Source organism: Brevibacterium litoralis, from assembly GCF_040212315.1.
GTDB lineage: Bacteria > Actinomycetota > Actinomycetes > Actinomycetales > Brevibacteriaceae > Brevibacterium > Brevibacterium litoralis.
On record NZ_JBDIUY010000022.1, the window covers coordinates 170,991 to 228,661 of the forward strand.

The following is a 57,671-nucleotide window of genomic DNA, read 5'->3' on the forward strand; positions in this document are numbered from 1 at the left end:
GTCGACGCCTCGAACGTCACGGACCGCGCGCGTCTGCCGGACGGGCTGGAACTCGCCGAGCGGATCACCGCCGCACACCCCACGGCACGTGTCGCCTTCATCGCCTCCCACGTCCTCGAGTTCTCCGCGCTCCACACCCGGACGAGTGCGACGATCCTCACCCCGGAGGACCTGCTGCTCACCCCGGAGGAGATCCGCACCCACATCGCCCGGACGCGTGGGCCCCGGGTCCTCGCCGACACCGATGTCGCGGCCCTGTGGCGGGCCACCGGCGGATGGCTGCACGCGGTCGACCGACTGGCGGGCACCTCGGGCGCGGTCCTCGACACGGCGGTGCGCGACCTGCAGCGGACGGCCGACTCCGCCTGGACACCCTGGGTGCTCGCACAGGCCGACCACGAGGACTTCCTCACCTTCGGGTTCCTGCCCGTCGTCGACTACCCGACGCTGCGGGCCTTCCTCGCCCCTGAGACGATCCTGCCCAGCCTCCAACGCCTGCACCGGGTGGGTGTCGTCCGCAGCGACCGGATCGCCCCGGCGGACCCCTGGGAGACACCCACCATCCCGGAGCCCCCGTTCGTCCCGGCCCTCGTCGGCCGCGCGATCACCGGGATGGTCGAACGGGAGGACCCCGCCCGCGCCCGGGAGAACTACCGCCGGGCGGGCGTCGCCCTCGACACGGCCGGGCACTTCCGGTATGGCCTGGAGTCGCTGGCCCGGATGAACGCCTGGGAGGACGTCTCACCGCTCGAACTCGGTGCCTGGGTCCGTCCCCTCACCGAGGGCGTGCCCGTCACCGAGGTCTTCCGCCGCACACTGCCGCACTGGCTCACCACGCGTTCGCCCGAGGTCCGCATCGCCTCGACGCTCGCCTCCTTCCTCACGGCCGAGGGCCTGCGCCACCCCTGGCACGTCCTCCCCGACGCCGAGGCGCCCGGCACCTCCGCCGCCGAGGCGCCCGACTCCACCGCCGGCAGGGCCCCTTCCCTGCCCCACTCCCCCGGCACCCCCACCGCCGACGACCTGGACCCCGTCGCCGACCCGAAGGAGATCGTCTCCACCGCACTGGCCGCCCAGGCCGCCTACGACCGGTACCGCCGGGAGGGGCGCCAGTGGTTCGTCGTCGCGCTCGTGCTCCTCATGACCGAGCGCACCCGCGGCCACCACGAGCGGTCCCGCGACATCGCCCTCGACCTCGTCGCCGCCGACCCCGAGGTGCCCCGCGACTCCCCCGACTCCTTCCTCCTCGCCTTCGCCCTCGTCCAGGCCGGCCTCACCTTCCAGCTCATGGGCGACACCGAACTGGCCCGCCGCTGCTACGCGGCCACGTTCAGCCGCGCCACCGCACTCGGTTCCGACTACCTACTCGCGCGGTCCGCGGGTCTGCTCGCGCTGTGGCACGGCGAACGCGGCCACCGGGACACCTGCGCCGGGTGGCTACGCCGCCACGACGCCCACGTCGAGGCCGTGGGGTGGAACCGCGAGACGGTCCGTCGGCCCGCGATCCTCGCCCGGATCCAGGCGGCCGTCGAGGACCTCGACCACGTCCGGGCACAGGAGCTGCTCACCGGCCTGCCGGCCGAGCCCGATCTCGACGACCTGTGGCCCTTCCACGCCGCCTGCCTGCTGCGCACCGGCGTCGGCATCGGCTACCCGACGAGCGCGGTGTTCCTACTCGACCGCCTCGAACGCGAACGGTCCCTCACCGACGCCCTGCCCTGGGCCCGCGCGGTCCTCACCGACGCCCGTGCGGAGGCCGCACTCTCGCAGTACCGCTCGCAGCACGCGGCGGCGGTGCTCGACCGGTTCCCCGCCGAGAGGTCCGGCCACGCGCTCGTCTACCGCTCCTGGGCACTCGCCCTCGACGGTCGCCTCCACGCCGCCCTGGAGGCGGCCGACCGGGCCCTGGCCGACACCCACCTCGACGAGCGCTTCCGCGCCCGCGCCTTCGCGATCCGGGAGACCCTCACCCTGGTCCTCTCCGCGGACTCCGACGACGCCGAGGCGCCCTCCCCTCCCGACACCGTCGACCTCGCGGCCGCCGAGAGGGCCGGAGCCGAACTCGCGGCGCTCCGCCCCCGTCTCCATGCCTTCTTCACCCTGTGGCAGGTCCCCGGTGCCCGGGCCGCAGTCGCCCGAGGTGCCGGGCTCACCGCCGAGGAGGTCTCCCGCCTCGACGCCTGCGAATTCACCCCGCTCGACGTCGACCGCACGCGCCCGGTGCTGAGCGCCCGGGAGACGGCCATGCTCCGGGCGCTCGCCCAGGGGAAGTCCCGGTCGCGGATCGCCGCCGACGAGGTCATCAGCCTCAACACCGTGAAGACACAGATGCGATCGGCCTACCGCAAGCTCGGGGCGGCGAACAAGGACGAGGCCCTGGCCGCCGCGATGCGCTGGGGTTATCTCTGATCCACGGGGCGGCGGTCCGAGCCCGCGCCCGTCACCCCGCCGTGTGGCACGGGCTCACCCCTCGGCGTGGAGGAACGCCTCGTAGACCTCGCGGGTCTTCAGACCGTGCCGGGCGGCGACCTCCTTGGCAGCGGTCTTGGCCCGCAGCCCGCCCTCGACCAGACGGCGGACCTCGTCCAGATGGTCGTCCGGAGTGCTCGCCCGCCCCGAGTGCCCGGCGACGACGAGGGTGAGTTCACCCCGCAGACCGGCGGCGGCCGCCTCGGCGAGTTCGGTCGTCGTCCCGCGCAGCACCTCCTCGTAGGTCTTCGTGAGTTCTCGGCTGATCGTCATCGGCCGGCCGGGACCGAAGGCGGCGATCAGGTCGTCCATCGCGTCGACGATCCGGTGTGGGCTCTCGAAGAAGACCATCGTGCGGGTCTCCTGGGCCAGCTCGGCCAGGAACCGGGCACGTTCCCCGGCCTTACGCGGCAGGAATCCCTCGAAGGTGAAGCGGTCGCTCGGCAGTCCGGAGAGCGCGAGCGCGGTGAACACGGCCGAGGGCCCGGGGGCCGCGGTCACCGGCAGGCCCGCCTCGGTGACGGCACGGACGACCCGGTAGCCGGGATCGGAGACGGCCGGCATCCCGGCATCGGTGAGGAGGACGACGCGGGACCCCGACCGGATCGCGGCGACGATCTCCTCGGCGCGGGCCTGTTCGTTGTGGTCGAAGACGCTGAGCACCCGCGCGGTGTGCGGCAGACCCAGCCGGTCGGCGAGTCCCAGGAATCGGCGGGTGTCCTCGGCGGCGACGAGGTCGGCACCGGCGATCTCCGCCCGCATGCGCGGGGAAGCGTCGGCGAGGTTGCCGATGGGGGTGCCGACGAGCACGAGCCCGGGTCCGGTCCCCACCCCCGAGGCGCCCGCCGCGGTGTCGACGGTGTCCTGCAGGGGCGTGGTTCCGGGTGCGTCGGCAGTCATCCCACCAGGATACGGCGCAGGCCCCGGCTCCCGAATGCAGCCCGGATGTCGTCTGCCGTACAGATGCCCGGCATCCTCACGGGGATACCGGGCATCTGTACGGCAGACGACGCGGAGGTTGCGGGTCCGGCGCGGCCCACGGAGACCGGGACCGGGACCGGTCAGTACGAGTTCATGTCGACGATCACCATGATGATCGCGAAGATCCAGAAGAGGATCCAGGCGGTGGAGACGTAGCCGGTGATGAGACCGGCGATCGCGAACCCCTTGCCCTGCTGTCCCTGGCGGGCGATCTGCCGCATGCCGATGTGCCCGAGGATCACCGCGGCGAGGCCGAAGAGCACGCCGTACATGAACATGATGCAGCCGAGGATCCCGAGGCTCATGGAGACGATCCCGAGCACGTTGGTGGGCGGCTTCTGCTGGTAGACGACGACCGGCACGTTCGGCGGCGCCTGGTAGTAGCCGGCCGCCACCGGTGCGGGTCCTGCCTGCGGCGGCGGCCCGACGGGCGCGGGGCCACCGGCGCCCTGTCCGCCGGACCGCGGACCCGGGTATCCCTCGGGCGGGGACATGACCGGCGGGGTCGTCTCCCCGACCGTCACACCCGGGACGTCCGGCGAATAGGGGTCGGCGTCGGTCACCGAATGGTCGTAGTGGCCGGAGTACGGACCGGAACCGTACCGTCCCGGCCCGTAGGTCCGCGGGCCGGAGGCGGGATCGCGTGGGGTGCTCATCGGGCCGGACGCCTCAGTAGGTGGAGGCGGCGAAGACGACGAACACCATGAGCAGGATGTAGGCGATCCAGAACAGGACCCACCCGATCGTCGAGATGTACCCGCAGATCAGACCGGCCTTCGCCATGCCGGCGCCCTCCTCACCGGACTCCCGGATCTGCTTGAGGGCGATGTGCCCGCAGATGATGCCGACCAGACCGGTCACCATCATCGGGAACCCGGAGATACCACCGATGAGGGCGATGATCGCGAGCGTGTTCGTGCCACGCGGCTGGACGACGGTGTAGGTGCCGCCCTGCGCGCCGACGGGCTGCGCGCCGTAGGTCTGCGCGGCCGAACCGTAGGGGTCCTGCTGACCGGACCCGTACTGCGGGGTCGAACCGTACTGGCCGGAACCGTACTGTCCACCCCCGTACTGGCCCGAGCCGTACTGCTGACCGGATCCGTACTGTCCCTGGTCTCCGTAGGACATGGCGTGCCCCCTCCTCATGGGTGTGTTGACGCCTCCAGGGTAGTGGTCACCGACCCGGGCCCTCTCATCGATCAGGTCACAGTCCTGTTGCACGCCCCGTCCCTCTTCAGGTCCCCCGGTGCAGACCCACCGTGGGCACCACACCCGTCGTCCCCACGTGGCAGACTGCCACCCGTGACGTCCACCGCCCCACCGACTGCCGCACCGCGCTCGTCCCGCGCCCCGGTCCGCCGCCGAGGCGCCCTCCACTTTCTCCTCGACCCGCGCCTCCTCGTGTGGGTCCTCCCGGCGCTCGTCGCCGTGATCGGTGGCGTGCTGCGGTTCGTGCGCCTCGGGTTCCCCGGCACCCTCGTCTTCGACGAGACCTACTACGTCAAGGACGGCTGGACGCTCACGCAGAACGGGTACGAGAGCGAGTGGCCGGAGGAACCGAACCCCGAGTTCGAGGCCGGCCACACCGACATCTTCCTGTCCGACCCCAGTTACGTCGTCCACCCGCCGCTCGGCAAGTGGCTGATCGGGTGGGGCATGCACCTGTTCGGCGCCGACGACTCCTTCGGCTGGCGCTTCTCCGCCGCCCTGTTCGGCACCCTCTCGATCTTCCTCCTCGGGTACTTCGCCGCCCGGCTGCTGCGCTCGGTGTGGTGGGGCACAGCGGCGGCCGCGCTCCTCGCGCTCGACGGGGTGCATCTCACGCACTCCCGGATCGGCCTGCTCGACCTGTTCCTCATGTTCTTCGTGCTCCTGGCCTTCGGGTTCCTGGTCCTCGACCGGGAGTGGGCACGCAGGAGGATGGACCGACTGCTCGCCCGCGCCTCGACGGCGGCCCTGGAGACGGCACGGGAGACGACCCGACGGGCCCGGTACGGCGCTCTGGGACCCACCCTCCTGTGGCGGCCCTACCGCCTGGCGGCCGGGATCTCGCTCGGCTGCGCCATGGGCGTCAAGTGGTCCGGGCTCTACGCGCTCGCCGTCTTCGGCATCATGACGGTCCTGTGGGACGTGGCCCTCCGACGCCGGGCGGGCGCCCGGAACCCGTGGCTCGCCGCACTGTTGAAGGACTCGGTGCCCGCCTTCCTCACGATGGTCCCGGTGGCGTTCGTCACCTATGTCGTCTCCTGGTCCGGCTGGATCGCGACCTCCGGCGGCTGGGACCGGCAGTGGGCGGCGAGCAACCACGGCTGGTGGGACTGGTTGCCCGACTGGCTGCCGTCCCTGGCCCACTACCACTACACCGCGTACACGTTCCACGTCGGGCTCGCCTCGGAACACCCCTACATGTCGAACCCCTGGGGCTGGATCCTCCAGTGGCGGCCCACATCCTTCCACTACCGCTCCCCCGAGGGCAATGACCCGCGCTGCGGCGTGTACGGCGTCGACAAGTGCTCCGAGGCGATCCTGTCCGTCGGCAACCCCGCGATCTGGGGCCCGGCCGCGGTGGCGGTCCTCGTCCTGGTCCTCGCCTGGGCGCTGCGCCGCGACTGGCGGGCCGGGGCGGTCCTCGGCGGCCTGCTGGCCACCTGGGGCCCGTGGTTCGCCTACCAGGACCGCACGATCTTCACCTTCTACACGATCGTCATGGTCCCCTTCGTCTGCCTCGCCGTGGCCTACTGCCTGCAGGTGGTCTGGGGGTCCGGTCCCCGCTCCCGAGGCGCCCTTCCCTCCGGACGACCCCTCTCCTCCCCCTTCGGGGACCTCCTGTTCTGGCGCCGGGTGGCCGTCGGGGTGTACCTGGCCGCCGTCGTCGGGCTCGCCGCCTTCTACTACCCGGTCTGGACCGCCGAGGTGATCCCCTACGAGGCCTGGCGGCTACGCATCCTCAACCCCACCTGGATTTAGCGCCCGCATCCGACAATCCACCCTGTGTTCACCACAGTTCACCCAGGTCACACCGAACATGACGGGTTCTGCCAGAACCCTGGTGTACCGTGGGAATCCTTGTGACTCGATCAACGAATACCAGCGCCGCCGGCACCGTGGCCATCATCCCGGCCCGCGGCGGATCCAAGGGCATCCCGCTGAAGAACCTGCAGAAGGTGGCGGGGAAGACACTCCTCGCCCGCGCGGTGGAGGCTTCCCTCGCCGCCCGCGGTGTCGACCTCGTCGTCGTCTCGACGGACCACGAGGGCATCGCGGCGGAGGCCGAACGTGCCGGAGCCACCGTCGTGTGGCGTCCGGACGCGATCTCCGGTGACCTCGCCTCCTCGGAGGCCGCTCTGCTCTACACCCTCGACCGCCTGGCGGCCGAGGGGAAGGTCTTCGAGCGCACGGCCTTCGTGCAGTGCACCAGCCCCTTCATCGACCCGGCCAACATCGACCACGCCATCGACCGGGTGTCCTCCGGCGCGGCCGACGTCGTGTTCTCCGCCGTCGAGGACCACAGCTTCCTGTGGACCCTCGACGACGCCGACGGGTCCGCCGTGGCCGTCGGACACGACGCCTCCTTCCGCCCCCGTCGGCAGGACCGCAAGATCCACTACAACGAGACCGGCGCGTTCTACATCATGCGCACCGACGGTTTCCGCGAGACGGAGCACCGGTTCTTCGGCCGTATCGAGATCGAGGAGGTCCCCGCCGAGCACGCGCAGGAGATCGACTCGATGTCCGACCTCACGCTCGTGCGTGCGCTCGCGCAGAACGCGGAGGACGCGACCGTCCTCGACGTCGATGCCCTGGTCACCGACTTCGACGGTGTCCACACCGACGACGCCGCCTACGTCGACCAGACCGGCGAGGAGACCGTGCGCGTCAGCCGCGGCGACGGCATGGGGGTGTCCCGCCTCGTGAAGGCCGGGTTCCCGTTCCTCATCCTGTCCAAGGAGCGCAACCCCGTCGTCACCCGCCGGGCCGAGAAGCTGGGGGTCGACGTCCTGCAGGGCATCGACGACAAGGCCGAGGCCCTCGACACCTGGATGACCGAGAAGGGTCTCGACCCCGCACGGGTCGCCTATGTCGGCAACGACATCAACGATCTCGCGGCCTTCAGCGTCGTCGGCTGGCCCATCGCCGTCGAGGACGCGCACCCCTCGGTGATCACTGCAGCGCGCCTGGTATTGTCCAGGCGCGGAGGACAGGGAGCCGTCCGCGAGGCGTGCGATCTGATCCGCGTGCCCTCACCCACGAACTGAACCACCGACTCCGGTGTGCCCGGTAGTTCCGGACACCGCACCCTGAACTCCATTGCGTGAGAACGCAACGACTACAGAAAGAAGGTCTCATGACTGTGAACGAGATCAAGCCGGTCGCCTTCGGCGACATCCTCGTCGGACCCGGCCAGCCCGTCTACGTCATCGGTGAGATCGGCATCAACCACAACGGTGACGTCACCATCGCCAAGCAGCTCATGGACGTCGCCGCGAAGGCCGGTGCGCAGGCGGTCAAGTTCCAGAAGCGCAACCCGGACGTCGCAGTGCCGGAGGACCAGAAGTCCAAGCCCCGCGACACCCCCTGGGGCGAGATGACCTACCTCGAGTACAAGTGGCGCGTGGAGTTCGAGGACGCCGAGTACTCGGAGATCGACGCTTACGCGAAGGAACTGGGCCTGCAGTGGTTCGCCTCGCCGTGGGACGTCGACTCGGTGAACTTCATGGAGAAGTTCGACGCCGTCGTCTACAAGATCGCTTCCGCCTCTGTCACCGACATCGAGCTCCTCAAGGCCGTCGCCGCCACCGGCAAGCCCGTCATCCTCTCGACCGGCATGTCGACGCTCGAGCAGATCGATGCCGCGGTCGAGGCCCTGGGCACCGACAACCTCACGCTCATGCACGCCACCTCGACCTACCCGCTGCCGCCGGAGGAGGTCAACCTCCTGGCCATCCCCGCCCTGCGCGAGCGCTACGGCGTGCCGGTCGGCTACTCCGGCCACGAGCTCGGCACCTCCATCTCCATCGCCGCCGTGGCCCTCGGCGCCAACACCCTTGAGCGCCACATCACGATGGACTCGACCATGTGGGGTTCGGACCAGTCCGCCTCCATGGAGCCCGACGAGTTCACCGAGCTCGTGGAGCAGGTGCGCGTCGTGGAGACCGCCCTGGGCGACGGCAAGAAGCGCGTCATGCCCGGCGAGGAGCCCAAGATCGCCTCCCTGCGCGTGGTCAAGTGACACCCGGCTGAACACGCCGCACGAGAACGGCCCGTCCCCGTATCCCGGGGGCGGGCCGTTCTCGTGCGGTCCGGCGGTATCCTGCCCCTCATGCGTCCCCGTTCCCGCACAGCCCGCGCCGCCGACCGGCGTGGGTTCCTCACCGGGGTCGCACTGGCCGGACTCACGGCACTCGCCGCCTGTACCGCTCCCACCGACGGCGCGGACCCGGCACCCACCGGCACGCCCCGGATCGGGGACCAGGGCACCTCGGGAACGGGGAGCCCGCGGGGATGGACCGCCGAGGCGCCGGGCACCCTGGAACCCACCGCGCCCTACGAGTCCTGGCCGGTCGTGTCCCGGGCCGACGACGGGGCCCTCGTGCTCGCGTACTCCCGCGGTGAGATGCACGGCCGCAGTGCCGAGCGGGAGGTCGTGTTCGCCCGCTCGGCGGACGCCGGGCGGACCTGGGAGCCCGTGCACCGGGTGGCGGGCACGGGCGAGGACGTGTCCGTGTACGCCCTGTCGACCCTGGCCGACGGCACCCTGCTGGCCATCGTGCGGCGGTTGCGGACGGCCGACCACGGTGTGTGGGACCACCACGTGCTCGTGTCGGCGGACTCCGGCCGCATGTGGGAGGGCCGCGGGGAGGGCATGGACCTGCCGATCACTCCCACCCTCGTCGAACCGGTCGTGGAGACCACCGACGGTACGCTGCTGGCCTGCTGGCACGCCGCCCCCGAGGAAGGCGGCGGTGAACTGTCCCACGGCTTCCTCCGGTCCGCCGACGGCGGCCGGACCTGGGACCAGGAGGTGCTCGGGAGGGCCGCGCACCTGGACGACCTGCCGATCGAGGGGCGCCTGCTCGTCCTGCCCGACGACCGGATCCTCGCCCTGTGGCGGCAACAGCGCCGCGGAGCCCCCGTCCACCAGTCCGTCGGGGACCCGGACGGCCGGCGGTGGACGGACCCGGAACCGACGAACATCACGGACGCCTGGGTCACTCCCCTGGCCCCGGTGCTCTCCGGCGGGGTGCTCCACGTCTACTGGTTCGACCGCGACACGATGACCTTCCGGGTCCGGCGGGCACCGCTCACGGTCGTCGACCACCCGCGGACCTGGCCGGTGTCCGAGGTGTACGACGCGGTGGACCCGGACCTCTCCCCCTGGGACTCCGGGTACGTCCACGCCGTGGCACTCGACGACGACACGCACGTGACGGTCGCCTACCGCGGTGGGCGGGGAACCGCCCGGGTGACGACACGCCGGTGGCGCCGTGACGGCCTGCCCCGTCCGGCACAGGGCATACCCCTCCCGGTGCCCGGGCTCCGACCTCCGGAGGGCTGATGGAACTGCCACCCGAGCCCCGGCACCCCACCGGGGGCATTCGACAAGGCACCATGCTGCATGTGTGATCACGCTCACCTGTGGGGAGCCTCCACGGACCCCGGCCGGGGGTCCGGTAGCATTCGGACGGTCCGCTCGGCAGCTTCAGAAAGGCGATGATGGGCTCTCCGCTCGTATCCATGGTGATCCCCGGCAAGGACGCCGCCACGACGATCGGCAGCACGCTCCAGAGCGTGGCGAGGCAGGGCTTCGCCCGGGAGGACGTGCAGGTCGTCGTCGTCGACGACGGTTCCGAGATCCCCATGGCACCGGTCGTCGAGGAGTACGCCGGGGACCTCGCCGTCGAGGTGATCCGGAACGAGGAGGCACGGGGGGTCTCCGCCGCACGCAACCGCGGGCTGGAGCACACGACCGGTCGGTACATCACCTTCCTCGACTCCGACGACTGGTACGGCCACGGTCACCTGCGCAATCTCGTCGACACGATCGAGGCGACCGCCGCCGACTGGGTCAAGGCCGACTACGTGGTCGCCAACGGCAACGTCCGCCGCATCACTCCGGCCCCCTGCGCGGTGCGGGACACCGCACTCGACCCGCGGGACTTCATCAACCCGGTGAACGCCTCCTCGATGGTCGACTTCCCGAACGTGTGGTCGGGCATCTACCGGTCCGACCTCAAGGACTCCGGACTCCTGCGCTTCGACGAGTCCCTGCGGACGAGCGAGGACCGGCTGCTCACCTGGCAACTGCACCTGCACACCGCGTCCTTCGCGGTGGCCCGGTCCTACCGGATGTTCTACCGGAAGGGCTCCGAGACCTCGCTCACCGGGATCTTCGACGAGCGCCAGCTCGACTTCATCCCGGCCTTCGGAAAGATGTTCGACCTGTTGGAGGAGACCGGGACCCGGGAGGAGTTCGGTCTCAAGATGGCCCGCAGCTTCCTGGGCATCCTCCACTTCCAGCGGAAGAACCGGTACGCGTCGATGCCGCACGACGTCCGCCACCGCCTGCGGACCGGTGCCGTCGACATGCTCCGGCAGGTCCCCACCGACCTGTGGCGGGCCGCCCTCGTCGACTTCGGTGATTCGCGCGTCAAGGATCTCAAGCCCGTGCTGCGGGAGGCAGGTGTGCACCAGTGACCCAGTTGGTCTTCGCGTCCACGTTCTACCAGGCGGTGTCGGTCGCCGCGATGATCGACGCCGGGATGGTCGGGACGGAGGGTGAACGCCGCATCCTGCTCACCTCGAACAACGCGCTGGTCCCCGAACTGGCGCCCTCGATCCCGGACATGCTCGGTGCCGAGCGGGTGCTCTCCCGGTTCGACGAGGTGTACAGCTGGAACGACCTCATCGAACCGCACCACCCCAAGGACTACTCCTTCGGGATCAGCTACCAGCCGGTCCACCACCGGTACGTGAGCCGGGAACTGGGGCTCGCCGCGGACGAACCGGTCGAACTGTGGTTGGAGTCCCTGCCCTTCGCCCCGGCCGGGACGATCGCCACGCTCTTCCCGCACGCCCCGATCACCGTCCACTCGGACGGCCTCATGACCTACGGTCCCACCCGCAAGCGCCTGCCCATGAACGTGGCCCAGCGGCTGCGGGGGCTCGTCCACACCGACCTCGTACCCGGACTCGAACCGCTGCTGTTCTCCGAGGAGTCCCCGGCACGCACCGCGCTCGACCCCGCGCACATGCGCGGTGTCTTCGCCGAACTCGTCCCGCTCATCAGCGCCGACATGGAGGATCGGGGTCTCACCCCGGCCCCGGGCACCGCCGTGGTCCTCGGGCAGTACCTGGCGAACCTCGGGCTCATCGACCACGCGGAGGAGGCCGCCCTCCACGCCGAGATGGTCGACGCCGCCGCCGACCGCGGGTGCACCCGCGTGGTGTTCAAGCCGCACCCGACCTCGCACAAGCAGACGACCGCCTCGATGGCCACCCGGGCCGCCGAGCGGGGCGTCGAGTTCCACCTCGCGGACGTGCCCGTCTCCGCGGAGGTCGTGTTCGAGTACCTCTCCCCCGATCTCGTCGTCAGTTGTTTCTCCACGGGTCTGGCGACCGCCGACGCGATGTACGGCATCCCCGCGGTCGCCGTCGGCACCGAGGGGCTGCTCAAGGCACTCGCGCCCTACGAGAACAGCAACCGGGTACCGGCGGTCATCGCCGACTACCTGTGGTCGGACAGCGGCTCCACGAACACGGAGGAACTCCAATCCCTCCTCGGTGCGGTCGCCTACTGCATGCAGGCGGAGATCCTCGCCGACCACCGTCCGGCCGCGGCGTCGTTCCTCGACGGACAGTCTCTGGAGACGATCGTCCGGTACTTCAAGCGCAAGCGGCTCACCGCGCTGGAACTGCCCGGTGCCCTGCCCCCACGCGAGCGCCGCCGGGTCGATCCGGTGCGGCGCGTCTACCGGTTCGCCCGGAAGAAGGTCCGGGAAGCCACGGGCTACTGAGACACGATGTCGCCCGGACGGACCCGTCCGGGCGATAGTCTTCACAGGACGTACGCCCGCCCCGGACGAAAGGACCGCACGTGGAGTCCCCCGCACTCACGGTGGTCGTCCCCGCCAAGGACGCCGCCGACTACCTGGGCACGACCTTCCGTTCCCTCCTGAGGCAGACGGAGGTGCTCGAGAAGACCCAGGTCGTCTTCGTGAACGACGGTTCCACGGACTCCACCCCGGACGTCCTCGCCGAGTACGGGCCCCGGTTCCCCTCCTTCGAGGTTCTCACCAACCGGACCGCTCTCGGGCTGGCCAGCGGCCGGAACCAGGGTCTGCGCGCGGCCCGCGGTGAGTACATCGTGTTCCTCGACGGCGACGACTGGTTGCCCGACGGGGACCTGGCGCTCCGCCTGGACGCCGTCCGCTCCCTCGACGTCGACTTCCTCCGCACCGACCACGTCCAGGTCGAGGGCACCCGCCGGGAGGCCCGCCGCGCGCCGATGGCCGTGCGGAACCGGGTGCTGCCCGCCCGTGCCGGGATCCTGCCGACCGGTCAGTCGACGATGGTCGACTACCCCTTCGCGTGGGCCGGGATCTTCCACCGTCGTCTCCTCGACGACGGTCTGCTCCTCTTCCCCGAGGGCTTCATGACCGCCGAGGACCGTGCCTGGATCTGGGACCTCCACCTGCACGCGGACACCTTCGCCGTCGTCGACGGCCCCGGCGTCTGCTACCGCCGCGGGGTGGCCGGGTCCCTCACGAAGATCCTCGACCCCCGCCAGCTCGACTTCATCCGCGCCTTCGAGGGCATCTTCGACCTCGTCGAGGACGAGGCGGACGCCGCCCTCTACTGGGACAAGGCCGCCCGGAACTGGCTGGCGATCCTCGAACACCAGAAGATCCGGTTCTCCGCCTCCGACGCCTCCCTGCGCGCCTCCTTCCGGGACGGCGCCCGCCGCGCCAGCGCCCGGATCCCCTTCGAGGTGCTGCGCCGCCAGTTCCGCAGCGTCAAGCACGATCGGCAGGCCCACGTCCACCGGTTCCTGCCGCACGGCGTCGAACTCCTCCAGGAGGCCATGCGGTGAGACAGCTCTTCCTCGCCTCGACCTACTTCCAGGTCGTCTGTCTGTCCGCCGGCATCGAGGCCGGTGAGTACGACCGCACCCCGACACTCACCGTCGGTGGAGAACCCGTCGACCTCGTCCCCTACACCCCGGCCGACGAGCGTGTGCTTGTCCTGTCCGACAACGCGCAGGTCGTCGAGTTCGCCCGGGACCTCCGTGAGGCGCCGGGTCTCGGGCCCGCGCTCTCCTCCTTCGACCGGGTCGTGAAGCTCAACGACGTGGTGGCACCCAACCACCCGAGTTCCTGGCGACCGGAGGACCGTGACCTGCCCGTCCTCGAACGCCTGCTGCGTGCACACTGGGAGCTCGGGGACGACGAGGTCGAACTCGTCCTCGAGTCCCCCCAGGTCAACCCGGCCATCGCACTGGCACGCATCTTCCACGACGCACTCATCCGTATCCACTCCGACGGCCTCATGAGCTACGGACCCACCCGGAACGTCGTACCGCTGGGCAACGGGCAGCGGACGACCGTCCTCCACCACCTGCCCCTCGTCGACGGGGTCCGCCCCCGGCTGCTCGACGAGTACGGGATCGAACCGTGGCCCCTCGACCCCGACCACTTCCGGGCCGCCGTCGCCCGCGTCGCCGAGGCGATCCCGGACGAACTGGCCCCTCTCGCCGGTCTGGACGCCGGTTCCACCGCGCTCGCCGTCGGGCAGTACCTCGCCGCGCTCGGACTCCTGAGCCCCACCGAGGAGGACGACCTGCACCGCGAGATGATCGCCCGCGCGGCCGAGGCGGGCATGCGCACGGTCGTCTTCAAACCGCACCCGGCCGCTCCCCCGGCCTCCCGCACGGTCCTGGAGCGGGCGGCCGCGGACCACGGTGTCGACCTCCTCGTCCTCGACACCCCGGCGATCGCCGAGGCGGTCCTCCACGTCCTCCGCCCGGCCCTCGTGGTCGGCGGGTTCTCCACGCTGCTCGCCACCGCCCGGGCCTTCTACGAGGTCCCGGCCCGGGCCGTCGGGACCGATCTCGTCCTGGAGCGGATCGTGCCCTTCCAGAACAGCAACCGGATCCCGGCCACGCTCATCGGCGAGATCGCCGACGGCACCACGGATCCGATCGACGCCGACCGGGCCCGGGACCTCCAGGCACTCGTCGACGCCGTCGGCTACGCGATGCTCCCCGAGGTCGTCCCCCACTTCCGGGACCGCGCCGAGGAGTACCTGCGCACCGCGCTCGACACCGACCGGATGCGGTACTTCCGCCGACGGCGTCTCCAGGCCCTCGACCTGCCGGGGGCACCCCGACCCCGCGGGGTCAAGGGCCGTCTGCGCGCCGGGGCCGTCGAGGCCTACCGCACCGCCCGGTTCGTCCGACACGGGATCCGCGTCGACCGGAGGAAGCCGCAGGAATGACCACCACCCACGCCCTCGCGCTCGTCGAGTCCCCGCTGCAGTTTCTTTCCGCGTTGGAAGCCTTCGCTTCCGACAAGCGTTCCGGTGCCGGAGACGGACCGGGCTTCTCCGCCCTCGAAGCCTTCGGGATCGCCGACGACCTCGCCACCCTCCGGATCGCCGCCCGCACCGACGTCAAGGGCATGCGCCGGTTCCTCGACGCCTTCCCCCGTGCCTGGCTGCCGGAAGGCGTCACCCTCGACACCACCGACGCCCCATGGACGCCCGGGCCCGAGGTCGACGTCCTGTACGTCGGCGACGTCTACTCCGGTCGGATCCAGCGCACCCTCCTCGACCCCGCGACCGCCCGCGCCCTCACACGGGGCCTGCGGGTCGTCCTCCTCGACGACGGCCTGGCCACCCGGACCGCCGTCGAGGTGATCGCCTCCGGCACGCTGCCCGGCGGTCTGGTCCGCGAACGACAGTCGGTCGGACGGGCGCGGCAGGGCGCCTCGGTCGCGGCTCTCGGCCTCCTGCGCGGCCTGCTGCGCCGCGGGCGGCTGTCCTGGGTCACGGCACTGCCCGGCGCCGAGGAGCACGGGGACCTGTTCTCCACCCACGGCGGGACGCTCACCCACCACGACTTCGCCGTCACCCGGTCCTTCCCCGCCGCCGGGGACGGACCGGCCGACCGGGTCGTCATCGGCTCCGCGATGGTCGCCGACGGCCTCGTCCACGAGTCCGCGTACCTGGCCTGGCTCGATCGCGTGCTCGCGGACGGGCCCGTCGACTACCACCCGCACCGCCGCGAGGACCGGGACCTGTTGCGGCGCATCGCCGCGCGCCCCGGCGTCCGACTGCGCTCCGGTGGCCTCCCGGTCGAGATCGCCCTCGCCCGTGCCCCGCGCGGTACCGCGGTGTACTCGCTGCCGACCTCGGCGACCGCGACCCTGCCGTTCATCATGGACGACGCCACGTTCCACGTGACACCGGTCCCCGCGGACTGGTGGACCGGGACCGCTCCCGAGGCGCTCCGCCGTCGTCTCAACACCGCCGGGGGCGCCTCGGCGACGGGGACGGCCGGGGAGACGGACCGGGACCGGATCACGGTCGTCTCGGTGTCCGACAGCGAGTCCTATCTCAAGTGGGCCTGCCGGTCCCTCGATACGCTCGGCCCGGACTTCGACATCCACGTCCTCCTCGTCGACAACCCGATCCTGCCGACCCGTGAACAGGTGCGCAACGCGGTGGCAGGCTCCTCCTGGGAGGGCCGGGAGATCCCCGTCGTCAAGCGCTCCGGGCTCGCGGCGACCTTCGCGCGGCTCGAACCCGACGTCGTGCTCGCCGCGGCCACCGGCCCCGTCGTCCAGCAGGTCTACGCGACCGGTGCCCGGATGGACCGGCGCCCCGGCCTCGTCTCCGGCCTGCCGGGCGTCGGCCTGCCGGCGACCTCGAAGGGCATCCGGTACCGGCGGCTGGGCGACGTCTTCATCGCCCACTCCGAACGCGAACGCGAGGCCTACCGGGATGTCGCGGCCCGCAACGACGTCGACGTCGAGGTCGTCGTCGGCACCCTGCCGCTCCTGCACTCCGCGCACACGCCGGAACCGGCCTTCACCGCAGCCGAGGTGCCCCGTCGTCTCGTCTTCGCCCCGCAGGCCAAGGTGCCCCGGGAGAAGGACGAGCGGATGGCCGTCCTGCGCGCACTCGCGGCCTTCGCGCGGAACCACCCCGCCTCCGAGGTCGTCGTCAAGGTCCGCAGTCGACCCGGGGAGCAGGAGACCCACCACGAGGAGTTCAGCTACATCTCCCTCATCGACGAGGCGGTGAGGACCGGGGAGTTCTCCCCCGAGGACCTCACGGTCGCCGTCGGCCCCATGAGCGACTTCCTCACCACCGGCAGCGCACTCGTGACGGTGTCCTCGACCGCGGCGCTCGAGTCGATCGACCGCGGCCTGCAGACCATGGTCGTCACGGACTTCGGGGTGAACGAGGAGATGCTCAACATCTCCTTCGCCGGCGCCCACGGGATGCTCGGCACGCTCGCGGACCTGGCCGCCGGGCGGATCGGGTTCCCCGAACGTGACTGGTTGAAGGAGAACTACTTCCAGGAACGCACCGACGAGGTGGCCCGCACCCTCGCGGCACTCGGCCGCCGGTCGCGCGCCGGTGACCTCTCGGACCTCCGCGGGGCCGCCCGGATCCAGGACCTCCGGCGCCTCCGGGCCGAGCTCCGGTCCGTCTCCCCGTCCGGGATCGTGAGGGCCTACCGGGCCGGGCGGAAGGCCCTCGGGCGTCTACGCGGCCGGTGAGCCGGTCGCCGTGGGGCTCGTGTCCTCCGGTGTCCCCGTGACGACGGGTCCGGTACAGGTCCCGTCCGTCGGCACGGCACCTCTGGCTTCCGGGTCGTGGGCGGCCCGGTAGGCGTCGAGCACCGCCCCGGCCAGCACGGCGTAGCCGGTGTCGTTCGGGTGGATCGCGTCGTCGAAGTGGTCCTCGCCCACCGTCGCCAGGGGGCTGCCGTAGTCGAGCACGCACCCGCCGGTGTCGGCCACCGCACGGCGCACCTGCCCGTCCAGGCGGTCCATCACCGCCTGGTCCGCCCCGCGGCGGTGGAAGGGCGCGAGCGCCACGACCGGCGTGTGCGGCAGAGCCTCGCGCAGGGCCCGGAACGTCCCGTCCACGTGGTGCTGATCCGTCCGCGAGGCGTGGTTGCCGGCAGTCGCGACGATCACGAGGTCCGGAGCGGCCCCCGCGACCTGGGGGACGTGTCCGGTGAAGGAGGCCGCTCCCGGACCACCACTGGTTCCCGGGAAGGCGAAGCTGCTCCCGCCGACGGCGAAGTTGAGTTCTGTCCATCCCTGGGCCGCGGCGACCCGGCTCGACCAACGGTGGGGTTCGCTGCTCGCGCCACCACCATGGGTGAAGGAGTCACCGAGGAAGGCGACCCTGGGCGTCGTCCGCGCGGGGTCCGCGGCTGCTGTGGTGCCATGCTCGTCGGTCCCGTCCCCCGCACCGATTCCGATACCGGGGAGTCCGTCGAGAGAGTCCGTCCTGTCGAGGACGAGCAGCCCCGCGAGGACGAGCACGGCGGACAGGAGTCCGGCGGTCACGGCGAGGACGAGGTCCCGCACGGGGCCGGGACGCCCACGTCGTGGCCGGAGGTCGGGGTGGGGTGCGTTCGTGTCGGTCACAGCCCCAGTATGTCGCGGGTCTCCTCACCCAGGGTGGACATGTAGGTCGCCGACACGTGGTTCTGGTCGCGGTAGACGAGGACGTTGCCGATCACCGCCGGGCAGGTGTCGGACGTGCAGAAGAGGTCCGTGGGGCGGACGAACTCGACGCCATCCACCTGCGCGGCCGCGGCCTCCAGCGCAGCGTTCGTCCGGGCCGACTCCTGGGTCTCGGCCCGGTCGAGATCGCAGGCGCGCGGGTCGTCGCGGTGTTCGACCACACACTCGGCCACGTTCTCCTCGTCCTTCGGTGTCGGGGTGTCGTGCAGGGCGACGACCCGGATACCGGCCTCGGCCATCGGTTCCATGACCTCGACGTAACCGCGGGTGCCCTTGTGCTCCTCCGTGCTGTCCGGGGCCATGTCGTCGACGGCCAGGTTCGTCATCATGACGGCCTCCGGTTCCAGCTCGAGGATCCGGTCGAGGGTCTCCTCGTTCGGTCCCGTGCAGGGGAACTCCGGGTTCTCGGCGAGTGTGCGCTTCTCGGTGTTGAAGGGGCAGGCCTCGTGGAGGAAGGTGACGACCTTCCAGTTGGTGCCCTCGACGGCCGCCCGGATCGCGGGGACCCACTGGTCGGCATGGGAGTCCCCGACGACCACGAGGGTCCGCTCACCCTCCGGGTTCGCGGCCACGCACTCCGGGGTCGTCGCCGAGCGGGAATCGCTCGCGCCCTGGCACGCGTCCCAGGGCGTCGTGTCGTCGGCGACCTCGGACGGAACGGGCAGGATCACGTCCTCGTATCCGGGCAGGAAGGTCGTGACGGTGTCCCCGTCCAGGGAGCCGGCACCGAACCCCTCGCGGTCCTCGCGCGCCACCTCCTCCTGCAGTTCCGCGGTCCCCGTGCGTTGTTCCGCGAGGTACTGGGCGTAGGCGGCCTGGGGGACGAGGCTGAGAACGGCGGCGACGACCATCGAGACGAGTGCGGCACCGACGGTCACCCACTGCCGTCGCCGCAGGAGGTCGAGCCTCCGTACGGGGTTCTCGACGTACCGGTGGCTGAGGTACGCGAGGACCAGGCAGACGAGGACGAGGACCGACCCGTTCCGCACACCCGGGTGGTGCCCCACCACCGCGACGTAGTAGGTGATGACCGGGAAGTGCCAGAGGTAGAGGGAGTACGACCACGCGCCGATCGCCTGGGCGGGACGCCAGTGGACGAGGGCGTGCCACAGGCCGTCGCCGAGGCTGCGGCCGGAGGCGATGACCGCCACGCACCCGAGCACCGGGAGGAGCGCCGCCGCACCGGGGAACGGGGTCTGCGCATCGTAGGTGATCGCGGCGAGCAGGATCGCAGCGAATCCGGCGACGCCGAGCGCCGTCCGTAGCCGCGGGAACACCCGGGGATCGCCGAGGACACAGGCGAGGACACCGCCGATCCCCAGTTCCCAGACCCGGGTCGGCGTGACGAAGTAGGCGGTCGGTTCCCCGGCATTCACTTCGGCGACGGAGTACAGGAAGGAGGCGAGCACGACGAGGGACATGAACAGGCAGGTGAGCCTGCGGACCGTGAGGTGCCGTGCCCCGCCCGCACGCCGGAGACGGCCCACGACGAGGAGCGCGAGGAGGACGAGCAGGGGCCAGAGGACGTAGAACTGCTCCTCGACCGACAGGGACCAGAAGTGCTGGAAGGGGGTGTCGGCGGCGTCCTGGGCCAGGTAGTCGACCGACTTGTCCGCCAGGGCGAAGTTCTGCACGTAGAACGCCGAGGCGATCCCCTGGTCCGCCACCGCCTCCCACTGGGTGGCCGGCAGGAAGAACGGCGCGGTCACGACGACGGCGAGGATCGTCACGGTCGCCGCCGGCAGGATCCGCCGGGCCCGGTTCGCCCAGAAGCCCAGGAGCGACAGCCGCCCGGTCCGCTCCACCTCGCCGAGCATGTGTCCGGTGATGAGGAAGCCGGAGATCACGAAGAAGACGTCGACACCCACGAATCCACCCGGCAACCAGTCCGGATTCACGTGGTAGACGACCACGACGAGCACCGCCAGCGCACGCAGCAACTGGATCTCGGGACGGAACCTCCGGGGGCCCGTGGGCACGGCGGAGGTCTCTCGTGACACCGGGGTCCGTGACTCGGGTGTCCGCGGCACAGAGGGGGAGGTCGACGACATCACCCGCCAATGATCACAGATCGGTAAAGATCCGATCGTCAGGTCGCATTCAGGCTTGCCAGGAACGTCCCAGGGACGCGGCGGTGGGAAGGCACCACGCCGATACCCCGAACAAACAATGGGAATCCGCTGAGTACCGGTACGGTGTACTCCGCTCACCCGGGGACGACCGCCGCGTCCCCGGACCGCGGAACGGAAGACACCGACGTGCCGAGAACACAGACCACCCCGGAACCCGCTGCCGAGAACCGGACCGGGTCCGATCACGGGTGGTACGCGCCGCCCCGGCAGGGCCACCGGCCCGACGTCGACGCGATGCGGATCGCCGCCTGCCTCACGGTCATGCTCGGTCATGCCGGGGGTGTCCTCGTCCGGCGCTCGCGGGAGGACTCCCCCGAACGGATCGACGGGTTCTGGCCGGACAGTGCCGCCGGGCTCGTCGGGCACCTGGCGGAGGCGGTCAACCCCTGGGCCGTCCCGCTGTTCTTCATGATCGCCGGGTGGGCGACCTTCGTCGGTGCGCCGCCCCGGCACTCCGGTGCGGTGCGGCGACGTGTCGTCCGGCACATCGTGCCGCTCGGTTTCTGGACGGTGGCCTACACGCTCGCCTTCAACCTGTTCGACACCGATGCCGTCGACGTGAAGGGGGTGCTGCTCCAGGCGCTCACCCAGTCGGGGCGGCCGGCCTTCCACCTCTGGTACCTCTACCAGTACATCCCGCTCGTCCTCGTGCTCGGGACACTCGTCGTCTTCATGCGCGGCCGACGGCCCTGGGGACTCGCGATCGGGTGCGCCGCGGTGAGCGGGATGAGCGCCCTGTGGCCGATCCTCGACCAGAACACCGTCTGGGAACTGGGCAGTTGGGGCTGGCGGTTCGGGATCTACCAGGTCGTCTACTTCGTCATCGGCGGCTTCCTCATCTACCACGCCCGCAGCATCCGCGTGCCGTGGCCGGTCCTCGGGATCGTGTTCGCCGCCTCCGCCTTCGGCGTCTACCTGCAGCAGTCGGCGCACCACTACCCGATCACCAACAGCTCGCCGTTGTGTGCGCTCCTGGCCGCCTGCGTCATCCTCGGTCTCGCCCGGATCGACTGGTCACCCCGGGCCGCGGCGCTCCTCGCGCGGCTGGCCTCCGCCTCGTTCGGGGCCTTCCTCGTCCACGTGTTCGTCCTCGAGTTCTTCTTCCAGCGCTGGTTCCCCGTCGAGGCCGGACTCCCCACGACCCTCGGCCTCTTCCTCGTCCTGTGGCTCACGATGGCCACGATCGCCTTCGCGCTCAGCTTCCTCTTCGGCCGACTCCGTCTCCGCCCCTTCCTCGGTTGAGGCCCCCGCCGCCCCGCCCGGCCCGCGACATGCCGACTCCAGGGCGCCTCGGCAGCGGAGAGGGACTCAGCGGGGGTCGCGCTGCACGACCGGGATGGAGTCCGTGTCCACCTTCTCGACCTCGGGCCCCACCTCGCGGAACACCCAGGTCCGATAGGCGTAGAAGCGGAAACCCATGGCCAGGGCGATGCCGACGACGTTCGTCGAGATGTTGTAGCTCACCGGGTCGCGCAGGCCGAGCAGGTACCAGGTGACGGCGAGCGGTAGGACGGCGATGACCATGCCGATCCCGTTGACCAGCCAGAACAGCAGGAACCCGCGGACGCCTCCGGCACCGGTCCGGTCCCCGTAGGTCCAGAACCGGTTGCCGAGCCACGCGACGACGATCGAGAGGACGGTCGAGACGATCTTCGCCTTGAGCGGACCGTCGTGCAGGAGCGCGGGGACACCGGCGACGGGGATGCCGTAGACGAGCAGGTTGGAGACCCCGACGTCGACCACGTACCCCGCTCCTCCGACCATGAGGAACCGGACGACCTCGGTGGCGAACGACCACCACCGGGTGCCCTGCAACCGGGCGTGGGCAGCCCGGACACGTTCCCGTGGTGTCACCTCAGGACCGGCCCCGCAGACGCCGGACCGCCCTGCCCAGACAGGTCCGCAGCTTGAGGGTCCGCTTGGCCTTCACTGCGGCGTCGATCGCGCCGGCCGCACCCGCCGTCCCCGGTGTGCGGACCGCGCGGGCCGCTCGTTCGGCCTCCTTGGCGCGCAGGCGGTCGAGATCGGCCCGGGCCGCCTCGGCGGCCGCCTTGTGCCGGCCACGGTCGAAGGACAACTCCTGGTACTTCCGGCCGTAGGCCTCCACGACGTCGAGGCGGGCGAGTGCGACCCGGGGGTCGGCACCCTCGGTCCGGTTCTCCAGGACGTCGACGGGGGCGTGCGTGGCCGGTGTCGAACCCCCGCCACGCAGGGAGTCGACGACGAAGTCCCAGTGTGCCCGGTGTTCCTCCGTGCGCAGGCGGGACACCCGGGCGAGGTGGTCGAGGGCGGCGGTCCGGTCGAAACCGTCGACGGCGATCGACCGGACGGTGCGCACGATGGCGTCTAGGTCGTCGTAGGGCAGGACGAACTGCTCGGTCCCGACGTTCCGGGCGGCTCCCCGCATGCGGACGGAGGAGTACATGTTCGGGGCGAGCGACACGTGCGGGACGGCGGCCGCGGCGGCCAGGATCCCGGCGTGGTACCGGGTACCGACGACGGCCCGGGCCCGGGAGGTGAGCGCCACCAGTTCACGGGCGGTCACCTGCTCGGTCGCGACGACGTCCGGGTCGCCGACGGCGGCCACGCACCGGGCGTTCGTCACCTGGTCCTGCTTGGCGTCCGCGCTCCCCTCGAAGGCCCCGGCGTGCGGGACCAGGAGGAGGCGCATGCCGGTGGCCCGGCGGATGCGGCGGCACAACTCGACGTTCATGTCCCAGTACGTCCGCCAGGAGATGACCGGGGAGGACGGGCGTTCGGCGAGGCTGAGCACGATGTACTCGCCTCCGGCGGTCCAGTCGGACATCGCCGCGTGGTCCTCGGGGCGGGCGGTGAGGGACCACGCGTCGTCGGTCTGCCGGACGACCCGGCCCGTGTCCGGGCCGAGCAGGGCACGCACCGCCCTGTCGGTGTGGTCCTCACGGGCGCCGACGACCACCGCACCGGCGAAGAGATCCGTCAACTGCGGCCGGTCCTCGTCGATGACGAGCGGGCCGAGGGTCTGGCTCGTGAGGGCGTAGGGGATGCCGAACTCCCGGGCGAGAGCGGCGAGCGTCGACCGGTCGTGGACGTGGTGGTCGAACATCGAGTTGAGGTTGCCGCCACCGGCCACGAGGAGTGCGTCGGCACTCCGCAGGGCCGCGACGGTGTCCCGGGCGGTGTCGGTGGGCGCCAGGGCGGAGTCGTCCCCGCGGGCGAAGGCGAGGATCTTCTCCGCGCGGGCCGCGTTCCGTGTGCGTGCCTTCATCGAGAAGCCCAGGCGGGGGACGGAATCGACCCCGTAGAGTTCGGCGGCGTACTCCGGTTCACCGGCGACGAGCGTGATCCGCTCGACACCGCGGGTGGTGAGCGCCTGCAGAGCGAATTCCGTCATCGCCTCGTCGCCGAGGTGGTAGAAATCGCTCCACCCGACGTCACCGATCACCATGATGTGCATGGGCGTCCTTCGCTCGTCGTTCACCGTCGGGACAACGCTACCGGTTACCGGTGCGTCACCGGCCCTCCTCGCCCGGTGTGGACTCCGGTGTCCCCGTCTCCGTCAGGTCGAACGCCTGCGCGACGTCGGGGGCCAGGGTCTCCATGTAGGTCCGGCCCACGTGGTTCTCGTCGCGGTAGACGAGCAGGTTCCCGATGACGGCGGGGCAGAAGTCCTCCGTGCAGAACCGGTCGCCGAGCGACAGGAACTCCGCACCGTCCACCTTGCCCGCCGCGGATTCCAGGGCCGGGTTCGTGTACCGACCCTCGGAGCCCTCGTCCCGGGGGAACCCACAGGTCTCCGGGTCCTCCCGGTGGCGGACCACGCAGGTCGGGGTGTCCTCGGACCCGTCGGGCCGGGGGGTGTCCTCGAGGACGTAGATCTGCGCACCGGCCTCGGCCATCGGCCGCATGGTGTCGAGGTATCCCTGTTCACCGGGGTGTTCCTCCCCCGGTACGCCCTCGATGTCGTCGAAGGCGAGATTGGTCATGAGCACCTTCTCCGGAGCGATCTCCAGGATCCTCTCGAGCACCTGCTCGTTCGAGTCCAGGCAGTTGAGCCCCTTGCCCTCCCACCCGCGCTGGGCGGTCGTGAAGGGGCAGGAGTTGCGCAGGAACACGACGAGACGCCACTCGGTACCCTCGACGGCCTTCTCGATCGCAGGCACCCACTGCGCGGCGTGCGAGTCACCGACGACCACGAAGGTCCTCTCCCCGTCCGGGTTCGCGACCACGCACTCGGTGACGGAGTCCGCACCGGCCTTCGCGGGTACCCCGGAGCACTCCTCCGGGAAGACCGGGGCGTCCTTGCCGCGGACGTCGGCGGGGTTGGGGACGATCACCTCGTCCTGGCCGGGGACGAAGGTGTCGTAGTCGGTCTCCCCGAGCGAGGCCGCCCCCCAGGGGATCTCCGGTTCGGGTTCGGCGGTCTCCTGGTCCGTCGGTTCCCCGTCCACCGGGTCCTCCGCCTGGTCCTCGACGGCGGCGACGACCTGGGCGCTGCGGGCGTCCTCGGCGCGGACATGGGAGGCGAAGACCGCCTGCGGGACGATCGAGACGGCCGCCGCGACGGCCACCGCGGTCACCGAGGCGGTGAGCGCGAGCGTCGACCGGCGGGCGAGCGCACGGTCGTTGCGCACCGGGGTCTCGATCCACCGGTAGGACGCCCAGGACAGGAGGAGCGAGAACGCGACGAGCAGGAGGCCCTCGGGCAGGTTCGGGTCCCGTTCGAGCAGGACCGTCGCGTAGACGACGACCGGGAAGTGCCAGAGGTAGAGGGAGTACGACCAGGCCCCGACGGCCTGGACCGGACGGAGGTGCACCAGAGGACCCAGCGACCCCCGCCCGACCGTGGCACCCGAGGCGATGACGAGCACGGTCGCGAGCACCGGGAGGAGTGCGGCCACGCCGGGGAAGGACTCACCGGTGTAGAACACACCGGCGAGCAGGATCCCGAGCAGACCGAGCACCGCCCCGATCTTCCGCAGGCGGGGGAATCGCACCGGGTCTCCGAGCACACAGGCGAGCAGACCGCCGACGCCGAGCTCCCACACCCGGGACGGGGTGACGAAATAAGCCGCCGGATCCCCGAGGGCCACCGTGACGACGCTGTAGGCGAAGGAGGCGGCGACGACGAGACCGAAGAGCACGAGTGTGGCCCGGCGCAGTCCCGGCGGGGTGCCGTGGACCATCCGTCCGCCGGAGTTCCGGCGGACCCGGGCGCGGACGAGCACGAGTGCGAGTAGCGCGACCAGCGGCCAGAAGACGTAGAACTGTTCCTCGACCGACAGGGACCAGAAGTGCTGGAACGGGGTGTCCGGAGCGTCCTGGGTGAGGTAGTCGACCGACTTGGCCGCGAGGACGAAGTTCTGCACGTACACCGCGCTTGCCATGCCCTGCACCGCGGTGGCGGTCCACTGCGTGGCCGGGAGGAACAGGGGTGCGGTGAGGGCGATCGCGACGATCGACACACAGGCGGCCGGGAGGATCCGGCGGGCGCGGTTGGCCCAGAACCGGGCGAGGGACACGGTGCCGGTCCGTTCGATCTCACGGAGGAGGTGGGCCGTGATGAGGTACCCGGAGATGACGAAGAAGACGTCGACGCCGACGAACCCGCCGGGCAGCCACGCGGGGTTCACGTGGTAAACGACGACCGCGAGGACCGCGACGGCGCGCAGCAGCTGGACCTCGGGGCGGAACTTCCGCTCGGCGTACACCGGCCGGTGGGCCGGGCGCGGCGGGGTGGCGGGACGGGGCGGGACGGACGGGCCGACCACATCAGGGGCGGTTGTGCTCATGTGTGGTCGCGGGTTCCTCCCACCTCGACATCAGGACCGAGGATCAAGGATAGCCAGTCGGCCGGGCCACCGTGCTCAGGCGCCGGGTCCCCGCCCCCGGGCCACGGTACCCGGACCTCACCGCCAGACGACCCGCACCTGCCCGTTCACCAGGCGCAGGACGCCGCCCTCGAACCGCTGGCGCAGCTCCCCCTTGTACCGGAACTGGTCGGAGGTCGGGTACCCGAGACGGCCGGACTCCCAGCCGAGGGCCTTCCAGCGGTCACGGAACGTGCCCCGTGTGGTGTGCGCACCGTGGGCCGGGGACCAGTGGATGGAACCACCCTGGAAGTGCTGGTAGGCGCCCCCGTTCCTGAGGCCCCCGCGCTCGCTCATCCGCGGGTACCCCAGGTAGCCGCGCTCCCAGCCGGTCTCCTTCCACTTGTCCCGCATGCCGTCACGGGTCGTGTGGGCACCGGTGGCCTTCGACCAGTGGATCGACCCGCCCTGGTAGTGCTGGTACTTCCCGCCGTCCACCAGTCCGCCGGTCGGGTCGGTCCGCGGGTAGCCGAGCACTCCGCGCTCCCACCCCTGGTTCTTCCACTCGTTCCGGAAGGCACCCGTGGTGTAGTGGCCCTTCGTGGTCCGGTTCCAGTGGATCGAGCCCTTCTCGAAGTGCTGGTAGGCCCCACCGTCCTTGAGACCGCCCCGCTCCGTCATCTTCGGCTGCCCGAGCACACTCAGGCCGTCGATCTTCGCCCAGGTGTCACGGATCCCGCCGATGAGGTCGTGGTCCAGCCCGTACTTCCGCTCGGCGTTCGTGGCGATCGAGTCGAGCCGCGTGTAGAGGCCCCAGCCCGGGCACTCGGTGGCGGAGACGTCCCGGTGTCCCATGACCCGGTCGAGCGTCACGCGCTGCCCCTCGGAGTACTTGGTCGAGTTCCCGGAGATCATCGAGACGGTGTCCGTGGGGTCGAAGGCCCAGCGCTTGGCCTGCCAGCCGACCACCCGTTCGAGCGCGGGGAGCGCCCCCGTGGGCGTCGAGTTGTTCCACGTGCCGAGGACCGCGACGCCGAAGGTGTTCTGGTTGAAGCCGCCGGCGTGCGCGCCCTGGACCATCCGTTCCCCGCCACCGGGCCGGGAGCCGACCCGGCCCTCGTACACGTTGCCGTACTTGTCGACGAGCATGTTGTAGCCGATGTCCGACCACCCCAGACCCTCCGTGTGGTACCGCTGGATGCCGCGGATGATCGAGGGGGCCTGCGAGGCCGAATAGTTGCTCGCACCGGCCGTGTGGTGGACGACCACGGCGTCCACACGGTCGAACCGGTCGAGGTCGCCCCAGTTCACCAGGTCCGCGTCCGCACCCCACTCGTGTCGCAGGGTGACGGTCCCCAGGTGCGGGACGGACCCGGTCGTCGTCACGCCGGCCCCGCCGGTGTACGTCGAGTTCTCGACGGAGGTGCCCCCGAACCCGGGGTTCTCCGTCTCCTCCGGGGATTCCTCCGCGGGCGCAGGGGACTCCGCGGGCGCCTCGTTCGGCTCCTCCGAGGGTTCGGTCGAATCGGCGGGTGCCTCGCTCGGCTCCTCGGCGGATTCCGTCGGTTCGTCGGGCTCGGTCGACTCTGCGGGCGCCTCGTCAGCAGGCGCCTCGTCAGCAGGCGCCTCGCTCGGTTTCTCCGTGGGAGCGGTCTCCGCGGCGGACTCCGTCGGTTCCTCGACGGGTTCCTCCGGTGGCGCGGCGCCGGCCGGGCCACCGGTGATGGTCGTGTCGGCGGTCGTCGGGGTGGAGGAGTAGATCTCCACCTGGGTGTCGTCGACCTCCGCGGCGGTGTTCGTCGTGCGGACCTCGACCTCCTCGGCCTCGGCGATGACGACGGGCTCGGTGCCGCGACGGGCGCCCTCTGCCTCCTTCGTGCCGGGGTCGGGGCCGTCACCGGCGTCGGCGAGCGCCGGCTGCCAGTCCTGCCACTGCCCGCCGACCTTGAGGCGGTACTCGGTCGCGGGATCCTCGTCGGGATCGCCGGTCCAGGTGACGCCCATGACCGCGAGGTCCGGCGTCGTCACGTGTGCCGAGGCGCCCAGCCCGAACCCGTGCGTGTCGCGGAAGACCTCCGCCTCGTCGTTGCTCACCGGCTGCGCGCGGGCCACGGGACCCTCCGCGCCGAGGGCCGGGTCGAAGGGCACCGTCGCGGCGGACCCCGCGGGGTCGGCGGCGCCGGTGGAGGGCGCCTCGGCGGCGGGGAGCGGGGTGAGGACCGCGGCCTGGGCACCCGTCGCGGCGAGGACCGAGGCACCGGCGAACAGGCCGGTGGTGAGGAGCGCGGCGGGCACCAGGCCCCGGCGGCGGGCCGGGTGTGAGCGGCGGATCGGACGGGAGTCGTGTTCCCCTCGGGGGAAGTGCGAGGACATGCGGGCTCCAATGCCGGTGTCGCGGATTCGGTGACGATTCGTGACACACATTACCTTCCCGGCCCCATCCGGGCACGCCCGCACACGGCAAGACCCCCTGTGGGCAACCGATGGTCGTCACCGGCGGTCCGTGCGTTCCGGGCACCGCACACCGGGAGCTGCTCGTCCCGGGGGCCGTGCCGCTCAGGTGTGGGCGGACACGAGCTCCACCTGTTCGCGGCGCAGGCGCAGGCCGGGGATCGCGATCCGGTCGGCCTCGGAGAAGCCGGCACCCCGGAAGTGACGGTCGGCGGCGACCTGGGCGGCGACCCACGCGGTGTACACGCCGGTTGCGGGGGCGCCCGCGGCACCACGCGCCTCGGCGTAACGCTCCTGGGCCTGCCCGACGGTGCCGTCGGCATAGGCGGACTCCGGCGCGAAGGCGATGAACAGACCGTCCTCCCGGCCACCGGTGAGCGCCCGGACGTCCCAGGAGCGGGTGTCCTTGAGCAGGCGCAGCGCCAGGTTCCACACGGCGGGCTTGAGCAGGAACTTCTTGGCCAGCGAGGTGAGCAGCGCGGTCTTCCAGGACGGGTCGGAGGGCAGGTCCTTCCGGAGGGTCGACAGCCGACCGGCGGCCTCCGTGTCCCCGGCGTGGACGTCCTCGAACACGAGAGCCTGCGCCCGGCCGCCGGTGTACACGAGGCTCAGGCGGATGTCGCGGCCCAAGCGGCCCAACAGGACGGCGAGGACCCGGGTGAACGTCCCGGACTCCTGCACCCGGGTGACGACGGCGGCCAGGGTGGACCCGCCCGCCTGCCCCAGCTGACCGTCGGACAGGTAGCGGGCGATGACGTCGGCGGCGTCGGCGGACAGGGAGTCGTCGTAGGGACGGACCTCGATGGCGACCACTGAGGGCTCCTTCGTGTGGGGGTTCTTTCCGTGCGTCTCGGCGCGTCACGCCGGTCCCGTCCGGACGGTCGGGAGCGTGACGGGGACAACTGTATCCGGGTCTTGCCCCGTGACCCTCCTCACGAGTCGGCGGGTACGGGGTCGAAATATGACACCAGGGCGGGTTCGGAGGCGTGGACACGTCCGACACTCGATCCTCGCCACCACCGGTTGCGGCCGGTCGACCGCACGCCGTCGACCGCACGCCGTCGACCACCGACCGACCCCGAGACGAGGACCCGCCATGATCGAGCTGCGCGACCTGCGCAAGGAGTTCCCCACCCGCTCCGGCCCACCGGCCGTGGCGCTCGACGGCGTGGACCTCAACGTGGGTGCCGGGGAGATCCACGGCATCGTCGGCCGTTCCGGAGCGGGCAAGTCGACCCTCATCCGGTGCCTCACCGGCCTGGAGGTCCCCACCGCCGGCACCGTCGTCCTCGACGGCCTCGACCTCACCGGACGGACCGGTTCCGCCCTGCGCGCGGCCCGCCGGAACATCGGCATGGTCTTCCAGCACGCCAACCTCCTCGACTCCCGGACCGCGCTGCAGAACGTCGAGCACCCCCTGCAGATCGCCGGGGTGGGCCGGACCGAGCGCCGGAAGCGCGCACTCGAACTCCTCGACCTCGTCGGCCTGTCCGATCGCGCCGACAACCACCCGGCGCAGCTCTCCGGCGGGCAGAAGCAGCGCGTGGGCATCGCCCGGGCACTCGCCGCCCGTCCCGGCATCCTCCTGTGCGACGAGCCGACGAGTGCGCTCGACTCCGACACGACCGACCAGATCCTCGACCTCATCCGGCGCCTGCGCGACCGCCTGGGCATCACGGTCGTCATCATCACCCACGAGATGCACGTCGTCCGCGCCGTCTGCGACTCGGTGACCCTCCTGGAGAACGGCCGTGTCACGCGGACCGGCGCACTCCTCGACGTCGTCTCCGAGGCCGACTCCCCCCTCAGCCGCGCCCTCCTGCCCCTCCCCCAGGCCGACCACGTCTCCGAGGCCGTCCCGACCGGGGACGATTCCGACGGCGCCGGGCAGGCCGCCTCGGGCGCGGCGGGGAACACCCTCGTCGAGGTGTTCGTCCGTGACGTGCCCGTCGCCCGCGTCTTCGCCCTCCTCGCCGAGGCCGGGCAGGAGGCCGAGGTGACGACCGGCGCCCTGGAGACCATCGACGGCCACCGCGTGGGCCGCCTGCACCTGGCGGTCGACGACCCGGGCTCGGCCGTCACCGTCCTCTCGTCCGCGGGTGTCCACGCCCGCCTGGTCGACGCCACCGCCGAGGAGGCCGCATGAGCGCGCTCGCCCCATTCATCCCCGTGCCCACGCGACTCCTCGCCGCCGAGGCGCCCGCCGGGACCACTGTCGGTGGGAGCACGGTCGGCGGGACCTCGGGAGGGTCCGCCGGCACGACCGTCGGAGGCACGACGGTGGGCGGCACCGGGGGCTCGGCCGGGGATTCTGCCGGGACGACCGTCGGGACGGACGCCGGTTCCGGCATGTGGCTCGACAACCCGGCGATCACGCAGGAGCTGCTGCCGGCGCTGAACGAGACGCTGCTCATGACGTTCTTCGGCACGCTCGTGGCGGTCGTGCTCGGCATCCCGCTGGGTATCTGGCTGTACTCGACGGCCAAGGGATCGCTCGCGCCCAACCCGTTCGTCCACCAGGTCGTCGGGTTCGTGGTGAACGTCGTGCGGTCGTTGCCGTTCATCATCCTCATGGTCGCGATCATCCCGTTCACCCGGTTCGTCGTCGGGACCTCGCTCGGCTGGCAGGCGGCCTGTGTGTCGCTGGCCATCAGCGCGGTGCCGTTCTACGCCCGCCTGGTCGAGACCTCCCTCCACGAGGTCGACTCCGGCAAGATCGAGGCCGTCCAGATGATGGGCGGCACCCGCCGCCAGGTGATGACCCAGGTCCTCGTCCCCGAGGCGCTCCCCGGCCTCATCAGCTCCGCGACCGTCACGTGTGTGGCCCTCATCGGGTACACCGCGATGGCCGGGACCGTCGGCGGCGGTGGACTGGGTGACCTCGCGATCGCCTACGGGTTCCGCCGCTGGCAGCCCGACGTCATGATCGCCTGCGTCGTCATCCTCATCGCCCTCGTCGGGATCGTGCAGATCGTCGGCGACCGGTTGGCCCGCCGCGTCGACCACCGCTGAACTGTGTCGGACGCCGCCCGAACCCCGGCACTCCGCCGCTTCTGAGGCTTCGAACGCAGCCCACACACCTTTCCTTCGTCCAATCCCATTCCGCACCAGGAGACACCCATGTCCTTCGCACCCCGTCCCCGCCGGGCACTCGCCCTGGCCGCCGGCGCCTCGGCCGCGCTCCTCACCCTCACCGCCTGCGGTGCCGGGGAGGAGACCACCGACGAGATCGTCACCCTCACCGTCGGCGCCACCGTCGTCCCGCAGGGGCAGATCCTCGACTACGTCGATGAGAACCTCGCCGCCGAGTACGGCATCGACCTCGAGGTCGTCACCTACGACGACTACACACTGCCCAACCGGGCACTCGTCGACGGTGACCTCGACGCCAACTACTTCCAGCACTTCCCCTACCTGGAGTCCGAGGCGAACGCCCAGGGGTACGAGCTCTTCGCCTTCGAGCGCGGTATCAACCTGGAGCCCTTCGCGCTCTACTCGGACCGGCACACCGACGTCGCGGACATCCCCTCCGGCGGGACGATCGGCATCAACAACGACCCCTCCAACCAGGGCCGCGCGCTCGCGCTCCTCCAGCAGGCGGGGCTCATCACGCTCGCGGAGGACGTCGACGTCGTCTCCGCGACCATCCACGACGTGGCCGAGAACCCCAAGGACCTGGAGTTCGTCGAGGCCGACGCCTCGATGCTCGCCCAGACCCTGCCGGACACCGATGCCTCGGTGATCAACGGCAACAACGCGCTCAACGCCGGTCTGTCCGCCACCGAGGACGGCCTGCTCATCGAGTCCGCCGAGGGCAACCCGTACGCCAACCTGCTCGTCGTCCGCGCCGGCGACGAGGAACGCCCCGAGATCCAGGCCCTCGACGAGGTCCTCCACACCGACGAGGTCCGCACCTACATCGAGGAGTCCTGGCCCGACGGCGAGGTCATCCCCGCCTTCTGATCCCCGCTGATCCCATCCCCACCCGTTCGCATCCTTAGGAGCCACCATGACCCACTCTCACGATCACCACTCCCCCGCGTCCCGGACGCAGTCCCCGGACGCACCCTCCTCCCGGCCCCGCCGGGGCCGGCGGGTGACGGCACTCGTGGCGGGCGCCTCGGCGGCGCTGCTCCTCTCCGCCTGCGGTGCGGCCGCCGCCGAGGAGGAACTCACGACCCTCACCGTCGGCACCTCGATCACGCCGCAGGGCGACATCATGCAGTTCGTCGCCGACGAGCTGGCCGCCGAGGCCGGCCTCGAGATCGAGGTCGTCACCTATGACGACTACACACTGCCCAACCGGGCACTCGTCGACGGGGACCTCGACGCCAACTACTTCCAGCACTTCCCCTACCTGGAGTCCGAGGCCAACGCCCAGGGGTACGAGCTCTTCGCCTTCGAGCGCGGTATCCACATCGAGCCTTTCGCGTTGTACTCGGATCGGTACGAGGACGTCTCGGAGATCCCCGAGGGCGGGACGATCGGCATCAACAACGATCCCTCCAACCAGGGTCGCGCGCTGAAACTCCTCCAGCAGGCCGGTCTCATCACGCTCGCCGAGGGCGTCGACCCGGTGAGCGCGACGGTGCACGACGTGGCGGAGAACCCCCGGAACCTGGAGTTCGTCGAGGCCGACGCCTCGATGCTCGCCCAGACCCTGCCCGACACCGCGGCCTCCGTGGTGAACGGGAACAACGCCCTGAACGCGGGGCTCTCGGCCACCCGGGACGGGCTGGTCGTCGAGTCCCCGGAGGACAATCCGTACCAGAACCTCCTCGTCGTCCGTGCCGGGGAGGAGACCGATCCGGCCCTGCAGACGCTCGACGAGCTCGTCCACACCGACGAGGTGCGCACCTACATCGAGGAGACCTGGCCCGACGGCGAGGTCATCCCCGCCTTCTGAGCCTTCCGCAACACGGCACGATGATCAGCTGCTGGCAAAACCGCGAGTGAGTGGATCAGCTGCTGAAGAGTCGGCGACCCCGAGAATCAGCTGCTGGACAGAGTGCGATTTCGAGCCCTGAAATCGCACTCCATCCAGCAGCTGATCTGTCGTATCTCAGGCCCAGCCGAACTTGTCTTGATACAGGTGATCGCAGACGCTGGGTTCGGGTTCCCAGGGCCGTGGTTCGGGCACGGGTTCGCCGCTCTCGGTGTCGACGAGCCAGACGCCCCCGGCCCGGATGCGCAGTCGGCCGGTCGCCTTGTCGTAGTCGAAGTGGCCGATCTTGTCCCCGAGCGTGAACACGTGGGCGTGGACGTGCGCGGCGACGGACATCGCGACGGAACCGAGACCGTGGATGAACACCGCCTTGCCCTCCCGGCGCAACTGCCCCGCCTTCTCGTGGAACCGTCGCCACGCCTCGGGGTCGATCTCCAGGAGTTCGTCGACGTCGGCGACGTGGTACGGCGGCGTGAGCAGCTCGTGCGCGATCACCGCCTGGTCCGCGAAGTGGACGTAGGGGTAGATGTTCTCGCCCACGATCGGGTCGTGCGGGTCCGTCTGCCCGGCCGCGCGTGCCTTCGCGATCATCTTGCCCATGGGGCACGGCCGGCGGTCGGGGAACACCGCCTTCTCGGCGGCGACGTCGTGCTGGTACTGCGCCTGGACGGCCGGGTGCCGGACGCTCGTGGCCTGGAGGACCGGCGACGGGGCGGGGGTGCCGGGAGTGGAGGGCGCCTCGGGAGCGGGGGTGGTGGGGTGCGGGCTCGCGTGTGTCACCGGACCAGGGTACGCAGCGACACCGGTGACAGCACCGGGGTGTCCACCTAGGGTGGGCCTGACGTCTCCCCATGAGAAAGGCATCCCCATGGAGTACCGCTACCTCGGCAATTCCGGCTTCAAGATCGGTGAGGTCACCTACGGCAACTGGCTCACGCACGGCTCGCAGGTGGAGAACGACACCGCAACGCAGTGCGTGCACGCGGCGCTCGACGCCGGGATCACGACCTTCGACACCGCCGACGTCTACGCGAACACCGTGGCCGAGCAGGTGCTCGGCGACGCGTTGGCCGGGCAGCGGCGGGAGTCGCTGGAGATCTTCACGAAGGTGTACTTCCCCACCGGCCCCAAGGGCCCGAACGACACCGGGCTGTCGCGCAAGCACATCATGGAGTCGATCGACGGGTCACTGCGGCGGCTGGGCACCGACTACGTCGACCTCTACCAGGCGCACCGGTACGACCACGAGACCCCGCTCGAGGAGACCATGCAGGCCTTCGCGGACCTGGTGCGCTCCGGCAAGGTCCTCTACGTGGGAGTGAGCGAGTGGACGGCCGACCAGATCCGCGCCGGCCACGTGCTGGCGAAGGAGATGGGGTTCCAGCTCGTGTCGAACCAGCCGCAGTACAGCATGCTGTGGCGGGTCATCGAGTCCGAGGTCGTCCCCGCCTGTGAGGAACTGGGGATCTCCCAGGTCGTGTGGTCGCCGATCGCCCAGGGTGTGCTCACCGGTAAGTACCTGCCCGGGCAGCCGGCCCCCGCGGGTTCGCGGGCGACAGACGAGAAGGGCGGCAAGAACGCGGTGAGCCGGTTCATGCGGGACGAGGTGCTCACGGCGGTGCAGGACCTGAGGCCGATCGCCGAGGAGCTCGACCTCACGATGGCGCAGCTGGCCGTGGCGTGGACGCTCGCCAACCCGAACGTGGCGACGGCGCTCGTGGGTGCCTCGCGGCCGGAACAGATCGGGGAGAACGTGGCGGCCGCCGGAGTGACGCTCGACGCCGATGTCCTCGCCCGCATCGACCGGGTGCTCGGCAATCTGCCGGAGACCGACCCCGCGAAGACGAGGTCGCCGGAGACCCGCGTGGTCTGAACGTGAGATCTCCGTGTGTCGGAGTCGCGACATGCGGACGGGTCCGGGTCCGGGCCCGGGGTGCTTCACTTGGGGGCGGGGACGGAGACGGCCCCGCCTGTCCACATCCCGGGAGGAGCCTCACGTGAACTCGTACCGCCGCGACGTCCCCCGCGACCTCTACGGCGTTCCCGTCACCCCCACCCGGCCCGCGACCCCCGCCCCCGCTCCGTGCCCGGCCGCCCGCCGGGCACGCAGCCCCTGGTACCGGTTCTACGCCCGGATCGCCGCCCTCTTCCACCGCTGCTGAGACGACCGCGGGACCGCGCCCGGCACCGCGTCGTTCAGCCCGTCGCTGTTCCACATGCCGATACGACTGCTCCGGCCGGTGAGCGCGCTCCCGCTAGGATGCGCGCATGTCGACCTCCCCCTCGGACTCCACCGTCACCGTCCCCTGCCCCGATGCCTACGACGACTACATCGCCTTCGACGTGACGACCATCGACGGGACGGCCGGGGTCCCCGGGGTCTATCACGCGCCCACCGACGTCGCGGGGTCCGGCGCGCTCCCGGTCCCCACCCGCACTCCCCCGCACGACGTCACCGGGGGTGGGGGTGCGGCGGGCGGGGACGCCTCCGTCGATCTCCAGGACACCGTCCCGATCGCGCGGTTCCCGCTGCCCGGCGCCCTCACCGACGAGGCGGTCCTCTCCGGTGTCTCCATGAAGGACGCCGTCCCGACCGGCAGCACCGTCCCCGCCGCCGAGGCGCCCTCCCCCTCTCCTGCCACCCCCGACGACACCGTCACTTCCGACGACACCCTCACTACTTCCGACGACGGAGTGGAGGGTGACGGTGGGGGTGAGGTGCGGGGCGCCTCGCGAGCGGATCCGGTGGCGGCGGCCCTCGGCGAGGACCGGCCACTGGAGATCACCGGGGCCTTCGTCCGGGCCTGGGAGGCGACCTACGTCGTCTCCGACATGGAGCAGCAGGTGCTGGAGATCGACGGGCCGCGCACGCGCAAGCGGGAGTACGTGAAGAAGAAGGCCTTCCTGCGCGCCGGCGAGTGGAAGTCGGTCGCGACCCTGCCGACACTCGCCGAGGTGCCCGGCGACGACGTGGAATTCATGACCGCGATGGCGCTGTGGAAGAAGACGCCGGACCGGTACCGGCTGCGCACCCTGCGGACACTCGACGGGGTGACGGTTCCGATGGCGAGCGCACTTCTCGCGGGGGTGTGGCCGCAGCGGTTCCCGATCATGGACGCCCGTGCCGTCGGTGTGCTGCACGAGGCCGGGGTGCTGCCCTCGCGGAACCCGGCGGACACCGACTACCTCGTGTATGCGGAGGTCATGCGGTCCCTCGCCGAGGCCTGTCGGTGCAGCGTGCGTGCCCTCTACCGGGCGCTCTACGCCTACGGGAGGCGCTGACGGCCGAGCAGGGGTCCCGGGCTCAGGCGCCCGCGCGGAACCAGTCGGGTAGGGCGGGGATCACGTGGTTCCGGGTGAGCGGGGCGAACTGACGGTCCGAGGTGTCGGCCGGCAGGTGGTCCCAGGAGTACCAACCGGCCTCCTCGATCTCCTCGAGGACCCGGGGTGCCTGGACGTCGAGTCCCGCGGGAAGGCCCCGGTGGAGGAAGACTGTGCCGGTGACGGTGTGGCCCGCCTCGTTCGCGGCGGCCGTCGTCCAGGTGCCGAGTTCGACCAGGTCGGCCGGGTCCGGGGCGAAACCGAGTTCCTCGCTGATCTCCCGGACGATCGCCGCCTCGGCGGTCTCCCCCGGTTCCGGTTTGCCGCCGGGCAGCATGAACGAGGTGGTGCCGCGCTTGCGCACCATGAGCAGGGAGTCCTCCTCCGGGTGCCGGAGCACGAGGGCGGAGACGACGATCTCCTGACGGGCTCTCACCGTTCCCACCGCCCGGAGGCGCCGCGGCGGTGCGACCCGAGTAGGTGGGTGTCGACGATTCCGAGCGCTTCGAAGAGCGCATAGCAGGTGGTGGGCCCCACGAAGGAGAGTCCCTTCTTCTTGAGTGCCTTCGACAGGGCGAGGGACTCGGCTGAGGTGGTCGGGACCTCGGCCATGACCCGTGGTTCCGGGGTGGCGGTCGGGGCGTGGGACTCGATGAAGGCGGGCAGTCCCCCGTCGACCTCCTCCCGGAGACGCCGGGTGGCGAGGGCATTGCGGACCGTCGCCTCGATCTTGCCCCGGTGGCGGATGATGCCGGGATCGGTGAGCAGACGCTCGACGTCGGACTCGGTGAAGGTGGCGACCGCGTCGACGGAGAAGTCGGCGAAGACCTCGCGGAACCGCGGACGCTTGCGCAGGATCGTGAGCCACGAGAGTCCGGCCTGGAACCCTTCGAGGGCCAGCCGTTCGAAGTAGACGTCCTCGGTCTCCCGGCTCGTGTTCCCCGGTCCACCCCGCGCGATCCCGGTCGGAAGGGCACCCCATTCGGTGTCGTAGTACTCCTGGAGCAGCGGGTCGTGTGCGCCCCACGGGGTCCGGGCCAGACCGTCCGGGCCCACGACGGGGTAGGCCGCGGCCGACTCGGCAGGGTCGGGAGCCCCGGCGCCGGTGGGTTCGGATTTCGAGGCAGGTTCGACATGTTCCACGCGCCTCACCCTATCCCTCGGTTGCGGCCCGACCACAGGCGTAGGTTGGTGGCATGGTCATCCGCACAACGCGCACCTCCGGTCGCCCGCCCTGGCGTGGGACGGGTGTACGCGCGTGCGTGCTCGCCGTGGTGCTCGGTCTGGTCGGGTGTGCGTCCGGCGCAGGCGCCTCGGGGGGTGGTGTCGACGCGGAACCGGGAGATCCGGATGCGCCGGTTTCGACCACATCCGCCACGACTCCGGGCCCCGACGACCCCCGCGACCCCGGCGACCCCGACCCGGCTCTCGCCGGCCCCACGCCGGATCCCGCACTGCCGATCGCCACGCCGCGGACGGACATGATGCACGAACACTGGCACGAGCCCGGCGCGTACACCTTCCGGGTCACCGGCGACGACACCGTGCTGGTCGCCTTCGTCGGGGGTGTCGAGGAGTGCTACGGCGCACGGGCCGTCGTCGAGGAGGACCCCGACGAGATCCGGATCGGCGTCGTCACCGGCACGATCCCGGAAACATCCGATGCGTGCATCGACCTCGGGGTCCCCCTCCAGTTGGAGGTCACGACCGTCGACCCGATCGGCGATCGCGAGATCGTCGGCCTCGCCGGCCCCTGATCGCTCGCAGCAACTCACACGCGTGGTCGGATTCCAAGGGCCGCAACCTCACTGTCGATTGCCGTACCTATGTACGGCAATCAGGCCGAACTACCGTGCATCGGTACGGCAGATGACAATGGGGTTGCGCCGGACCGACCCGAAACCACCGTCCGTCCCCTGATCGCCCCTCAGAAGATCGGGACGAGGGCGACGCCGAGCCCGACGAACAGGGCACCGAGCAGGACCGTGATCGCGGTCTCCGCCTTCTCGTAGACCCGGATCACCGGCCGCAGAGAGGCGATCGCGGCGACGAGGCAGAACCACCCGAACCCGGTGACGACCATCATCGTGCCGACGGCCACCGACTCCCAGGCACTGATCCCCTCGGGCAGCACCGTGACGAGCAGAGCACTGAAAAAGACGACGGCCTTCGGGTTGCCCACCGTGTTCGTGAGGAACCCCAGCCGCGCGGCCCTCGCCACCGACATCCCGGACCCCGCCGCCGAGGCGTCCCGATCCTTCCGGCCGTCACCTTCCTCACCGGCCGCAACGGCACCGACCGTGCCTGCATCGGCCCCGGTCTCACCGGTGGTCGTGCCCCCGCTACCGACAGCCGCACCACCGTTCCCGGCGGGGACGACGACCGCGCGGGTGTGGTCGGCCGAGGGCGCCTCGGCGGCGCGGGACTTCTTCCACGCCCGCCAGGTGGAGAACAGGATCTGCACCCCGTAGAGGGCGAGGAACACGGCCCCGGCCCAGCGGATGACGAGGTAGACGGTCGGGTGCTGGTGGACGAGGCCGACGACGCCCGCGAGCGAGAGCACGACCCAGATGCTGATGCCCGCGGCGATCCCGCCGGCGACGGCCATGCCCGCGGCGCGGCCCTTCTGCAGTGAGGTCCGGAGGACGGCCAGGAAGTCGGGGCCCGGGCTGCCGACGGCCATCACCCAGGTGACGAGGAGGACGGTCCATGCACCACCGGTCACAGTGCACCTCCTGCCGCGCCGGTGCCCGCGTCGCTACTCCCACCGGTTCCGGCACTCCCACCGGCCCCGCCGTTCGTGGTGCCGAGGGCGACGAGCGCCTCGGCGCCGTGGGTCCCGGCGCGGTATGTGTGCGCGCAGTCGCCGGCGAACTCCAGCAGGTCACCGGGGCCCAGGACCACCGGTTCGTCGTCGGGACCGCAGGTGAGCGACCCGGCCGCGAGGCGGATGACCTCGATCGTGCCGGCGTGGTGGGCCACTCCTGCGAAGGACTCCCCCGGCCGCAGCACGAGCGTCCAGAACTCCCAGTCGAGACTCTGCGGCACCCGCGCCATGAGCTGGGTGAACGGGCCCGTCGCCGTGCTCGGGTCCTCCGCGCGGACCAACCGCGTCCGAGGCGCCTGCGCCACGAGCAGATCCGCCACCGGCACCGCGAGGGCGAGCGCCAGGCGGTCGATCGTGTCGAGGGTGGGGTTGCCCTTGCCGTTCTCCAGGCCGGAGAGGGTCGCCTTGGACATGTGGGCGGCCTTCGCGAGGGCCGAGAGGGACATTCCGCGTTGCGTGCGGATCGCGGTGACGCGCTGCGCCACCGTGTGGGACCAGGAACTCATGACGACCATGCAACCAACCCGCGTGCGGAAAAGCGAACGGTCCGTTCGCCTGGGCGAACGGACCGTTCAGGAGTGCTTCACGCCGGGGTCGACGTCACATGACGTCGGACCTCACTTGGCCTTGAAGAAGAGCTGCTTGTTGCAGAACTCGTCCATGGCGAGCGGGCCGAGCTCACGGCCGACGCCGGAGCGCTTGACGCCACCGAAGGGCAGGTACTCACGCGAGCCCTCGGGGGCGTTGATGAACACCATGCCGGAGTCGATCTGCTGACCGACCTTCTCCGCGCGCTCCAAGTCGGTGGAGAAGACGGCGGAACCGAGACCGAAGGGGGTGTCGTTCGCCAGGGCGACGGCCTCCTCCTCGCTGGAGACCTTGAAGAGCATGAAGGCGGGGCCGAACAGCTCGTCGTGGAAGGCCTTCATACCCGGCTTCACGTCCTTGAGGACGACCGGCTTCACGTAGGCGCCGGGGCCCTCGTAGCGGTCGCCACCGGCGAGCACCGTGGCACCCTCGGCGGCGGTCGCCTCGACCTGACCCATGAAGCGCTCGGCCGCGGCGATCGAGGACAGCGGCGAGAGCGCGGACTCACCCTCGTAGGGGTTCTCCGGGGCGAGCGCCTTCGCCTTCGCGGTGATCTTCTCCTCGATCTCGTCGTAGATGTCCTCCATGATGATCATCCGCTTGGGCGAGTTGCACGCCTGGCCCGTGTTGCCGATCCGTGCGGCGAACAGCGTGTCGACCGTCTTGTCGACGTCATCGGAGTCGAGCACGATGTACGGGTCCGAGCCACCGAGCTCGAGGACGACCTTCTTGAGGTTCTTGCCGGCCTCGGCGGCGACGGCGGAACCGGCCCGCTCGGAACCGGTGAGCGACACACCCTGGTTGCGGGGGTCGGGCAGGATGATGTCGGCCACCTGCTCGTTCGTCGCGTAGACGTTGATGTAGGCGTCGGCCGGCAGACCGGCGTCGATGAAGATCTGCTCCATCATCGCCGCCGACTTCGGGCACTGCGGGGCGTGCTTGAGGATGACGGTGTTGCCGAGGGCCAGGTTGGGCGCGGCGAACCGGGCCACCTGGTAGTACGGGAAGTTCCACGGCATGATGCCGAGGATCGAGCCGACCGGCTTGCGCAGCAGGAATGCCTCCCCGTCCTTGGGGCCCTTGAGCTGCTCCTCCTCGATGAACGCCTTGGCGTTGTCCGCGAAGTACTTGTAGATGAGGGTCGAGATCATCGTCTCGCCCTTGCCCTCGGGGATCGCCTTGCCCATCTCGAGCTTGATGATCTCGGCGAGCTCCTCGGACCGCTCCTGGTAGATCTCGGAGACGCGGGCCAGGACCTTGGTGCGCTCCTCGATCGGGGTGTTCTTCCAGCTCTGGTACTGGTTGTGCGAACGCTCGATCGCGTCCTTGATCTGCTCGTCGGTCGCCGTCGGGTACTCCTCGACGAGTTCACCGGTGGCGGGGTTCACGACCTTGTACTCGGACATCGAGTCGGGTCCTTTCGTTGGGATACAGGGAGTCGTGCAGGCACGACGGAGGGGCTGTTCCCAACTTATTGTCCTGTGGTCCCGGACACAACCGCGCGGGCCTGTGCATCCGCTCCACACCGCGGATCCGAGACCGTCGTCAGGTCGGTCCCGATCCCGCCGCCGAGGTGCCCCGCACGTGGCAGGCCGAGTGCGGGGCACCTCGGGCGCGCTCCGGGCACCTGCGGTCCGTGTGCGTCGGGGTTCCGGCCAGGGCACCTCGGGCGCGGGGCGGTGTACACCCGGCCGGAACCCGCCCCGCGGGAAGGCCGCGAGCCGGGACCGGACGTCCCGCCGGACGGTGAACCCCTGGCCGGGCACGTGGCCGGTGGCACAATTGGCCCCATGAGCACAGTCGATCCCCGCACCCTCGCCCTGGCCGAAGAGGAATTCCTCGCCGCACAGGAGGCCGCCGGTGTCACCATGAAGGTCCTCCACGACACCCAGGCGTGCGCCGACGCCTCCCTCCTCCTCGACGAGGTGTGGAACGTGGGCGGGGCCGGGACGACGCAGATGGAGCCCGGACTCCTGGTCGCCCTCGTCCACGCCGGCAACTACGTCGGCGGCGCCTACGACGACGAGACCGGTGACCTCATCGGTGTGACCGTCGGCTTCTTCGGTGAGCCGCTGGGCAAGATGATGCACTCGCACATCGCCGGCGTCCGCCACGACCAGGTGGGCCGCGGCACCGGGGCGGCGATGAAGCTGCACCAGCGCCAGTGGTGCCTGGAACGCGGGATCCAACAGATGACGTGGACCTTCGACCCGCTCATCGCGCGCAACGCCTACTTCAACTTCCACCGGCTGGGTGCCAACTGTCTGGAATACCTGGAGGACTTCTACGGCCTCATGCGCGACGGCGTGAACGAAGGGCAGGGCTCCGACCGCATGCTCGTCTCGTGGCGCCTGGACCGCCCGGCACGCGTCGAGCCGATCGCCGAGACCACCGAGGGTGCCGACTTCGCACTGCGCGTTTCCGCCGAGGGGGAACCCGTCGTCGCCGAGGTACCCCGCTCCGCCTCCGTCGTCGCCGTCGACTTCCCCACCGACATCGAGACCCTGCGCGGTGACGACGCCGCACTCGCCGCCCGCTGGCGAGGCGCCCTCCGCGAGGCCCTCACCGGCCTCATCGCCGACGGCTGGGAGATCCGCAGCTGCCTGCGCGGCGGCACCTACCTGCTGACCCACCCCCAGGAGGAGGACGGCGACTGAGCCGGAGCCGTCGACCGGGCGCTGCCTCCCTGTTGGCTGGGCGCTCCCTGCCCGGCGCCGCCCCGATATCTTCGACGGCCCCCGATATGTCGGCACATATCGGGGGCCGTCGAAGATGTCGGGGCGGTGGGGTTCCGGGGCTGGGGCGGAGTCGGGCACAGTCGGGGCGGTGGGGTTCCGGGGCCGGGTCTCACTCCCAGTCCGCGCGCAGTGCCTTCTTGTCGAGCTTGCCGACGGAGGTGTGCGGCAGTGCGTCCTGGACGATCACGCGGTCGGGCATCTGCCACTTGGCGAACCGCCCTTCGAGCACCCCGGCGACGTCCTCCCGGGTCACCTCGGCGCCGTCCTGGGCGACGACGTACGCGACGGGGCGTTCCTGCCACTTCTCGTCCGGGACTCCGATGACCGCGGCCTCCCGGACGTTCGGCAGGTCGAGGATCGCGTTCTCCATGTCGATCGAGCTGATCCACTCACCCCCGGACTTGATGACGTCCTTGAGCCGGTCCGTGAGCTTGAGGTACCCCTCCGGGGTGATCGTCCCGACGTCCCCGGTCTTCCACCAGCCCTCGTCGAACCGTTCGGCGTTGTCCGGCTGGTCGTGATAGCTCTCGGTGATCCACGGCCCGCGCATCTGCACCTCGCCCACGCTCGACCCGTCGTGCGGCAGATCCTGCCCGTCGAGCCCCCGCACCCGGAAGTCGATGCCCGGCACCGGCAGGCCCTGGCTGCGCTTGAGGTCCCACTTCTGCTCGTTCGTCCAGCCGCGCAGGGAGGGCTTGACCGTCCGGTTCGCGGTGACGAGCGGGGTCGTCTCCGTCGCTCCGTACCCGTGGATGATGTCCGCGCCCGTGAGCTCGGAGAACCCGCGCATGAGCGACAGCGGCGGCTCCGTCGACCCGGACACGAACCGTGCCGAGGACAGGTCCGGCGGTGTCTCCCGCTTCCGGTAGTGGTCGAGGATCGGGGCGAAGAGGGAAGGCGCGCCATTGGCCACGGTGACGCCCTCCTCGACGATCGCCTCGGCGACGACCCCCATGTCGTCGGCCTGGAACCGCCCGGGCAGCACGAGCTTGGTCCCGGCGTACACGGCGGCCTGTGCGAGCCCCCAGGTCTGCGCGTGGAACATCGGGGTGATCGCCATGACGACGTCGTCGTAGGTGATCGACAGCGTCCCGACGATCCCCATCGTGTGCAGGTAGATGGCCCGATGGCTGTAGTACACGCCCTTGGGCCGCCCGGTCGTCCCCGTCGTGTAGCAGGCGGAGTAGGCGGTGCGCTCGTCGACCTGGCGGAAGGGGTACTCCGGTGCGGCCGCCGCGAGCAGGTCCTCGTAGTGGTGGACGCGCTCCAGGCCCGTCTCGATCTCACTCAGCGGCTTGTCGCTCAGCACGATCCAGTCGGTGACGACATCGGTCTTCGCAGCGATCGCCTCGGCGACGGGCAACAGGGATTCGTCGACGCACACGTACTGCGCGCGGGCGTGCTCGGCGACGTAGACGACGTCCTCCGGGGCCAGGCGCAGGTTCATCTGCAACATCGTCGCCGCCAGCCCCGGGATCGCCCAGTAGAGCTCCAGGTGGCGCCGCGAGTTCCAGTCGAGCACGCCCACGACGTCCCCGGGCCCGACGCCGATCGACTCCAGGGCGCCGGCCGCCCGGTTCACCCTCTCCCATTCCTCCGCGTAGGTGTTCCGGTGCCAGGCGCCGTCGAGCGTGCGGTGGACGACCTCCGCCTCCGGGAAGGTCCGGGCCGTGTGCCGGAACATGGTCGTCGTGTTGAGCTGGTGGTCGTCCCCCATCGTCGAGGGGATGCCCCGCAGCAGGGCGGCGGTGTCGGCGGGTGCGGTCTCGGTCATCGCGGTGTCCCTTTCGTACGCGACCACCTCGTCGTGGTCCTCATCACACACCTTAACGACCGTTCGGTGTCCGTGGAGGGGTCCGCCCGCCCGGATCGCACTCCCCCTCCGAACGCCGCCGAGGCGCTCTGCACTTCCCATCGGAAGTGCAGAGCGCCTCGGGAGCGGTTCACTGCGGGGAACTCAGCCGGCGGGGTGCCGGGGCTCGGGCGGCGTGGAACTCAGCCGGCGAGATGTCGGAGCTCGGGCGGCGTTCGATTCAGCGGATACCGCGCATGAGCTTGAGCATCGGCTTCGCGACCGCGAGGACCACGAGGCCGACGGCGATCGAGCCGCCGCCCATGGCGATCCAGTACGGTGCCTGGTTCGCGGCGTCGTAGAACTGCGCGAACACACCGGAGAGCGCGGTGCCGACACCCGAGGACAGGTAGAACAGCGCGATCATCTGCGACATGAAGATCTTGGGCGCGAGCTTGGTGGAGAAGGCCAGGCCGATCGGCGAGATCATGAGCTCACCGACGACGAACATCATGAGGATGAGGATCACCCACAGCAGCGGTGTCGCATTGGGGCCCGCGTTGCTGAAGGGCACGAACATGAGGAACGCGACGCCGATGGACAGGAGAGCCAGACCCGCCTTGACGGGGGTCGAGGGCTGCTTGTCCCCGAGCTTGAGCCACACGAGAGAAGCGACCGGGGCGAGCAGGATGACCCACAGCGCCGGGATGAGCGAGATCCAGCTGATGGGCATCTCCCAGCCGAGCACCGTGCGGTTCAGCTGGTTGTCCGAGTAGCTCGTGAGCACACCGAAGACCTGCTGGTACAGGGCCCAGAAGACGACGGAGGCGATGAAGAACGGGATGAAGGAGACGATGCGCGACTTCTGGTCGGCGGTCACCTGCTTGTTCGTCAACATGATCGTGAAGTAGGCGACGGCGGCGAGCGCGGAGACCGAGGCGGTCCACACGGCGATGTTGTCGCCATTCATGAAGCCGGTGCCCCACAGCACGGAGATGCCGACGACGACCGCGACGATCCCGAGGCCGAAGTTCACGAGGGACTTCTTGGGTGCCGGGTTGCCGACGACCTTCGAGGACAGAGGCAGGTTCTTCCGGCCCGTGAGGTAGATCGCCAGGCCGAGGGCCATCCCGACCGCGGCGGCGCCGAAGGCAATGTGGAAGCCGATGTTGTCCTGCAGGAGACCGGTGAGCAGCGGACCGAGCAGGGCGCCGATGTTCACGCCCATGTAGAAGATCGAGAAGCCGGCCTCGCGGCGCGGGTCCTTCTGCTCGTAGAGGCTGCCGACGATGGCGCTCGCGGTCGCCTTGAGACCACCGGAACCGAGCGCGACGAGCACGAGGCCGAGAGCCACACCGCCGAGACCCGGCACAAGTGCCAGCGCGATGTGGCCGGCCATGATGACGAGAGCGGACCAGAACAGCACCCGCTCGGAACCGACGACCCGGTCGGCCAGCCAGGAGCCCACGATCGTCGCGAGGAAGACGGCGCCGCCGTAGGCACCGACGATGGCGAGCGCGGTGGGCTCCGCCATCCCCATGCCGCCCTCGGTGACCGAGAAGTACAGGTAGATGGCGAGGATGCCGGTCATGCCGTAGTAGGAGAAACGCTCCCACATCTCGAGCCCGAAGAGCTGGGCCAGCGGCAGGGGGTGTCCGAAGAACCTGCGGTCCTCACGCATGTCCGTGGTGTCACGGGGCGTGGTGGGAGCAGCGTTCTCCACTGGTGTACTGGGTGTCGTAGTCACGAGAAATCCTGTGTCCGTCGATGATTCGTGACCGTGTCTCGGTCACGCGATCGAACGAGAACGATACGCCGGTGAGAGGCGCGACACCTGCCGGATGAGGCCAAGGACACGTGATGGTGAGATCTTTCACCGAAAGACAGTGCACCTTGTCACAACGAGTGATCTGTTCCACATCATGGAACGCAAGAACCCCGGATTCACGCCGATCGGAGGCCCTCCGGGGCGCCACGGACCGTTCGGCGCCCCGAACGGGCGCACCATCCCTGCGTTGCGGTTCTGCCGGTATCTGGTTGCGGTTCCACCAGCCCGTCGCTGCGGTTCCACCGCCCTTCCGTTGCGGTTCCACCACCGACCCTCCGCGGTCCCGCCGGGCACACGAAAGCCCCTGTGCGACATCGCAGGATGTCGCACAGGGGCCCGTGCACGTCGGCACCCGACGCGCAAGGCGCCTCGGCCGCGGCTTCAGTCCGTGACCGTGGCCTCCGGCTGGGCACCCGGCCAGACCGGCAGCCAGTCGGGCAGGTCCGCCGGGATGTTCGCGGGGAACTGTGGCGGACGCTTCTCCAGGAAGGACGTGACGCCCTCCTTCGCGTCGGCCCGGCGGCCGAGCTCGTAGATCCCGCGGGAGTCCAGACGGTGGGCCTCCCAGGGGTTGTCCGCGCCGAGCATCGACCACAGCATGGTGCGGCCGGCGGCCATCGTCACCGCGGACGACCCCTCGACCAGTTCCCTCGCCAGCCCGTAGGCCGTGTCCATGAGCTCCGCGTCGGGGACGACCCGGGAGACCATCGAGCACTCGAGCGCCTCTTGCGCGTCGAACACCTTGCCGGTGTAGACGAGCTCGAGGGCCTTGTTGATACCGACCACGCGGGGCAGGAACCACGTCGAGGCGGCCTCCGGCATGATCCCGCGCTTGGCGAACACGAACCCGAAACGGGCGGATTCCGCGGCGATCCGGATGTCGCACGGCAGGGTCATGGTCGAGCCCACACCCACGGCCGCGCCGTTGTACGCGACGATCACCGGCTTGCGCATCGAGGCGATCGCGAGCGACACCCGACCACCGCCGTCCCGTCGCACACCCTCGATCTCGTCGTGTCCCTCCGTCACGGGGGCCGGGGCCTTTGCGGCCGGGGACTCGGCGCCGACGACGTCCGGGGCGTCCGCCTCGCGCGCGTCGTAGTCGAAGGTGTTCGCACCGCCGGACAGGTCGGCGCCGGGGCAGAAGAACTTGCCCTTGCCGGTGAACACGACGACCTTGACGTCGTCGTCCCGGTCCGCCCGGGCGAAGGACTCGATGAGTTCCTGACCCATGAGCCCGGTGAACCCGTTGCGGGTCTGCGGCGAGTCGATGGTGATGGTGGCGATCCGGTCGGCCACCTCGTAGGTGATGTGCTCCATTGCACGGTCTCCGTTCGGCGAGTGGCGGATCAGAAGATCGAGTAACCGCCGTCGATGACGAACTGCTGGCCGGAGGTGTACATGGCACCGGGGCCGGCCAGGTACGCAGCGATGCCCTCGAAGTCGTCCGGGCTGCCCCAGCGACGGATCGGCGCCCGCTTGATGACCTTCTCGGTGAACACGTCGTTGCCCTGTGCGCCCTCGGTCATGTCGGTGGCGATCCAGCCGGGCAGCACCGAGTTCACGCGGATGTTGTGGCGCCCGTACTCACTGGCGACGCCGCGCACGATCGAGAGGACCGCGCCCTTCGTCGCACCGTAGTGGACGTTCCCGGCCGCGCCCTCGATCCCCGCGAGCGAGGCGACCCCGACGAGGGCACCGCCCTTCCGGTCCCCCTCCCCCGCGGTCTCGTTCTGCTTCATGAACTGCTTGATGGCCGCCTGGAAGCTGAGGACCACACCGTCGACGTTCACCGAGCTCACCCAGTGGAAGTCGTCGAGGGTCATCTCGTGGAAGGGTCCCTTACGGCCACCGATCCCGGCGTTCGCGATGAGCGCGTCGAGGCGCCCGTGCGCGGCCAGGGTCTCCTCCATGGCGGCGGTGACCTGCTCGGGCCGTGCCACGTCGCAGGCGTGGGCGGTGACGGTGCCGCCACCCAGTCCGTCGAGTTCGGCGCGGGCGGACTCGTTGCGTTCGGTGTTGCGGCCCCAGATCGCGACCGAGGCGCCCGCCTTCGCGAGCCCTCGGGCCATGCCCAGGCCGATGCCGTTGTTGCCGCCGGTCACGACCGCCACGTGGCCGTCGAGGTCGAAGGGTGTCGTCATGATGGGATGTCCGTTCCTGTGTGGGGTTCCGGTGTCACGTGCCGGAGAAGACTGTCACTTGCCGGTGAAGACGGGCGCGCGCTTCTCGAGGAAGGCGGTGGTGCCCTCCTTGAAGTCCGCGGAGGCCATGAGCTTCCGCTGGTACTCGTCCTCGCGGTCGAGGGCGGCGTCGAGTTCGGTGAGGGAGGCCTGGTTGATCGCCCACTCGGTGAGTCCGAGCGAGAGGGTGGGGCCGGCGGCGAACCGGGCGGCGACCTCCTGGGCCTTCTCCAGGTAGGTCTCGACGGGGTGCACCTCGGAGGCCAGCCCCCACTCGACGGCCTGCTCGGCGTTGACCTTCTCCGCGTTGAGCGCCATCTTCAGCGCCCGATGGCGGCCTGCGGAGGCCGCGACGAGGGCGGTCGCACCACCGTCGGGCATGAGGCCGATCTTCGTGAAGGCGAGCATGAAGTAGGCCGACTCGCTCATCACCACGTAGTCGCAGATGAGTGCGAAGGAGCAGCCGACTCCGGCGGCCGGGCCGGAGACCGCGGCGATCGTCGGGACCTGCAGGTCCTTGATCTTGCGGATCGTCGCGTTGATGATGTCGAGGCTCGTCGCTCCGCCGCTCTCCTTCTTGGCCGCGAGGTCGGCACCGGAGCAGAAGGCCCGGTCGTCGCCGGTGATGACGACGGCGCGCGCCTCGGTCGCGGCCCGGTCCACGGCCGCCTCGAAGGCCGTGGCGACCTCACCGGTGACGGCGTTGAGCGAGCCGGGGCGGTTGAACGTGATGGTCATGACACCGTCGTCGACGGTGACGAGAAGGTCCTGGGTCTCGGACATGGGGGTTGCTCCTGTCGGGCGGGTCGGACGGGTCAGACGAGTTCGGTGTCGACGTCGAGGAGCACCTTGCCGAGGACCGCGCGGTCGTCGAGGACGGCGATCGCCTCGGCGGCGTTCTCCAGCGGGTAGTGCCCGTGCACGTGCGGATCGAGCTTGCCGGCCTTGAGGTACTCGGTCATGGTCTCCCACTGTTCGTGGACCATGCCGTCGTTGCCGACGGTCGCGGCACCCCAGCCGACACCGGAGACGCTCACGTTGTTGAGCAGCAGGCGGTTGACCTTGACGGTGGGGATGTCACCGGCGGTGAAGCCGAGGACGAGGACCTGGCCGAAGCGGGCCAGGCAGCGGATGGAGTCGGTGAACCGGTCGCCGCCGACGGGGTCGGCCACGAAGTCGACGCCCTTGGGGTAGATCTCCTTGACGGCGTCCTTGAACCCCTCGGCCATGACGACGTGGTGGGCCCCGAGATCGCGGACCACCTGCGCCTTCTCCTCGGTGGAGACGACGCCGATCACCTCGGCGCCCATGGCGAGGCCCAGCTGGACGAGGGCGGAGCCCAGGCCACCGGCGGCCCCGTGGACGAGCAGGGTCTGACCGGGCTGCAGCCTGGCGCGACCGCGGAGGGTGAACTCGGCGGTGAGCAGGTTCATGGGCATGCCGGCCGCCGCGGCCAGGGACACCTCGTCGGGCAGCTTGAGCGTGCGGATGTCGTCGGCGACCAGGTACTCGGCGAAGGCACCCTTGCCGGTGATCGCGGCGACGCGGTCGCCGACGGAGAACTGCGAGCCCTCACCGACGGCGGCGACGACCCCGGAGGCCTCGGACCCGAGGGTGAAGGGGAGGTCGTGCTTCACCTGGTACATGCCACGGGTCTGCAGCAGTTCCGGGAAGGTGACGCCGGCGTGGGCGACCTTGATGAGGACCTGACCGGGCCCGGGTGTGGGCTGCTCGACGTCGACGAGCGCGACGTCCTGCGGGCCGGTGAGTTCGGTGACGTGAATGGCCTTCATGCGGTGGGGACCTCCGTGGTCTCGGGGAGCTTGCGTTTGACGAGTTTGCCGGTGGGCGTCCGGGGCATCTCCGTGATGTACCGGAACTCCCGGGGGATCTTGTAGCGGGCCAGGCGGGGTTCGAGCCAGTCGACGATCTCCGCGGTGAGTGCGTCACCGGGGGCGACGTGGTCCTCGGCCTCGACGTAGGCGACGGCGACCTCACCCAGTTCCTCGTCCTTCCGACCCACGACCGCGACGTCGCGGACGTCCGGGTGGAGGGCGAGTTCGTTCTCGATCTCCTGCGGGTAGATGTTCACCCCGCCGGTGATGATGAGGAAGGAGCCGCGCTCGGCCATGAAGAGGAACCGTTCCTCGTCGAGGTGGCCGAGGTCGCCGGTGGTCGTCCAGTCCGGATGGTCCGGGTGGCGGCTGGAGAGGGTCTTGCCCTCGTCCTTGTAATAGGTGAAGGGTTCGGTACCCTCGGGCTTCTCGAAGTAGATGGTGCCGACCTCACCGGGCGGCAGTTCCGCTCCGTCGGGCCCGCAGATGTGCACGGTGCCCAGCAGCCCGTCGCGGCCGACGGAGCCGGGCTTGCGCAGGGAGTCCTCCGAGTTGATGACGGTGACGCCGTTGCCCTCGGTCGAGGCGTAGTACTCGTGGATGACCGGCCCCCACCACTCGATCATCTTCCGTTTCACGTCGATCGGGCAGGGGGCCGCCGCGTGGATCGCCGCCTTCATCGAGGACACGTCGTACCTCTCCCGTTGCTCGGCGGGCATCTTGAGCATCCGGACGAACATGGTCGGCACCCACTGCGAGTGCGTCACGCGATACTTCTCGACAGTCTCCAGCGCGAACTCGGGATCGAAGCGCGGCATGATCACCGCGGTCCCGCCGCGCGAGTGCGCCGTCATGACGAACCGGATGGGAGCCGCGTGGTAGAGCGGCGCGGGCGAGAGGTACACGGACTCCTCGTCGAAGCCGTAGAGGGCCGTGAACAGTTGGACCATCGAGACGTTCGGGTCCTCGATCGACTGCTCCGGCAGGTGCGGCAGGATCCCCTTGGGGTTGCCGGTCGTGCCGGACGAGTACAGCATGTCCCCGCCGCGTGGCTCGTAGTCCGGCTTCTCCGCCGAGGCGCCCGCCAGGATCCCCTCGTAGTCGACCGCCCCGGCCAGCTGCCCGGGCATCCCGCCCACCTGGACGCGGTGTTCGATGTCCTCGCAGTGGGCGGCGAGTTCCACGGCGCTCGCGAGCTCGGCACTGATGATGACGACCGAGGCGTCGCAGTCGTGGATGATGTACGAGCTCTCGCGCGGGGTGAGGTGCCGGTTGACGACCGTGATGAGGGTGCCGGACCGCAGGGCGGCCCAGTAGGCCTCGATGATCTCGAACCGGTTCTCCGCGATCATCGCCACGTGGTCGCCGGTCTGCAGACCGATGCTGCGGAACCAGTTCGCCAACCGCAGGGACCGGTCCTCCAGGTCGGCATAGCTGAGCTGGGCGCCCGTGTCGGCCATGATGACCGCGGGCTTGTCCGGGAAGCGGGTGCTCCAGGCTCCTGGGTACATGTGGTGTGTGCTCCTCGCCGTTGAGGTGTGGTTCGGTCGTGGTGTGGTGGGGCCCACGTGACCGTGTCTAGAATCAAAACGTACCGAACGATTGTTCAGTGCGCCAGGTCTGCGCACCGATTTCCACCAGGAGCACACATGACGACGACGTCAGGATCCACGGACGCCACCGGGGCCACCACGGCTTCCGCCACCGACTCGGACGGCCGCACGCCCACCTCCCCCTTCGCGGAGTACTCCGCGCGCCTGGGCCGCGAGCTCGCGACGGCGCTGGTCACCCACCGGGAGGACACGGACCTCGCCGCTGAGGTCGCGCGGATCGCCGCCGCCCTGTCCGCCGCCGCCGAGGCGCCCTCCGCGGTCGTCGTCGACGATCCCGCCCGGCCCGCCGCGCACATCCCCTTCGACATCACGCCGGCCTCGTCCCCGCGGAACCCGATCGCCCCGCCGATGGACATCCGCTGGGACGGCGAGCGCTCCCGGTGCGAACTCACCCTGCCGCTGCAGTACCAGGGCCCTCCCGGCCGCGTGCACGGCGGGATCGTCGCCCTGCTGCTCGACCACGTGCTCGGCAACGCCGCGAACGCCGGGGACTCCCCACGCTCCTACACCCGCTACCTCAACGTGCAGTACGACGGGGCGACCCCGATCGGCGGCGACATCGTGATCGAGGGCTGGCTCGACCGCGAGGAGGGGCGGAAACGATTCATGGCCGGCCGAATCCTCGTCGACGGCCAGACTTCCGTCCAGGCCGAGGGCCTCTGGATCCGCCCCAAGGATCCCGTCCCGGCGGAGTGAGGCACTCGCTCCAGTACCTGACCGAGGTGCCGCGCCGGCGCCTCGGTCAGACTGCGTTCAGGACTTCGGCCGAAAACCCTCGTCCTCAGGCTTGAGCGGGGCGCCGCGAAGGACGAAGGGACCGTCCAGCTCCGTCGGATCGACCTGATGACCTTCGTAGCCGAGCAGGTCCTCGGAGCGGCCGACCCGGATGCAGGCGCCGATGGTGACCGAATCCTCACCGACCACGAAAGGCGCCGGCTGTCCCCAGTCGACCTCACGGCCCTCGCCATTCACGAGGACGTAGGGGCGGGCCATGCGGCGCATCACCCATCCCCCGCGACCGGACCACTCCACGACGACCTGGATCTCTCTCATGGCTCCATCCTGTCAGAACGTCTGCAGGGTTCTTGCGGACTCAGTCGTCCGGGATGCAGTCGAGCAGGGCCGCCGCCGTGGCGACCCAGGTGTCGAGCATCGGTTCACTCTCCGGGTCACGCCCGGAGAACGTGTAGGTGACGGCCATGCCACGCATGCTCGTGAACACCACCGCGATCGCCCTGTCGTAACCCGGATCGGCACTGATCACGGGCCCGAAGAGCAGGCGGATGTTCTGCCGCACGCGCTTCAGCACGCGCTTCTCGTGGTCGACCATCTCGGCGGCGAGCGCCGGGTCGGTCCGGGCGGCGATCCACGTCTCGGTGGCCGCCCAGAAGTTCGGGTGGAAGAAGCTCTGCCACAACTGCCGCACGGCCCAGTCGAGCCGGGTCCGCAGATCCGCCGCCGAGGCGCCCTGCTCCCCAGGCGGCACCGCCGGCGGTTCCGGGAGCGCGTCGACGTCCAGGCGTTGCGCGGCCAGCCGTTCGACGGCGGCGGTGATGAGGTCCTTCTTCGAGGGGAAGTGGTGGAGCAGCTTGCCCCGGCTCACCCCCGCGCGGGCCTGGACCCGCATCGTCGTCGTCGCCGCGTAGCCCTCCTCCAGGAGGGTGGCGACGACGGCGTCGAGGATCTCCTCCCGGGACCGGCGGCCCCGGGAGGAGACCTGGGTGCCCGTGCTTCCGGGCGCCTCGACGTCGGTCATCCTGTGGTTCCGCGGATCACTTCGGGGCCATGCGGATGGCGCCGTCCAGACGGATGGTCTCGCCGTTGAGCATGGGGTTCTCGACGATGTGCTGGGCCAAAGCACCGAACTCGTCCGGCTCGCCCAGGCGGGAGGGGTGCGGCACCTGGGCACCGAGGGACTTCAGAGTCTCCTCCGAGGCACCCTGCATGAGCGGGGTCTTGAAGGTACCCGGCGCGATCGTCACGACGCGGATGAGCGTCGAGGCGAGATCGCGGGCGATCGGCAGGGTCATGCCGACGATGCCGCCCTTGGACGCCGAGTACGCGGCCTGACCGATCTGACCGTCGAAGGCCGCGACCGAGGCGGTGTTGACGATGACACCGCGCTCCTCGCCGGCCGGCTCCTGGGTCTGCATCTTGGCGGCGGCCAGGCGGATGACGTTGAAGGTGCCGATGAGGTTGACCTGGACGACCTTGTTGAAGGCGTCGAGCGGGAAGGGGCCCTTCTTGCCGGAGACGCGGTTGGCGTTGCCGATGCCCGCGCAGTTGACGACGACGCGCAGGTCGCCGAGCTCGGCGGTCTTCGCGATGCCCGCGGCCACGTCCTCCTCGCTCGTGACGTCACCGCCGACGAAGACGACGTTCCCGCCCAGTTCCGCGGCGACCTCGGCGCCCTTGGACTGGGGCAGGTCGAAGATGACGACCTTGCCGCCGGCGGCGAGCAGCTTCTTGGTGGTGGCCAGGCCGAGGCCGGAGGCGCCGCCGGTGACGAAGGCGACGGTGTCGGTGATCTGCATGTGGTGACTCCTCGTCGAGTTGACTGCAGTGTGCCCGGGGAGGTCCCGGATCCTGTGATTCACGCTACCAGTCGATATTGACTGTTTTTCACGCTCGTGTGAAGCTTAACGTGCGTTCAGTCAGTTGCGAATCACTCGCGACCGATCCATCCCCGACACACGCCACCCATCGGGGCACTCACGGCCGAGTCGCCCCACGTGCGCACCGGTTGCGCACTCGAAGAACAAGGGAGTTCTCATGACCGAAGCAGTCATCGTCGCCGCACGCCGCACCCCCACGGGCAAGCGGGACGGCGTCCTGTCCGGAGTCCACCCCGCCGACCTCGCCGCCCTCGTCATGGAGGACCTCGTCTCGTCCACGGGCATCGACCCGGCCGAGATCGAGGACGTCGTCTGGGGCTGTGTCACCCAGGCCGGCGAGCAGACCGGCGACATCGCCCGCACCGCCGCCCTGTCCGCGGGCCTGCCGGAGACCGTCACCGGCGTGACCGTCGACCGCCAGTGCGGCTCGTCCCAGCAGGCCGTCCACTTCGCCGCCGCCGGCATCATCTCCGGCCAGTACGACGTGGCCATCGCCGGTGGCGTCGAGTCGATGTCCCGCAACCCCATGGGCTCCTCCTCGCAGGGTAAGAATCCCTACGGCGAGAAGTTCCAGGCCCGCTACGACGGCGTGAAGCCCAACCAGGGCATCGGCGCGGAGATGATCGCCGAGCAGTGGGGCTTCGGCCGCACCGAGCTCGACGAGTTCTCCCTCGCGTCCCACGCCAAGGCCCAGGCCGCCACCGAGTCCGGCGCCTTCGAGTCGCAGATCATCCCCGTCACCACCGCCGACGGCGTGGTGACGAAGGACGAGGGCATCCGCCCCGGCGGCACCGTCGAGAAGCTCGCCAAGCTGCCCACGGTGTTCAAGGAGGACGGGGTCATCCACGCCGGCAACTCCTCGCAGATCTCCGACGGCTCCGCGGGCCTGCTCATGATGTCGGACACCAAGGCCAAGGAGCTCGGCCTCAAGCCGCTCGTCCGCGTGCACACCGCCGTGCTCGCCGGAGCCGACCCGATCATCATGCTCACCGCCCCGATCCCGGCCACGCAGAAGGCCCTGGCCAAGTCCGGCCTGTCGGTCGACGACATCGGCACCTTCGAGATCAACGAGGCCTTCGCTCCGGTCCCGAAGGCCTGGCTCAAGGACCTGGGCGCCGATCCGGCCCGCCTCAACCCGCACGGCGGCGCCATCGCCATGGGCCACCCGCTCGGTGGTTCCGGTGCCCGTCTCATGACGACGATGGTCCACAACATGGTGAACAACGGCATCAAGTACGGCCTCCAGTCCATGTGTGAGGGCGGCGGCCAGGCCAACGCCACCATCCTCGAGCTCATCGACTGAGCGCGTCCGCAGGACATCCACACACAGGACCACGGGAAGAGAGACACGGACGCGATGAAGCGCAATCTGTACGAACAGGACCACGAGGACTTCCGCAAGGTCGTCGCCGCCTTCCTCGACAAGGAGGTGGCCCCGAACTTCGAACGCTGGGAGAAGGAGAAGCTCGTCGACCGCTCCATGTGGAAGGCCGCGGCCGAGGCGGGTGTCATCGGCTTCTCCCTGCCGGAGGAGTACGACGGCGGTGGCATCAAGGACTACCGCTTCGAGATGATCCGCGGCGAGGAGGTCTCCAAGCGGGGCTTCGGGTCCGCGACCGGCGGGTGGGGCGTCTCCGACGGGATCGTCCCCGGCTACTTCGAGAACTTCGGCAACGAGGAACAGAAGCAGCGCTACCTGCCCGGCCTGGCATCCGGCGACACCATCAGCGCGATCGCCATGACGGAGCCGGGTGCCGGTTCCGATCTCCAGGGGATCAAGACGAAGGCCGTCCGCGACGGTGACGAGTGGGTGATCAACGGGGCGAAGACCTTCATCACGAACGGTCAGCACTGCGACTTCGTGGTCGTCGTCGCCCGGACCGATACCGACGTCCCCGCCGCCCACGGCACCTCGCTGTTCATCGTCGACGACGGCACACCCGGCTTCACCAAGGGCCGGAAGCTGGAGAAGGTCGGCCTCGACGGCCAGGACACCTCGGAACTGTCCTTCGAGGACGTCCGCGTGCCGCAGGCCAACCTGCTCGGCGAGGAGGGCAAGGGGTTCATCCACCTCATGACCAACCTCCCCTACGAGCGCATGGGCATCGCCACCGGCGGTCTGGCCGGCGCCCGCTCCGCCCTGGAGTGGACCGCGAAGTACGTCTTCGAACGCGAGGCCTTCGGTCGGACGATCGGCGACTTCCAGAACACGCAGTTCGTCCTCGCCGACCTGGAGACCCGGATCGACGCACTCGAGGCTTATGTCGACAGGTGCGCCCTGGCCCTCAACGCCGGTGAGCTCACCCCGGAGGACGCCGCCAAGGCCAAGTGGTACGGCTCCGAGCTCCAGCTCGAGGTCGTCACCAAGTGCCTGCAGTTGCACGGCGGCTACGGCTACATGCTCGAGTACCCGATCGCCCGGGCCTTCCGGGACTCCCGGATCCAGACGATCTACGGCGGTGCGACCGAGGTCATGAAGTACATCATCGGCAAGGACATCAAGAAGCGGTTCTCGCCCAAGAAATAACGATTCGCACATGCCGGTCCGGTTCCACCCTCCCGGACTTGCAGGGGTACCGAACACTCGTTAAGTTGTTTCAAACGACACGGGGCCCGGGACCGGGATTCCACCGGTTCCGGGCCCCGATCCGTCGTATCGCACCTGAGCCACAGGTGACGACACGTGCAGGTCCACCCGGATCCACACGTGACGTACAGTTCCGTTCCGTACCGCTGAACAGAATCCACAACTCCACACGGCACCGCGCACACTGGTCGTACCACCCCGTACGACCCGGC

The 57,671-nt window shown here is 70.3% G+C and carries 49 protein-coding genes (1 of these 49 only partly in view); 23 read left to right on the forward strand and 26 right to left on the reverse strand.

Annotation, left to right across the window (positions count from 1 at the left end):
- Positions 1-2,409 carry the 3' portion of a LuxR C-terminal-related transcriptional regulator gene (locus AAD496_RS08360; protein WP_349828201.1) on the forward strand. The gene continues 405 nt to the left of window position 1, outside the view, so 2,409 of the gene's 2,814 nt are visible here — the last part of the coding sequence; its start codon lies off the left edge, out of view; it ends in the stop codon at positions 2,407-2,409.
- Between the two features lie 54 nt (positions 2,410-2,463).
- On the opposite strand, the gene rsmI is transcribed toward AAD496_RS08360, so the two are convergent.
- The 3 genes from rsmI to AAD496_RS08375 form a co-directional block, all read right to left on the reverse strand.
- Positions 2,464-3,369 (reverse strand): 16S rRNA (cytidine(1402)-2'-O)-methyltransferase, encoded by a 906-nt coding sequence (rsmI, locus tag AAD496_RS08365; RefSeq protein ID WP_349828202.1) that lies wholly within the window; start codon positions 3,367-3,369, stop codon positions 2,464-2,466.
- Positions 3,370-3,530: 161 nt separating this feature from the next.
- Positions 3,531-4,106, reverse strand: coding sequence for a DUF4190 domain-containing protein (locus tag AAD496_RS08370; RefSeq protein WP_349828203.1), 576 nt, complete (start codon positions 4,104-4,106; stop codon positions 3,531-3,533).
- 13 nt (positions 4,107-4,119) lie between these two features.
- Positions 4,120-4,578 (reverse strand): DUF4190 domain-containing protein, encoded by a 459-nt coding sequence (locus tag AAD496_RS08375; protein ID WP_349828204.1) that lies wholly within the window; start codon positions 4,576-4,578, stop codon positions 4,120-4,122.
- A 174-nt stretch (positions 4,579-4,752) separates the two neighbouring features.
- On the opposite strand from AAD496_RS08375, the gene AAD496_RS08380 reads away from it, so the two are divergent.
- The 9 genes from AAD496_RS08380 (at position 4,753) to AAD496_RS08420 (ending at position 17,234) form a co-directional block, all read left to right on the forward strand.
- Positions 4,753-6,417: a dolichyl-phosphate-mannose--protein mannosyltransferase gene (locus AAD496_RS08380; protein WP_349828205.1), complete on the forward strand. Its 1,665-nt coding sequence runs from the start codon at positions 4,753-4,755 to the stop codon at positions 6,415-6,417.
- Between the two features lie 137 nt (positions 6,418-6,554).
- Positions 6,555-7,706, forward strand: a complete 1,152-nt coding sequence (locus AAD496_RS08385) for a cytidylyltransferase domain-containing protein (RefSeq protein ID WP_349828206.1) — start codon at positions 6,555-6,557, stop codon at positions 7,704-7,706.
- An 89-nt stretch (positions 7,707-7,795) separates the two neighbouring features.
- A complete protein-coding gene (locus AAD496_RS08390) occupies positions 7,796-8,680 on the forward strand; it encodes an N-acetylneuraminate synthase family protein (protein ID WP_349828207.1) in 885 nt (294 codons plus the stop codon).
- A gap of 90 nt (positions 8,681-8,770) precedes the next feature.
- Positions 8,771-10,006, forward strand: coding sequence for a sialidase family protein (locus tag AAD496_RS08395; RefSeq protein WP_349828208.1), 1,236 nt, complete (start codon positions 8,771-8,773; stop codon positions 10,004-10,006).
- Positions 10,007-10,185: 179 nt separating this feature from the next.
- Complete coding sequence (locus AAD496_RS08400) at positions 10,186-11,145, forward strand: glycosyltransferase family 2 protein (protein ID WP_349828209.1); 960 nt, start codon at positions 10,186-10,188, stop codon at positions 11,143-11,145.
- A complete protein-coding gene (locus AAD496_RS08405) occupies positions 11,142-12,464 on the forward strand; it encodes a polysialyltransferase family glycosyltransferase (RefSeq protein ID WP_349828210.1) in 1,323 nt (440 codons plus the stop codon). Before AAD496_RS08400 ends, AAD496_RS08405 begins: the two co-directional genes overlap by 4 nt.
- An 80-nt stretch (positions 12,465-12,544) precedes the next feature.
- Positions 12,545-13,540: a glycosyltransferase family 2 protein gene (locus tag AAD496_RS08410; RefSeq protein ID WP_349828211.1), complete on the forward strand. Its 996-nt coding sequence runs from the start codon at positions 12,545-12,547 to the stop codon at positions 13,538-13,540.
- Positions 13,537-14,943: a polysialyltransferase family glycosyltransferase gene (locus AAD496_RS08415; protein ID WP_349828212.1), complete on the forward strand. Its 1,407-nt coding sequence runs from the start codon at positions 13,537-13,539 to the stop codon at positions 14,941-14,943. Before AAD496_RS08410 ends, AAD496_RS08415 begins: the two co-directional genes overlap by 4 nt.
- A complete protein-coding gene (locus AAD496_RS08420) occupies positions 14,940-17,234 on the forward strand; it encodes a DUF6716 putative glycosyltransferase (RefSeq protein WP_349828213.1) in 2,295 nt (764 codons plus the stop codon). The genes AAD496_RS08415 and AAD496_RS08420 overlap by 4 nt, the downstream gene beginning before the upstream one ends.
- Here the strand turns inward: AAD496_RS08420 and AAD496_RS08425 are convergent.
- Positions 17,220-18,116 (reverse strand): SGNH/GDSL hydrolase family protein, encoded by an 897-nt coding sequence (locus AAD496_RS08425; RefSeq protein ID WP_349828214.1) that lies wholly within the window; start codon positions 18,114-18,116, stop codon positions 17,220-17,222. The two genes, AAD496_RS08420 and AAD496_RS08425, sit on opposite strands and share 15 nt — an antisense overlap.
- On the reverse strand, positions 18,113-20,215 hold the full coding sequence (locus tag AAD496_RS08430) for an acyltransferase family protein (RefSeq protein ID WP_349828215.1): 2,103 nt from the start codon (positions 20,213-20,215) through the stop codon (positions 18,113-18,115). Before AAD496_RS08430 ends, AAD496_RS08425 begins: the two co-directional genes overlap by 4 nt.
- Positions 20,216-20,473: 258 nt before the next feature.
- On the opposite strand from AAD496_RS08430, the gene AAD496_RS08435 reads away from it, so the two are divergent.
- Positions 20,474-21,589, forward strand: coding sequence for an acyltransferase (locus AAD496_RS08435; RefSeq protein ID WP_349828216.1), 1,116 nt, complete (start codon positions 20,474-20,476; stop codon positions 21,587-21,589).
- A 66-nt stretch (positions 21,590-21,655) separates the two neighbouring features.
- On the opposite strand, the gene AAD496_RS08440 is transcribed toward AAD496_RS08435, so the two are convergent.
- The 5 genes from AAD496_RS08440 to AAD496_RS08460 all read right to left on the reverse strand — a co-directional run bounded on the left by AAD496_RS08440 (position 21,656) and on the right by AAD496_RS08460 (position 29,400).
- The gene (locus AAD496_RS08440; RefSeq protein ID WP_349828217.1) at positions 21,656-22,201 is read right to left on the reverse strand and encodes a GtrA family protein; all 546 of its coding nucleotides are present in this window, start codon (positions 22,199-22,201) and stop codon (positions 21,656-21,658) included.
- Position 22,202: 1 nt separating this feature from the next.
- On the reverse strand, positions 22,203-23,783 hold the full coding sequence (locus tag AAD496_RS08445) for a polysaccharide pyruvyl transferase family protein (RefSeq protein ID WP_349828218.1): 1,581 nt from the start codon (positions 23,781-23,783) through the stop codon (positions 22,203-22,205).
- Positions 23,784-23,838: 55 nt separating this feature from the next.
- Entirely contained in the window at positions 23,839-26,118 is a 2,280-nt protein-coding gene (locus tag AAD496_RS08450) for an acyltransferase family protein (protein WP_349828219.1), read from the reverse strand.
- A gap of 117 nt (positions 26,119-26,235) precedes the next feature.
- Positions 26,236-28,509, reverse strand: a complete 2,274-nt coding sequence (locus AAD496_RS08455) for an N-acetylmuramoyl-L-alanine amidase (RefSeq protein WP_349828220.1) — start codon at positions 28,507-28,509, stop codon at positions 26,236-26,238.
- Between the two features lie 183 nt (positions 28,510-28,692).
- Positions 28,693-29,400, reverse strand: coding sequence for a hypothetical protein (locus AAD496_RS08460; protein WP_349828221.1), 708 nt, complete (start codon positions 29,398-29,400; stop codon positions 28,693-28,695).
- Positions 29,401-29,683: 283 nt separating this feature from the next.
- Here AAD496_RS08460 and AAD496_RS08465 point away from each other — a divergent pair, with 283 nt between their 5' ends.
- The 4 genes from AAD496_RS08465 to AAD496_RS08480 all read left to right on the forward strand — a co-directional run bounded on the left by AAD496_RS08465 (position 29,684) and on the right by AAD496_RS08480 (position 33,493).
- Positions 29,684-30,733 carry a methionine ABC transporter ATP-binding protein gene (locus AAD496_RS08465; RefSeq protein WP_349828222.1) on the forward strand — a complete coding sequence of 350 codons (1,050 nt, stop codon included), beginning with the start codon at positions 29,684-29,686 and terminating at the stop codon, positions 30,731-30,733.
- The gene (locus AAD496_RS08470) at positions 30,730-31,599 is read left to right on the forward strand and encodes a methionine ABC transporter permease (protein ID WP_349828223.1); all 870 of its coding nucleotides are present in this window, start codon (positions 30,730-30,732) and stop codon (positions 31,597-31,599) included. The genes AAD496_RS08465 and AAD496_RS08470 overlap by 4 nt, the downstream gene beginning before the upstream one ends.
- Before the next feature lie 108 nt (positions 31,600-31,707).
- On the forward strand, positions 31,708-32,550 hold the full coding sequence (locus tag AAD496_RS08475; RefSeq protein WP_349828224.1) for a MetQ/NlpA family ABC transporter substrate-binding protein: 843 nt from the start codon (positions 31,708-31,710) through the stop codon (positions 32,548-32,550).
- 46 nt (positions 32,551-32,596) lie between these two features.
- Positions 32,597-33,493 (forward strand): MetQ/NlpA family ABC transporter substrate-binding protein, encoded by an 897-nt coding sequence (locus AAD496_RS08480; RefSeq protein WP_349828225.1) that lies wholly within the window; start codon positions 32,597-32,599, stop codon positions 33,491-33,493.
- A 156-nt stretch (positions 33,494-33,649) separates the two neighbouring features.
- Here the strand turns inward: AAD496_RS08480 and AAD496_RS08485 are convergent, their stop codons facing one another.
- A complete protein-coding gene (locus AAD496_RS08485; RefSeq protein WP_349828226.1) occupies positions 33,650-34,312 on the reverse strand; it encodes a hypothetical protein in 663 nt (220 codons plus the stop codon).
- Between the two features lie 88 nt (positions 34,313-34,400).
- Between AAD496_RS08485 and AAD496_RS08490 the strand changes: the two genes are divergently transcribed.
- The 3 genes from AAD496_RS08490 (at position 34,401) to AAD496_RS08500 (ending at position 36,814) form a co-directional block, all read left to right on the forward strand.
- Positions 34,401-35,405, forward strand: a complete 1,005-nt coding sequence (locus AAD496_RS08490; protein ID WP_349828227.1) for an aldo/keto reductase family protein — start codon at positions 34,401-34,403, stop codon at positions 35,403-35,405.
- 124 nt (positions 35,406-35,529) lie between these two features.
- Positions 35,530-35,694, forward strand: coding sequence for a hypothetical protein (locus AAD496_RS08495; protein WP_349828228.1), 165 nt, complete (start codon positions 35,530-35,532; stop codon positions 35,692-35,694).
- 106 nt (positions 35,695-35,800) lie between these two features.
- Positions 35,801-36,814 carry a hypothetical protein gene (locus AAD496_RS08500; RefSeq protein ID WP_349828229.1) on the forward strand — a complete coding sequence of 338 codons (1,014 nt, stop codon included), beginning with the start codon at positions 35,801-35,803 and terminating at the stop codon, positions 36,812-36,814.
- A 22-nt stretch (positions 36,815-36,836) separates the two neighbouring features.
- On the opposite strand, the gene AAD496_RS08505 is transcribed toward AAD496_RS08500, so the two are convergent.
- Together AAD496_RS08505 and AAD496_RS08510 are read right to left on the reverse strand one after the other, a co-directional pair.
- On the reverse strand, positions 36,837-37,289 hold the full coding sequence (locus tag AAD496_RS08505; protein WP_349828230.1) for an NUDIX hydrolase: 453 nt from the start codon (positions 37,287-37,289) through the stop codon (positions 36,837-36,839).
- Positions 37,286-37,909 (reverse strand): DNA-3-methyladenine glycosylase I, encoded by a 624-nt coding sequence (locus tag AAD496_RS08510; protein ID WP_349828256.1) that lies wholly within the window; start codon positions 37,907-37,909, stop codon positions 37,286-37,288. Before AAD496_RS08510 ends, AAD496_RS08505 begins: the two co-directional genes overlap by 4 nt.
- Positions 37,910-38,049: 140 nt before the next feature.
- Here AAD496_RS08510 and AAD496_RS08515 point away from each other — a divergent pair, with 140 nt between their 5' ends.
- Positions 38,050-38,610 (forward strand): hypothetical protein, encoded by a 561-nt coding sequence (locus AAD496_RS08515; protein WP_349828231.1) that lies wholly within the window; start codon positions 38,050-38,052, stop codon positions 38,608-38,610.
- Positions 38,611-38,780: 170 nt separating this feature from the next.
- Here the strand turns inward: AAD496_RS08515 and AAD496_RS08520 are convergent, their stop codons facing one another.
- The 3 genes from AAD496_RS08520 to AAD496_RS08530 form a co-directional block, all read right to left on the reverse strand.
- Positions 38,781-39,578 (reverse strand): LysE family translocator, encoded by a 798-nt coding sequence (locus tag AAD496_RS08520; protein WP_349828232.1) that lies wholly within the window; start codon positions 39,576-39,578, stop codon positions 38,781-38,783.
- Positions 39,575-40,186: a helix-turn-helix domain-containing protein gene (locus AAD496_RS08525; protein ID WP_349828233.1), complete on the reverse strand. Its 612-nt coding sequence runs from the start codon at positions 40,184-40,186 to the stop codon at positions 39,575-39,577. Before AAD496_RS08525 ends, AAD496_RS08520 begins: the two co-directional genes overlap by 4 nt.
- A 111-nt stretch (positions 40,187-40,297) precedes the next feature.
- Positions 40,298-41,674 carry an NAD-dependent succinate-semialdehyde dehydrogenase gene (locus AAD496_RS08530; RefSeq protein WP_349828234.1) on the reverse strand — a complete coding sequence of 459 codons (1,377 nt, stop codon included), beginning with the start codon at positions 41,672-41,674 and terminating at the stop codon, positions 40,298-40,300.
- A gap of 384 nt (positions 41,675-42,058) precedes the next feature.
- On the opposite strand from AAD496_RS08530, the gene AAD496_RS08535 reads away from it, so the two are divergent.
- Positions 42,059-42,925, forward strand: coding sequence for a hypothetical protein (locus AAD496_RS08535; protein WP_349828235.1), 867 nt, complete (start codon positions 42,059-42,061; stop codon positions 42,923-42,925).
- 190 nt (positions 42,926-43,115) lie between these two features.
- On the opposite strand, the gene AAD496_RS08540 is transcribed toward AAD496_RS08535, so the two are convergent.
- The 7 genes from AAD496_RS08540 to AAD496_RS08570 form a co-directional block, all read right to left on the reverse strand.
- Positions 43,116-44,780, reverse strand: a complete 1,665-nt coding sequence (locus AAD496_RS08540; RefSeq protein WP_349828236.1) for a long-chain-fatty-acid--CoA ligase — start codon at positions 44,778-44,780, stop codon at positions 43,116-43,118.
- A 259-nt stretch (positions 44,781-45,039) separates the two neighbouring features.
- Positions 45,040-46,479, reverse strand: a complete 1,440-nt coding sequence (locus AAD496_RS08545; protein ID WP_349828257.1) for a peptide MFS transporter — start codon at positions 46,477-46,479, stop codon at positions 45,040-45,042.
- 528 nt (positions 46,480-47,007) lie between these two features.
- Entirely contained in the window at positions 47,008-47,946 is a 939-nt protein-coding gene (locus AAD496_RS08550) for an enoyl-CoA hydratase-related protein (RefSeq protein WP_349828237.1), read from the reverse strand.
- Between the two features lie 29 nt (positions 47,947-47,975).
- On the reverse strand, positions 47,976-48,770 hold the full coding sequence (locus AAD496_RS08555) for an SDR family NAD(P)-dependent oxidoreductase (RefSeq protein ID WP_349828238.1): 795 nt from the start codon (positions 48,768-48,770) through the stop codon (positions 47,976-47,978).
- 54 nt (positions 48,771-48,824) lie between these two features.
- The gene (locus tag AAD496_RS08560) at positions 48,825-49,592 is read right to left on the reverse strand and encodes an enoyl-CoA hydratase (protein WP_349828239.1); all 768 of its coding nucleotides are present in this window, start codon (positions 49,590-49,592) and stop codon (positions 48,825-48,827) included.
- Between the two features lie 32 nt (positions 49,593-49,624).
- Positions 49,625-50,602, reverse strand: a complete 978-nt coding sequence (locus AAD496_RS08565; protein WP_349828240.1) for an NADPH:quinone oxidoreductase family protein — start codon at positions 50,600-50,602, stop codon at positions 49,625-49,627.
- Positions 50,599-52,155 carry an acyl-CoA synthetase gene (locus tag AAD496_RS08570; protein WP_349828241.1) on the reverse strand — a complete coding sequence of 519 codons (1,557 nt, stop codon included), beginning with the start codon at positions 52,153-52,155 and terminating at the stop codon, positions 50,599-50,601. Before AAD496_RS08570 ends, AAD496_RS08565 begins: the two co-directional genes overlap by 4 nt.
- A gap of 138 nt (positions 52,156-52,293) precedes the next feature.
- Between AAD496_RS08570 and AAD496_RS08575 the strand changes: the two genes are divergently transcribed.
- Positions 52,294-52,953, forward strand: coding sequence for a PaaI family thioesterase (locus AAD496_RS08575; RefSeq protein ID WP_349828242.1), 660 nt, complete (start codon positions 52,294-52,296; stop codon positions 52,951-52,953).
- Between the two features lie 57 nt (positions 52,954-53,010).
- Here AAD496_RS08575 and AAD496_RS08580 read toward each other — a convergent pair whose 3' ends face one another.
- From AAD496_RS08580 to AAD496_RS08590, 3 genes are read right to left on the reverse strand one after another with little or no spacing between them, the layout of a single operon-like run.
- Complete coding sequence (locus AAD496_RS08580) at positions 53,011-53,310, reverse strand: hypothetical protein (RefSeq protein ID WP_349828243.1); 300 nt, start codon at positions 53,308-53,310, stop codon at positions 53,011-53,013.
- 40 nt (positions 53,311-53,350) lie between these two features.
- Positions 53,351-54,013, reverse strand: a complete 663-nt coding sequence (locus tag AAD496_RS08585) for a TetR/AcrR family transcriptional regulator (protein WP_349828244.1) — start codon at positions 54,011-54,013, stop codon at positions 53,351-53,353.
- A gap of 16 nt (positions 54,014-54,029) precedes the next feature.
- Complete coding sequence (locus tag AAD496_RS08590) at positions 54,030-54,791, reverse strand: 3-hydroxyacyl-CoA dehydrogenase (RefSeq protein ID WP_349828245.1); 762 nt, start codon at positions 54,789-54,791, stop codon at positions 54,030-54,032.
- Between the two features lie 238 nt (positions 54,792-55,029).
- Here AAD496_RS08590 and AAD496_RS08595 point away from each other — a divergent pair, with 238 nt between their 5' ends.
- Both AAD496_RS08595 and AAD496_RS08600 read left to right on the forward strand, forming a co-directional pair.
- Positions 55,030-56,175 carry a thiolase family protein gene (locus tag AAD496_RS08595; protein WP_349828246.1) on the forward strand — a complete coding sequence of 382 codons (1,146 nt, stop codon included), beginning with the start codon at positions 55,030-55,032 and terminating at the stop codon, positions 56,173-56,175.
- A gap of 54 nt (positions 56,176-56,229) precedes the next feature.
- Positions 56,230-57,399: an acyl-CoA dehydrogenase family protein gene (locus AAD496_RS08600; protein ID WP_349828247.1), complete on the forward strand. Its 1,170-nt coding sequence runs from the start codon at positions 56,230-56,232 to the stop codon at positions 57,397-57,399.
- Positions 57,400-57,671: the final 272 nt, after the last annotated feature.

Coding starts and splice junctions, on each gene's coding strand:
- rsmI (WP_349828202.1), bottom strand. CDS start 3,369: ATGACTGCCGACGCACCCGGAACCACGCCCCTGCAGGACACCGTCGAC.
- AAD496_RS08370 (WP_349828203.1), bottom strand. CDS start 4,106: ATGAGCACCCCACGCGATCCCGCCTCCGGCCCGCGGACCTACGGGCCG.
- AAD496_RS08375 (WP_349828204.1), bottom strand. CDS start 4,578: ATGTCCTACGGAGACCAGGGACAGTACGGATCCGGTCAGCAGTACGGC.
- AAD496_RS08390 (WP_349828207.1), top strand. CDS start 7,796: ATGACTGTGAACGAGATCAAGCCGGTCGCCTTCGGCGACATCCTCGTC.
- AAD496_RS08395 (WP_349828208.1), top strand. CDS start 8,771: ATGCGTCCCCGTTCCCGCACAGCCCGCGCCGCCGACCGGCGTGGGTTC.
- AAD496_RS08400 (WP_349828209.1), top strand. CDS start 10,186: ATGGTGATCCCCGGCAAGGACGCCGCCACGACGATCGGCAGCACGCTC.
- AAD496_RS08420 (WP_349828213.1), top strand. CDS start 14,940: ATGACCACCACCCACGCCCTCGCGCTCGTCGAGTCCCCGCTGCAGTTT.
- AAD496_RS08445 (WP_349828218.1), bottom strand. CDS start 23,783: ATGCACATCATGGTGATCGGTGACGTCGGGTGGAGCGATTTCTACCAC.
- AAD496_RS08450 (WP_349828219.1), bottom strand. CDS start 26,118: ATGAGCACAACCGCCCCTGATGTGGTCGGCCCGTCCGTCCCGCCCCGT.
- AAD496_RS08455 (WP_349828220.1), bottom strand. CDS start 28,509: ATGTCCTCGCACTTCCCCCGAGGGGAACACGACTCCCGTCCGATCCGC.
- AAD496_RS08465 (WP_349828222.1), top strand. CDS start 29,684: ATGATCGAGCTGCGCGACCTGCGCAAGGAGTTCCCCACCCGCTCCGGC.
- AAD496_RS08470 (WP_349828223.1), top strand. CDS start 30,730: ATGAGCGCGCTCGCCCCATTCATCCCCGTGCCCACGCGACTCCTCGCC.
- AAD496_RS08475 (WP_349828224.1), top strand. CDS start 31,708: ATGTCCTTCGCACCCCGTCCCCGCCGGGCACTCGCCCTGGCCGCCGGC.
- AAD496_RS08480 (WP_349828225.1), top strand. CDS start 32,597: ATGACCCACTCTCACGATCACCACTCCCCCGCGTCCCGGACGCAGTCC.
- AAD496_RS08490 (WP_349828227.1), top strand. CDS start 34,401: ATGGAGTACCGCTACCTCGGCAATTCCGGCTTCAAGATCGGTGAGGTC.
- AAD496_RS08500 (WP_349828229.1), top strand. CDS start 35,801: ATGTCGACCTCCCCCTCGGACTCCACCGTCACCGTCCCCTGCCCCGAT.
- AAD496_RS08515 (WP_349828231.1), top strand. CDS start 38,050: ATGGTCATCCGCACAACGCGCACCTCCGGTCGCCCGCCCTGGCGTGGG.
- AAD496_RS08525 (WP_349828233.1), bottom strand. CDS start 40,186: ATGAGTTCCTGGTCCCACACGGTGGCGCAGCGCGTCACCGCGATCCGC.
- AAD496_RS08530 (WP_349828234.1), bottom strand. CDS start 41,674: ATGTCCGAGTACAAGGTCGTGAACCCCGCCACCGGTGAACTCGTCGAG.
- AAD496_RS08535 (WP_349828235.1), top strand. CDS start 42,059: ATGAGCACAGTCGATCCCCGCACCCTCGCCCTGGCCGAAGAGGAATTC.
- AAD496_RS08540 (WP_349828236.1), bottom strand. CDS start 44,780: ATGACCGAGACCGCACCCGCCGACACCGCCGCCCTGCTGCGGGGCATC.
- AAD496_RS08545 (WP_349828257.1), bottom strand. CDS start 46,479: ATGCGTGAGGACCGCAGGTTCTTCGGACACCCCCTGCCGCTGGCCCAG.
- AAD496_RS08550 (WP_349828237.1), bottom strand. CDS start 47,946: ATGGAGCACATCACCTACGAGGTGGCCGACCGGATCGCCACCATCACC.
- AAD496_RS08555 (WP_349828238.1), bottom strand. CDS start 48,770: ATGACGACACCCTTCGACCTCGACGGCCACGTGGCGGTCGTGACCGGC.
- AAD496_RS08560 (WP_349828239.1), bottom strand. CDS start 49,592: ATGTCCGAGACCCAGGACCTTCTCGTCACCGTCGACGACGGTGTCATG.
- AAD496_RS08565 (WP_349828240.1), bottom strand. CDS start 50,602: ATGAAGGCCATTCACGTCACCGAACTCACCGGCCCGCAGGACGTCGCG.
- AAD496_RS08570 (WP_349828241.1), bottom strand. CDS start 52,155: ATGTACCCAGGAGCCTGGAGCACCCGCTTCCCGGACAAGCCCGCGGTC.
- AAD496_RS08575 (WP_349828242.1), top strand. CDS start 52,294: ATGACGACGACGTCAGGATCCACGGACGCCACCGGGGCCACCACGGCT.
- AAD496_RS08580 (WP_349828243.1), bottom strand. CDS start 53,310: ATGAGAGAGATCCAGGTCGTCGTGGAGTGGTCCGGTCGCGGGGGATGG.
- AAD496_RS08585 (WP_349828244.1), bottom strand. CDS start 54,013: ATGACCGACGTCGAGGCGCCCGGAAGCACGGGCACCCAGGTCTCCTCC.
- AAD496_RS08590 (WP_349828245.1), bottom strand. CDS start 54,791: ATGCAGATCACCGACACCGTCGCCTTCGTCACCGGCGGCGCCTCCGGC.
- AAD496_RS08595 (WP_349828246.1), top strand. CDS start 55,030: ATGACCGAAGCAGTCATCGTCGCCGCACGCCGCACCCCCACGGGCAAG.
- AAD496_RS08600 (WP_349828247.1), top strand. CDS start 56,230: ATGAAGCGCAATCTGTACGAACAGGACCACGAGGACTTCCGCAAGGTC.